Genomic DNA, 56,987 nt, shown 5'->3' on the forward strand with positions numbered 1-56,987 from the left:
CACGAAGGCTGGGGACTCGGCAGCTACTGCTACTTCAACGTCGACCCGACCATCCGCCAGGACCACGGCTTCCAGGCCCCCGTGAAACCCGGAGTGAAGTTCCACGACCTGCTCGTCGTCTCCCTCGGCGGCCAGGGCCAGTACGAACACGTCATCAACAACACCGGCTCACCGACTTCGGGGACGGACACCATTCCGTCCCAGGTGGTGTCGTTCCCCTAAGGGCCGGCCCCGCAGCCTACGAACCCCGCTCCTCGGTCCACACCGGCCCGTTCAATCCGCAGCGTTCCGTTGAACTCAGTGCGCCCCGTCACTCCACGACGGGGCGCACTGGTGTCAGGCCCGGCCGCCCGCCGTCACGGCCTTGAGTTCATCGAGGGACTCGTGGATGTACGCGCCCATGGCCCGGTCGTCGGTGCCGGCGATCCAGCGTTCGAACGCGACCTTGAAGACGGCGATCCCCGCCTCGGCCGCCAGGCTCGCGGCCGGTTCCGCGACGCCGCGCGCCCGCAGGGACTCGGCGAGCGCCGCGGCGAGTGAGGCGAGCTTGATCAGCTCGCGCTCCCTCAGCTCCGCGTTGGCCGAGATGACCTTCTGGCGCCGCCGGGACTGCTCGCGACGCTCGTCGAACACTGCTGCGGCGGCGTCGAGCGCCGTGGCCACGGCGTCGATCGGCGACGCGGTCGCGGGAGCCCCGGTGAGCGTGTCCACGAGGAGCCCCTGGAGCGAGGCTGAGCCCGCGAACAGGACCTCCCGCTTGTCGGCGTAGTGCCGGAAGAACGTCCGCTCCGTGAGCCCCGCCCGCGCGGCGATCTCGGTCACGGTCGTCTGCTCGTAGCCGCGCTCGCCGTACAGCTCCATTGCGGCCTGCTCCAGCCGGCCCCGCGCGTTCGGCTCCCATCGACTCATGCCGCCGATTCTATGTGATGACAGTGACAGACATCAGGAGTAGGGTGATGTCAGTTGCTGACATTGAACGATGCCGGTCGCTGACCTTGACTTTCCGGGTCGGCCGTTTGTGGCGGGCACGCCCGAACGGCCGACCCACTCTGGAGGATTTCCATGCGTGTATTCATGACCGGCGCGTCCGGCTGGATCGGCTCCGCCGTCGTTCCCGAGCTCCTCGACGCGGGCCACCAGGTCGTCGGGCTCGCCCGTTCGGACGCCTCGGCCGAGGCGCTCACCGCCGCGGGCGCCGATGTGCGACGCGGGGAGCTGGACGACCTCGGCACCCTGCGTGACGCGGCTGCCGACGCGGACGGCGTGGTCCACCTCGCGTTCAAGCACGACATCGCCTTCTCGGGGGGCTTCCAGGACGCCGCCGCCGCGGACCGCCGGGCCGTCGAGACCTTCGGCGAGGCGCTCGCGGGTTCAGGCAAGCCGTTCGTCATCGCCTCCGGAACGCTCGGGCTCGCCCCGGGCCGGGTCGCCACCGAGGAGGACGGGCAGACCCCCGACTGGCCGGTGCCCTTCAACGCCGCGCGGGAGCGCCTGGCCACGGCTCTGCTGACCGTCGGCCTCGCCTCACGCGATGTCCGCTCCTCCGTCGTGCGTTTCCCCCCGACGGTGCACGGCGAAGGGGATCACGGCTTCATGGCAGCCCTGGTCGGGATCGCCCGCGACAAGGGCGTCTCCGGCTACATCGGCGACGGGGCCAACCGCTGGCCGGCCGTGCACCGCGCCGACGCCGCCCACCTCGTCCGCCTCGCGCTCGAGTCCGCCCCGGCGGGATCAACCCTGCACGCGGTCGACGAGGAAGGGGTCCCGCTCCGTGACGTCGCCGACGCCGTCGGGCGTCGCCTCGGTCTCCCCGTCGCCTCCGTGTCCGCCAAGGACGCGGACGCGCACTTCGCCTGGCTGGGCGGCCTCGTGGGGGTGGACGGGCCGGCCTCCAGCGCGCTGACCCGCACCGCGTTCGGGTGGCAGCCGACGCACCCGGGGCTGATCGAGGACCTCGACAAGGGGCACTACTTCGATGCCCCGCCCGCGTGACGGCCGCCTGAACGCGTCACGGACGCCTGAATGCCTGACGGTCTGACTGCCCGGCCGGCTGCCCCGCTGCCCCGCTGCCCGCCGGGGAAGCGCCTTCGGCTCCAGAGGCGCGTCCGGAACCGGAGGCGCTTTCGGCTCCGGAGGCTCGTCCGGAGTTGCGGAGCAGCCAGGTCACTGGTCGCGGCGGTGCACCGCGACCACCGCGACCGTGCCGGCCAGCAGCGCCCAGGCGACGTAGACGGTCCAGGCTCCGGCGACCGTCCACGGATAGAGGATCGACGCATGGAGATCCGACGCCGACAGCCGCTCCCACGCACTGAAGGGCAACGTGTGCTGGAGCACCGCCGTCAGATGGCGCCGGTCGCTGAGGACCATCGGGAGCAGGAGCAGCACCACCACGCATCCGATGACGGAGCCTCCGGTGTGGCGAATCACCGCGCCGATCGCCAGGCCCGCGAGCGCGGCCACCGGCGCGAGCAGTGCGGAGGCCACGATGACACGCACCGCGCCAGGGTGGGAGAGGGAGACGGAGGCGTCCCTGCCGGCGAGGATCGCCTGCGTCGACGCGAACGATGCCCCGGCGACGAGTGCGCCGAAGACCGCGGTGACGGCAGTGAGGACGAGGGCCTTGGCAGCCATCACCGAGCGGCGTGCCGGGACGGCGGTGAACGTGGTGCGGATCAGACCCGTGCCGTACTCGCCGGTTATGGATACGGCACCGATCGCGGCGACGGCCAGCACCAGCACCATGGCGGCGTTCCCGGTGAAGGCGTCCATGAGCGGCGAGCCGTTGGCGATGAAGGACGCGCGGCCGTGCTCGTCGTACGCGTACCAGTACTTGTAGTGGTCGTAGGCCGTGCCGGCGTTGAACGCGATGACGGCCAGCGCGGTGATCGCGTACATCCAGGAAGTGGAGCGCAGCGACCACATCTTGAGCCACTCGGCGGCCAGCAGGTCACCGAAGCGGGCACGGGGTTCGTCGTTCGTCACGCGGGCGGGGGGCGCGGTCGTGACCGGTGCCGTGGTCATCGGGGGTCTCCTGCGAGGTATTCCACGCTGTCTGCGGTGAGTTCCATGAACGCCTCCTCCAACGAGGCGCCGAGCGTCGTGAGTTCGTGGAGCAGGACGTGGTGGCGCAGGGCGAGCTCACCGATGCGGGCGGCGGTGAGCCCGGTGACTGTGAGCCGATCGCCGTCCCGGACCACCTCGGCGCCCTCGGCGGTGAGCAGCGGGGTCAGGCCGGCAGGGTCGGGGGTTCCTACGGTCACGCTCAGGCGGGTGCTCCGGGAGGCGAACGCGGTCAGGCTCTCGGCGGCGATGAGCTCTCCGCGGCCGATGACGACGAGCCGGTCGGCGGTGTGTTCCATCTCCGTCATCAGGTGGCTGGAGACGAACACCGTGCGGCCTTCGGCGGCGAGCCGGCGGAACAGCCCGCGCACCCACAGCACACCTTCCGGGTCGAGGCCGTTGAGCGGTTCGTCGAAGAGCAGCACCGGCGGGTCGCCGAGCAGCGCGGTGGCTATGCCGAGGCGCTGGCGCATCCCGAGGGAGAAGCCGCCGATGCGGCGGCGGGCCGCTCCCGCGAGGCCCACGTCCTGGAGCAGCTCGTCGACCCGGGCGCGCGGGATGCTGTTGCTGCGGGCCAGCATCGCGAGGTGGGCGCGGGCGGTGCGGCCGCCGTGGACGTCGCCCGCGTCGAGGAGGGCGCCGACGTGCCGCAGTCCGCGTGGGTGGTCGCTGAACGGCCGGCCGTGCAGGGTGGCCGTTCCGGCGGTGGGCTCGATCAGGCCCAACAGCATGCGCAAAGTAGTGGTCTTACCTGCCCCGTTGGGGCCCAGGAAGCCGGTGACCTCGCCCGGCCGTACGGTGAATGTGAGGTCCTTGACGACGGTGGCGGCGCCGTATCGCTTGGTCAGTCCGTTGAATTCGATCACTCCACCACTGTCCTGTCCGCGCCCCGCGTGTGTCTTCGGACCAGCGGTGACATCTGGCGGGGGGCGGTGTCGACCCAGGGTGTACAACCGTGGTCCGATGCCTGTCCGCGAGGCGCTGGCTACGATCAGCACATGTCCCCAACGCCCTCGCTGCCCCGACTCAAACTCATCCCGCCGGGCTGGTGGGTTGGGGCGGGCTGGTATGCGGGCGTGCTGCTCACCTTCCTCGTGCGGGTGCGGCTGCCCGGCGAGTACGAGCCGTCCGTCCGGCCCGGGGTCTTGTTCTACCGGTGGGACGGGCTGCTCACCCAACTGCTCGCCGCAGCCTTGGCCGCGGCCGGATGTGTGGTGCTGGAGCGGCGTCCCCTGAAGGGCCTGGCCCTGGTGCTCGGTGCCGCCGCGCTCGCCACCATGTCGTTGAGCGTGGGTGAGATTCCGCTTGCCCAGTTCCTGGCCGCCGATGTGGCGCTGTACTTCATAGCCGCCACCCGGTCCCGCCGGACCGGTCTCGCCGCCCTTCTGATGGCGCTCGGCACCCTTGCCGGCTTCTTGACCATGCGGTTGCTGGCCGGGTGGGTCGTCGGCACGTCCGCTGAGCTGGTCGTCGCACTGACCGCCGTCGTCGCCTGGCTTGTGGGGGGCTCGGCGTACGAGTCGCGCCTGCACAATGAGCGTATGGCCGCACGGTCAGCCGAACAGGCAGTGGTCCAGGAGCGGTTGCGGATCGCCCGCGAGATGCACGACATGGTCGCGCACAGCGTGGGCATCATCGCCCTCCAGGCAGGTGCGGCGGCCCGAGTCGTGCACACCCGGCCGGACGCCGCGCGCGAGGCGATGAGCGCGGTGGAGGCCGCGGGCCGCGAGACGTTGTCGGGGCTGCGCCGGATACTCGGCGCTCTGCGGGAGACCGACTCCGGGGATGGACGCGCCGCGTCGGAGAGGGCGCCGTTGCGGCCGGCGGAGGGCCTCGCCGACGTGGAGCGGCTGGCGCGGGCGACGACCGCGGCCGGGGTCCGGGTGGAGGTGCGCTGGGAAGGCGACCGGCGTCCGCTGCCACCGGACATCGACCTGTCGGCGTTCCGCATCGTCCAGGAGTCGGTGACCAACGTGGTCCGGCATGCCTCGACCGATGCCTGCCGGGTGTCCATCGCGTACGGCTCCGAGGAGCTCGCCATCGAGGTCGTCGACCGCGGCCGGGGAGCGGGCAGCACCACGGAACGGGGGTTCGGCCTCGTCGGCATGCGGGAGCGTGTCGCGCTGCTGCACGGGCAGTTCGAAGCGGCACCGCACCCGGAGGGCGGCTTTCGGGTGACGGCCCGGCTGCCGGTGCCTGCCGCGGCGGCGGCGGCCGCGGGGAGCACGGCATGAGCGACGGGACGCCCGGAGCCGCGGAGCCGATCCGCGTCGTGCTCGCCGACGACCAGCCGCTGGTGCGCGCCGCGTTGCGCATGGTCATGGCCGAAACCAGCGACATCGACGTCGTCGGCGAGGCGGGGACGGGCGAGGAGGCGGTCCGGCTGGCCACCGAGCTCACCCCCGATGTGGTCGTGATGGACATCCGAATGCCGGGACTGAACGGCATCGAGGCCACCGAGCGGATCGCGGCGGGCCCGGCCACCGCCCATGTGGTCGTCCTGACCACCTTCGATGACGACGACTACGTGTACGGCGCCCTGCGCGCCGGTGCGGCCGGCTTCCTGGTCAAGGACATGGCGTTGGAGGAGATTCTGGCTGGGGTCAGGGTGGTGGCGGCTGGTGACGCGCTGCTCGCGCCGGGCGTGACCCGGCGGTTGATCAAGGAGTTCGCGGGCCGTCCGGCAACCGCGTCACCCTCCAGGCCCCTCACGGCGATCACCGACCGGGAGCGCGAGGTCCTGGTGCTGGTCGGCAGTGGGCTGTCCAATGCGGAGATCGCCGAGCGGCTGTTCATCAGTGTCGCCACGGCCAAGACCTATCTGACCCGACTGCTCGCCAAGCTCGGTGCCCGGGACCGGGTGCAGCTCGTCATCATCGCGTACGAGGCGGGGCTGGTGACGGCGGCCCGGTGAGGAGAGGGCCACCCGAACGGGCCACCGCACACGGCCGCACCACACTGGTACCCACCACGAACGGTCCACCACCCAGCGGCCCACCGCGCGCAGGCCCCCCACGAACGGTCCACCACCCAACGGCCCACCGCGCGCAGGCCCCCCACGAACGGTCCACCACCCAACGGCCCACCACCCAGCAGCGCAGCGCGCACGGGCCCGTGCATACCCGGGCCCTACAACCAGCCCTTCTCCCGTGCCATCCGGACTGCCTCCGCGCGGTTGCGCGACGCCATCTTCTGGATCGCCATGGAGAGGTAGTTGCGGACCGTGCCCTGGGACAGGTGCAGCGCGGCGGCGATCTCCGCGTTGGTCGAGCCGTCCGCGGCGGTGCGCAGGACATCGCGCTCCCGCGCGGTCAGGGGGCTGGCGCCGTCGGCGAGGGCGGCGGCAGCGAGAGTGGGGTCGATGACGCGTTCCCCGGCGAGCACCTTGCGGACGGCTTCGGCGAGTTGGGACGCGGGTGCGTCCTTCACCAGGAAGGCGTCCGCGCCCGACTCCATCGCGCGGCGCAGATAGCCGGGACGGCCGAAGGTGGTGACGACGACGACCTTGACACCGGGGAGGTCGCGGCGCAGTTCGGCGGCCGCCTCGATACCTGTCATGCCGGGCATCTCGATGTCGAGCAGGGCCACGTCGATGCCGTGCTCCCTGGCCGCGGCCAACACCTCGTCGCCGCGGGCGACCTGGGCGACCACCTCGATGTCGGGTTCCAGGCCGAGGAGCGCCGCAAGGGCCTCGCGCACCATGGACTGGTCCTCGGCGAGGAGAAGTCTGATCATGCTCATTCCCCGGATCCTAGGCCGGATTCGAGCGGAACGCTGAGGACCGTGGTGAAGCCTTTGCCCGAACGGGGATCGGTGGCCCGGGTGATGAGAGTCCCGTCGACCGAGGCGAGGCGCTCGGTCATCCCCGTGAGGCCGTTGCCCCGCGTCGTGCCGGTGGCGCCGCGGCCGTTGTCGGCGACGGTCAGTTCGAGGACACGTCCGTCGAGGGTCTGCCGGGGGGCGAGGGTGACCGTGCAGCGATCGGCGCCGCTGTGGCGTACGACGTTCGTGACGGCTTCACGCAGCGCCCAGGCGAGCACCTCCTCCGCCTTCTCCGGGAGGTCCTCGGGGGTCTCGGCCGGGATGTCGGCGGTGATTCCGGCGGCGGCGAGAGCGGTTCTGGCCCCGGCCAGTTCGCCGGGGAGGGTCGGCCGTCGGTAGCCGGTGACGGCGCTGCGTACGTCCACGAGGGCCTGGCGGCTGACCTGTTCGATGTCGGCGACCTGGGCGGCAGCCTGTTCCGGGTGGTCGGGGAGCATCCGTCCGGCCAGTTCGCTCTTGAGGGTGATCAGGGAGAGGGAGTGGCCGAGGAGGTCGTGCAGGTCACGGGCCAGGCGCAGCCGTTCCTCGTTGGCGGCGAGCTGGGCGACGGTGGCGCGGGCTTCGCGGAGCTGGATCGTGGTGCGGATCATCTGCCGTACGCCGGACATCGCGAAGCCGCCGAGGAGTGCGGGGAAGACCAGGGCCGTGATGATCTCGCGGGGGTGGTCGCCGGTCAGGCCGATGCCCACCAGGACGGCGGTGACGGCGGGAATCAGCCAACGGGCGGTCCGCATCGGCAGGGTGGCGCCGACGGAGACGGACACGTACACGAAGAGGACCAGCCACGGCGTGCCGAACGTCAGGGAGAGCAGGACGGCGAGGGCCCAGAGGAACGCGAGGGCGGATCGGACCCGAAAGGGGTCCAGCGCCTTCGAGGTGTGGCGGAAGAGCAGGACGAGGTAGCTACCGACGAAGACGAGGAGACCGAGGGTTCCGAGCGCGGTCGCCCACGGAGTGTGATGGCCGTCGGCGAGATCCTTGACCGGTGCGCTCATGAAGGCGAGCCAGATACCGATCCACAGGAGCTTGGTCCCGACGAGCCGTGCGCCGGTGTGTGAGCTCCCGGAACCCATGGGCGCCTCGTCCTCGTTCATGCCGTCCCCCCGCCCTCGTCCTCGCATGCCGTCCCCCCGCCCTCACTCACGCCGTCGTACCGTCCCCGCCCTCGTCCTCGTCCTCGTCCTCGTTCATGCCTTCAGGGTGTCCTTCCGGTAGAGCCAGGCGGCGCCGCCCGCGAAGATCAGGAAGTAGACACAGAGGATGGCGACGTCCTTGCCGTGTGGCGCGCCGCCCAACTCGACGGCCTGGCCGAGTGCAGCGTACGCGTGGGTGGGCAGCCACTCGGAAATGTTCTGGATCCACTGCGGGAAGGTCGCGCTCGGCATCCACAGGCCGCCGAGGATCGAGAGGACGAAATAGATGATCATGGTGATCGGGCGGACCGCGTCACCGCTGGCGAGGTAGCCGATGGCAACCCCGAGCGCGGCGAAGACCAGCGAACCGGCCCAGATGACGCCGGTGAGGGCGAACCACTGCCACAGGTCGAACCGTACGTGCTTGGCGGAGGCCGCGACGAGGAAGACGACCACGATGCAGGGCAGGGTGACCATGGCGGCGCTGGCGATCTTCGCCAGGACGTAGCCGCGGCTGGGCAGGGCGGTCAGCCGCAGCTGGCGGACCCAGCCCTTCTCGCGCTCCTTGGCGATGCGTTCGCTGTTGCCCATCAGCACGGCGGTCAGGGCGCCGAAGGAGGCCATGGACACCATGAAGAAGGACTGCAGGGTGAGGTCGGTGCCCGGCACCTTGTCGGTGGTGTTCTGGGTGCCGGAGATCAGCAGGTAGATCACCGACGGGTAGATGATCGAGAAGAACATGAACTTCTTGTTGCGCAGGGTGCGGGTCACTTCGAGTCTGACGAGCGCCCACGAAGAGAGATTCAGCATGAGGTCCTGGCCTCCTCGGCCTCGGTGATGGCGACGAAGGCCTGCTCCAGGCCGAGTCCCGCGACTTCGAGTTCGCGCGGGAAGAGACCCAGTCCGTAGACGGCGTGCACGGTGGCGTCGGCGTTGTGCGACTGGATACGGACGCGGCGGCCGGCGATGTCCAGCGTGGAGAGGAACGGCAGCGCGCGCAGGGCCTCTTCGTCGATCGCGCCCTCCAGCTCGAAGGAGATACGGCGGGCCCCGGCTCTCGCCTTGATCTCGGCGGCGGTGCCGTCGGCGAGGATCCGGCCCTTGTGCAGGACCAGGACGCGGTCGGCGATCGCGTCGGCCTCTTCGAGGTAGTGGGTGGCGAACAGGACGGTACGCCCCTGGTCGGCCTGCTCGCGCATGGTGGCCCAGAACGCCTGGCGGGCGGTGACGTCCATGCCGGTGGTCGGCTCGTCGAGCACGATCAGGTCGTTGGCCCCGGCGGTGGCGAGCGCGAACCGCACACGCTGTTCCTGGCCGCCGGAGAGCTTGTTGACCATGCGGTCGGCGATCGGTGCGATGCCGGCGCGGGCCAGCACCTCGCTCACCGGGTAGGGCCTGGGGTGCAGGGTGCAGACGAGCCCGACCAGCTCGCCGACGGTGACGTCCTCCATGAGGCCGCCGGACTGCAGCATCGCGCCGACACGGCCGGCGGCGATGGCCGCCTGAGGGGTCGTACCGAAGAGGCGGACCGTCCCGGAGTCGGCGGTGCGCAGGCCGAGGAGGAGGTCCAGGGTGGAGGACTTGCCGGCGCCGTTGGGGCCGAGGAGCGCCACGGTCTCGCCGGGGTGGAGGTCGAGGGTGAGCCCGTCGACGGCGCGTACGTCTCCGTAGGCCTTGGTGACCCGGTCGAAGCTGACCACGGCGGTCTTCGCCGCGGTGACTTCGGAGGCTGTCGTTGTCATGCGTCCAGCCTGGCTCAGCGGAGGGTGCGCCCGGCAGGGTCACGGGTCGTGGATCCGGGATGACAGATGTCATGCCGTACGGATGACGGCGGCGCCGGTGTGATGGCCGGTACGCACCACCGCCCCCGGCCGGAGGTCCGGCCGGGGGCGGTGGAGCGCGGGGCGGGCCGGGTCAGCCGTTGCCGCCGAGATCGATCGTGACGGTCCGCTCGGCTTCCGTCTTGCCGAGCAGCGCGCCCCTCATCGCGAAGGCCACGTCGTCCGGGCCGACCTGGTGCTTCGTACCGTCGCCCTTGGTGACCATGATCCCGTCGAAGACGCCTCCGCAGAGTTCCTCGATGGCCTTCTTGTCGTAGTGGTCGACGAGCTTGCCGTCGACCGGCACCATCGAAAGGATCTTCGGCAGCGACTTGGCGGGGCCGAACGGGATCTGCTTCGAACCGGCCTTGATGACGATCAGGCCGGACATCGCGGGCTCCGCGAACTCCTTCATCGCCCGGTCGATCTCGGCCTGGCTGATGGTGGGTTCGCCGGCGGTGACGGGCAGCTGGACGACGTTCGCCTTGCCCGTCTCGACCTGGGCGCGGTACGCGTCACGCACCGAGCGCATCGACTGGTTGACGTCGAGCACCTTGCCCGCCTTGCCCGGGACGGGGACGGCCTTGCCGGGCACGAACTTGATCGTGCCGTCGGTGGCCGAGCCCGAGGCGCCGGACAGGTCCTTCAGCGCGACGCCGAGCTTCTCCTCGTCGACCGGGATCACCGGATCGACCGTGCGCTCGCTGCCGAAGAGGGAGCCGATGACGGAGACCGGGTTGTAGTCGCTGCCCGCCGCGGCGCGCACGGTCGCCTGGCCGTCCAGGGAGAGCCCGGCCTTGTCCGGGGCGAGCTGCGTCTTCCTGCCGTCCACGGTCAGCTGGAGCGGGGCCGTGGACCGCTTGCCGAACGCGGCGTCCAGCTTCTCGACGGCGTCGTCCCTCGTCCCGCCGCCGATGTCGACGCCGAGGACGGTCGTGCCCTTGGGGACGTCCGAGTGGTTCATCAGCAGCCCGGCGCCGTAGGCGACCCCGAGGAGACAGACGGCGGCCACGCAGAGCATGACGAGCTTGGAGCGGCCCTTCTTCGCCGGGGCGCTCGGCGCCGCGGGTTCCGGGGCGTTACGGGCGGCGGGCTTGGGCGCCCGATCGGCGACCCCGCCCGGCCCGGCCGGTCCGGTGCCCATCGGGCTGTCTCCCGCACGGGGACCGGAGTCGGCGAACGGCGACGGCGCCCCCGACGAGCGGTGCTCCGGAGGTACGACGGGGATGCCGCTGGTGAGCGTGTCCCCCGAGACGTTGCCGCCGGGGCCGGAGGGGCCGCCGGGGCCGGAGGGGCCGCCGGGGCCGGGCCCGAACTGCGGGGTGAGCACCGCGGTGTCGTCCGACATCCGCGGCGGGACGCCTCCGGGGGTGCCGGGGCCCTGCGCACCGCCGGGGCCCGCCGGTCCGCCCGGTCCCGGGCCGAAGGGTGCCCGGCCGTCGAGGTCCGGGGTGAGGGCCGAGGTGCCGGTGGCCGGCCCCGTGGTGGGGCCGGACGGTCCGGGCGCACGGACACCGAGGTGCGGCGTGGAGCGGGGCCCGCCGGCACCGTCGCCACCACCGAAACCGCCGGCACCGTCGCCACCACCGAAACCGTCAGATCCAGGCCCACCACCGAAACCGTCAGATCCAGGCCCACCGCCGAAACCATCGGACCCCGGCCCACCGCCGAAACCGTCGGACCCGGGCGCGCCCGGGTCACCCGCGCGCTGCGGTCCGTCGGAGAAGTAGGGCAGATCGGGGCGAGGGCCACCCGAAGGACCGGAACCCGGACCGTCCGGCCGGCCCCCGGAGCCGGGGCCACCGGCCGCGAAGCCGGAACCACCGGAACCGCTGGCACCACCGGGGCCACCCGCACCACCAGAATCACCCGCACCATCGGCGCGGAACCCGGCCCCGTCCGTCCCGTCGCTGGGCGGGGTGCCGGCCGAGGCGCTCGCTCCCGCCGGAGCGGCGGCCGGGGACTTGCGCGGTGCGAACCAGTCGCTGCCGCTCTTCTCCCTGGCCGGCTTCTCGGCAGCCGGCTCCGCCACGACCGGCGTCTCGCCGGTCTCGGGCCCCGGCACGCCCGGCGCCGCCTGCGCGCCGCCCGGGGCCGAGGCGCCCGGGCGCGGGGTGGAGCCGGTGCGCTCACCGCCGGCGCCGTTGACGTCGCTCATGGGCGTACGCATGACAACCGGGGGGATGGGGCGCGAACCCGGGATGTTGATCCGGATACGCGTCGTCAGCGTCGTCTCGGTCCTCGGCTCGTCGGGCTGAGGCGGATCCGCAGGCTCCGGGGACTCCTCCGGGGCGTCCTGTGCAGGATGCAGCGACGGATACTGGCGGGATCCGTACGGCGGCGTACCCGAGGGGTACGCGGCTCCTCCGCGACCCTGGGGTCCGGAGGACGAACTGTCAGTTTCACGACTCAAAGCAGGTTCTCCCGATTGGCTCCGCCGCCCGTACTTCCCCCGTGCCGCAGGCCAGGGGGCGGCTAGGAGGGTACTGAAGATCTTGGCCGGATCAGGGAGCGGCGCCTGGCGCGTGCAGCCGCAAGGCGCCGGAGCGTCCTCACAGCGGAGCTATTAGGGCGTTCAGCAAACGCCACAGTTGTGCGTGCCAGGCATCTCGAACCCGGCCAAGATCTTCAGCACCCGACTAGGCGCGCGAACCACCTTACTGGCCGCGGCCGACAGACACCCCGCGACCGGGGGAAACGACTACCCACCCCCCGGACGGAGCGAGAGCATTACGGGATCGGACGTGGCACATTACTTGCCAGGTCGGCCGCTTTCGGCACCCAGTTGAGGCGTCCGCGACATGGTGGCACAGATCACAGCGATGGCCATGCCGCCCAGCATGAAGAGGGCCAGGCCCAGTTCGTCCCCGAAGACGTAGTCCCCTTCGGGTCTACCACCCAGCAGAACAATGACCGAAATCAGCCACCCCGCGGCAGGCGCCACGGCCCCGGGCTGTGTGCCCATGAGGCACCGACCGCCGTAGAAGAGACCTGCGGACGCGAGCAGGGCCAGCAGCAATCCGCCGGGGAACCAGGCGGATTGGACGAGTGTTCCGGCGATCCCGACGAGGGCGCCGAGAACCGCCAGGCCCAGCAGGGCGGCGATCCGGCGCGGGTTGAGGGGGGCGGCCAGGCCGGTGGCCGGAATGTCCCTCGGAGGGGCGTTGGTCCGCGCCGCCCGGGGCCTGTTCCCGCTCACCGGTCCGCCTCCGTCAGGCCCGCGAAGAGATCCTGCTCGCGGGTGCCCCCTCCGTCGGCGGGGCCGCTCACCAACTCGTAGTACTCGGTGGTGAGGACGGGTTGACCGAGGTCGTTCGACAGCGCGAAGAAGGGGCCGTCGACCGCGATCTGCGTGGCGTGCGCCCGCATCGCCGCGACTTTCGCCTCGCCGCATCCGACGCCGTCGATCTCGGTGGTGATCAGGGCGTCGTCCACCACACCCGGTACGTCGCCGATCTCGGCGACGCCCCCGAACGCGTCGGGGGCGGTGGCCCGCAGCCGGGCGAAGCCCTCCTCGGCGACCGAGCGGGGCACCCGGTTCCAGTAGGTCTTGGCGATGGTGTGCGCGGCGCCGGAGGCGGGGCGGTACGCGGGGTCGGCGGCCAGTTCGGCGGCGCGCGTCGCGACCCGGTGCGCCTGGATGTGGTCGGGGTGCCCGTAGCCCCCCTCGGGGTCGTACGTCACCAGCACCTGCGGGCGCACCTCGCGGATCACCTCCACGAGGTGTCCGGCGGCCTCGTCGACGTCGGCGGACCAGAAGGCGCCGGGGCGCCCGTTCTGCTCGGCGCCCATCATTCCGGAGTCGCGGTACCGGCCGGCGCCGCCGAGGAGGCGGTGGTCGGCGACCCCCAGCTCCTTCATCGCCGCCGCGAGTTCACCACGACGGTGGGGGCCGAGGGAGTCCTCCCGGTCCGCGGCGAGATGGGCGAGCGAGGGCGGGATGATCTCGCCCTCCTCTCCGAGCGTGCAGGTCACCAGCGTGACCAGGGCGCCGTCGGCCGCGTACCTGGCCATGGTGGCGCCGTTGTTGATCGACTCGTCGTCGGGGTGCGCGTGCACCAGGAGCAGACGCCGGGCGGGAAGGTCCGTCATGGGGACCACCCTACGAGCCGACGGCCCCCCGGACCGACGGCGGCCACACCGGCGAGGCCGAACGGCAGCGCACGACCACCGGCGTCAGAACTTGATGCCCCCGATCATGCCGGCCACGTTCGTGGTCAGCTCGGAGATGGTGGGCGCGATGGACGAGCTGGCGAGATAGAAACCGAGCAGCGCGCAGACGACCGCATGTCCCCCCTTCAGTCCGGATTTCCGGATCAGCAGGAAGACGATGATCGCCAGCAGCACCACCGCCGAAATCGAGAGCGCCACGACGGTTCACCTCCATCTGTACGGTCGGGACGGGCAGCACGCATGGAGCCAGCAGGTTCATACCCACCGAGCGCTACGGATCATAACTATCCGTGGCAACGCATTGATCGGGGCACAGCAGCACGAGGGGCGCACGGACGGCGGGGGCGGCCGATAGGTTCGGCATATGACTTCGCCAGAGATCACCTTCCCGCTGCAGTTGGCCCGGACGATGCGCTTCACCCTCGGTGCACCGCGCGCGTTCACGGTTTCACCCGACGGTGAACGGGTGGTCTTCCTGCGCTCGGGTTCGGGCACCGACCGCTCGGGCCGGCTCTGGGTGCTGGACCTGAGCGACGGCAAGGCCCCGCGCGAGCGGGTCGTGGCCGATCCGGCGGTGCTCCTGGGCGGTTCGGCGGAGCGGCTCTCGGCCCAGGAGCGGGCGCGCCGCGAGCGGAGCCGCGAGGGGTCGTCGGGGATCGTGGGCTACGCGGTGGACGCGAGGGCCGAGTTGGCGGCGTTCGCCCTCTCGGGGAAGGTGTACGTCGCCGAGCTGCGGGCCGGAACGGCGCGTGCGCTGCCCGTGCCCGGCCCGGTGATCGACCCGCGCCCCTCCCCCGACGGGCTACACATCGCATACGTGTCCAAGGGCGCGCTGCGCGTCGTGGGCGCCGAGGGCGAGGGGGACAGGGCGCTCGTGGAGCCGGAGGACGCGCAGGTCTCCTACGGCCTCGCGGAGTTCATCGCGGCCGAGGAGATGCAGCGCTCGCGCGGATTCTGGTGGTCACCGGACTCGGACCGGCTGCTGGTGGCCCGGGTCGACGACAGCCCGGTGCGGCGGTGGTGGATCGCCGACCCCGCGCACCCGGACCGCAAGCCCGCCGAGATCGCGTATCCGGCGGCCGGTACGCCCAACGCCGAGGTGCGGCTGTTCGTCGTGGGGCTGGCCGGGGAACGTACCGAAGTGGTGTGGGACCGGGCCCGGTTCCCGTATCTGGCGCGGGTGCACTGGTCGTCCGGCGGGGCGCCGCTGCTGCTGGTGCAGGCCCGTGACCAGCAGAGTCAGCTGTACCTGGCGGTGGACCCGGAGACCGGGGCGACGCGGACGGTGCACGCGGACGAGGACCCGGTGTGGCTGGAGCTGTTCCCCGGGGTGCCCGCGTGGGCGCCGGACGGGCGACTGGTGCGGATCGCGGACGAGGGCGGGGCGCGGGTCCTCGCGGTCGGCGACCGACTGCTGACCGGGGCCCAGTTGCAGATCCAGGCGGTGCTGGACATCGGGGAGTCCGATCTCCTCGTGACGGCGTCGGCGGGTGAGCGTGCGGCCGAGCCGGAGACGGGCGAGAGCCATGTGTACCGGGTCAACGAGCTGGGCGTCGAACGGGTCTCGGAGGGCGTGGGCGTGCACGCGGCGGTCCGGTCCGGCGGGGTGACCGTCATGGTCTCCACGGCGCTCGACGTACCCGGAGCGACGGCACGGGTGTTCCGGGACGGGAAGGAGATCGCCACCGTCGGCAGTCACGCGGAGCAGCCGGTCCTGTCCGCCCGGCCTCAGCTCACCGAAGGGGGCGCACGGCGGATTCCGTGCGCCGTGATGCTCCCCACCGGTTACAAGGAATCGGATGGTCCGCTTCCGGTCCTGATGGATCCGTACGGCGGGCCGCACGGCCGCCGGGTCCTCGCCGCCCACAATCCCCACCTCACCTCGCAGTGGTTCGCCGACCAGGGTTTCGCCGTGATCGTCGCGGACGGCCGCGGGACTCCCGGCCGCTCGCCCGGCTGGGAGAAGGCCGTCAAGCACGACCTCGCCCTGACCCTCGACGACCAGGTCGAGGCGCTGCACGCGCTCGCCGAGCGGTTCCCGCTGGACCTGGGCCGGGTGGGCATCCGGGGCTGGTCGTACGGCGGTTTCCTGGCCGGCATGGCGGTCCTGCGGCGGCCCGACGTCTTCCACGCGGCGGTCGTGGGTGCCCCGGTGACCGACCAGCGGCTCTACGACACCCATTACACGGAGCGCTACCTCGGCGACCCGGCGACTCAGCCCGAGGTGTACGCGTACAACTCGCTGCTCACCGACGAAGGGCTCTCGCACGCCGCCGAGCAGGTCCGCCCGATGATGATCATCCACGGTCTGGCGGACGACAACGTGGTGGTCGCTCACACCCTGCGGCTGTCGTCGGCGCTGCTCGCGGCGGGCCGGCCGCACGAGGTGCTGCCGCTGAGCGGGGTGACTCACATGACCCCGCAGGAGAAGGTGGCGGAGAACCTCCTGCTGCTCCAGGTGGACTTCCTGAAGCGGTCACTCGGCATGCAGGACTCGTAGGACTACCAGCCCGGCGGCGGCTGCGACGGCGGCGGAGGAGGCCCGAAGCCGCCACCCTGCGGGTACCCGTATCCCGGGGCCGGCGGCTGGTGGCCCGGGTGAGGGGCGGGGGCGTAGCCGGGCGGCCCGAACTCGGGGCCGTACCCGGGGCCCTGCCCCGGTCCGTACGGGCCGGGGACGTCGGCGAAGCCCCGGGGCGCCAGCGCCAGCAGTACAACCAGCGCGGCGATCAGCTCGAACATCCAGCTCAGGAGCGTGAGCTGGGCCTCCGTCGGCAGTGAACCGAAGTCGTCGAGGAGGTCGTGGTGCACGGCCCGGGCCACGCCCAGCGCCCCCTCGGGCAGCAGCAGCGCGGCGGCCACCAGGCCGAACGGCCGCGCGTGCACGGCGTGGAAGAGGGCGCTCACTCCCGCGACCAGACAGAGGAGCGCCAGCGCCGCGGTGTCCCAGCCGGGCGGCGGGTCGATCACCCCGTGCGGGATGCGGTCGCCACCCACATACCACTCGGGATAGATCTCGGGGTACTTCACCATCTGCCGGATCTCCCAGGCGATCAGCACCGCCCCGGCCGCGCCCAGCATCAGGAACGCGGCGACCGAGGCGCCCGGGCCGGGCCGGGTGGGCAGCGGTTCGTAGGAACCGACCGGCGGGCGGCGGCCGGCCCCGGCGGTGATGAGGAGCGCGATGCCCGCGGCGAGGGCGACGAAGGCGCAGATCAGCGCCCGTGAGCGCAGGTCGTCGGAGAACGCCGACTCCATCCCGCGGCTGCCGATGGCCCAGAGTCCCGGCAGCCGTACGGCAAGGGTGATCACTCCGGTGGCGACGAGCACGGTGGCGGCGACCGAGGAGCGGAGTGCGGCGACGGTGGCGACGACGTACACCGCGAGGAGGACGACGTCCAGGGGCGAGGTGGCGGGCATCGCCTGCGGGCGCGCGTCGCCGAAGCCGGCCCAGTAGCGCCACAACTGGTCGGCGTCCACTGCCCTGATGTCCCGTACGAGCCAGCTCGCGACGATCACGGCGAGCACCGCGCAGAGAGCGGCGCCGGTCACTCTTGCTCCACGGGTGAGTATCACCTCAGCGATACTCCCCCGCGCCCGGCCTCCCGGCAAGAGGGCCGTCGGCGCTGCCCCGTCGGGCGACCGGCCGGAAGGAGTTCCACTCCTTCCGGCCGGTCCACGGCACCCGCACGGCCGTACGTCGTCCATGCTGACGGGTCCGTATATCGGACGTGAGACAGCGGAGTTGCTCACGCGTTAACGGACCGGCGGTTCAGCTCACCCTGCTGCTGCCGGAGGGCGGCGGGCCGCCGTCGTCGCCGTTGCCGGCCTCCGGAGGAGGACCGTCGTCGCCGCTCCGCGCCTCCCGGCCCCCCGTCTCCACGTCCGGTCCGACCCCCTCGTCGGCCACACCGCCGTCAGCGCCGCCGGCCTCACCGGCCACACCGCCGTCAGCGCCGCCGGCCTCACCGGCCACACCCACCTGCTCCAGCGTCCCCTCCGGCGGCACCACCCGCTTCTCCTCCGCGAAGTGACAGGCCGAGTCGTGCCTGGCCGGGGTATCCGTCAGCCGGAAGGCCGCCGGGACCGCCAGCAGCGGCACCTCCAGCTCGCACCGCTCCTGCGCCTTCCAGCAGCGGGTGCGGAAGCGGCAGCCGGAGGGCGGCTTGGCGGGCGAGGGCACGTCGCCGTGCAGGATGATCCGCTCGCGGTACTCGCGCGCCATCGGGTCCGGCACCGGCACGGCGGAGAGCAGCGCCTGGGTGTACGGGTGCGTGGGGTGTTCGTAGATCTCCTCGTCCGTGCCGATCTCCACGAACCGGCCGAGGTACATCACGCCGACCCGGTCGGAGATGTGCCGGACGATGGAGAGGTCGTGGGCGATGAACACGTAGCTGAGGCCGAACTCCGCCTGGAGCCGGTCCAGCAGGTTGACGACCTGGGCCTGGACGGAGACGTCGAGGGCGGACACGGGTTCGTCGGCGACGATGATCTCGGGGTTGAGCGCGAGGCCGCGGGCGATGCCGATGCGCTGGCGCTGACCGCCGGAGAACTGGTGCGGATAGCGGTTGATGTACTCCGGGTTGAGGCCGACGACGTCCAGCAGGTCCTGCACCTTGCGCCGCCGGTCACCCTTCGGGGCGACCTCGGGGTGGATCTCGTACGGTTCCCCGATGATGTCGCCGACCGTCATCCGCGGGTTCAGCGAGGTGTACGGGTCCTGGAACACCATCTGGATGTTGCGGCGTACGGCCTTCAGCGCGCGGCCGGACAGCTTGGTGACGTCCTCGCCCTTGTACCGGATCGCACCGGCCGTCGGCTGTTCCAGGTGCACGAGCAGCCGGGCGACCGTCGACTTGCCGCAGCCGGACTCCCCCACGACGCCGAGCGTCTCGCCGGCCGCCAGGTCGAAGGACACCCCGTCGACCGCCTTGACGGCTCCCACCTGCTTCTTGATCAGGATGCCCTGGGTCAGCGGGTAGTGCTTGACGAGGTCGCGTACCTCCAGGATCGGCTCGCCGCCCGCGTACGCGCTCTGCTGCCGCGACTTGGACAGGAGGGTGCGCGCCATCTCGCCCTCTTCGCGCGCTCCCCTGCGCCCCGAGTGGTCAGCGCTCATCGAGCGTCTCCTTCCAGAAGTGGCAGGCGCTCTGACGGTGCTCGGCCACGTCGTACAGCGGCGGCACGTCGGTGCGGCAGACGTCCTGGGCCTTGGGGCAGCGCGGGTTGAAGGCGCAGCCGGGCGGGATGTGCAGCAGGTTGGGCGGCAGGCCCTTGATCGCGTACAGCTCCTGGCCCTTCTGGTCCAGGCGCGGGATGGAGCGGAGCAGGCCCTTGGTGTACGGGTGCGCGGGCGCCTTGTAGATGTCGTGGACCGGTGAGGTCTCCACGATGCGGCCCGCGTACATCACGGCGATCTTGTCGGCGACGTCGGCGACGACGCCGAGGTCGTGGGTGATGAGGATCAGACCCATGTTCAGCTCGCGCTGGAGTTCCGCGAGCAGGTCCATCACCTGGGCCTGGACGGTGACGTCGAGGGCGGTGGTGGGCTCGTCCGCGATGATCAGCGAGGGCTCCAGGGCCAGCGCCATGGCGATCATGATGCGCTGGCGCATGCCGCCGGAGAACTGGTGCGGGTAGTTCCCGACCCGCTCCTTCGCGGCCGGGATGCGGACCCGGTCCATGAGCTCGACTGCCTTGGTCTTCGCGTCCTTGCGGGACAGTCCGCGGTGCACGACGAACATCTCGCCGAGCTGCTCCCCCACGGTCAGCACGGGGTTGAGGGAGGAGAGCGCGTCCTGGAAGATCATGGCCATCTCCTGGCCGCGGATCTTCCTGCGCTCCTCCTTCTTCATCTTCAGCAGGTCGCGGTCCTTGAAGAGGATCTCGCCGCCGCTGATCTTTCCGGGCGGCATGTCGAGGATGCCCATGATCGCCTGTGCGGTGACCGACTTGCCGGAGCCGGACTCGCCGAGCACGGCGAGCGTCTCGCCCTCGGCCACCGAGTAGTTGACCCCGTTGACGGCCCTGGCGACCCCGTCCCGGGTGTGGAACTCCACGTGCAGATCGCGCACTTCGAGCAACATGGCAGCGGACTCCTCAGCGCAGCTTGGGGTCGAGGGCGTCGCGCACCGCGTCGCCGAGCATGATGAACGCGAGCACGGTGACCGCCAGCGCGCCGGCGGGCCAGAGGAGCATGTGCGGGGCGTTGCGGATGTACTGCGACGCGGCGGAGATGTCGATGCCCCAGGACACGGCCGGTGGCTTCAGGCCGACGCCGAGGAACGACAGGGTCGCCTCCAGGGAGATGTACGTGCCGAGCGCGATGGTCGCCACGACGATGACGGGGGCGATGGCGTTCGGTGCGATGTGGCGCAGCATCATCCGCCCGTTGGAGGCGCCGAGCGCCCGGGCCGCCTGTACGTAGTCGTTGTGCTTGGCGGTGATGACGGAGCCGCGGGCGATGCGCCCGATCTGCGGCCAGCCCAGCAGGACGATGAAGCCGATGACCGGCCAGACGGTGGAGCTGGTCACCACGGAGAGGAAGACGAGTCCGCCGAGGACGACGGGGATGCCGAAGAAGACGTCGGTGAGGCGGGAGAGGATCGCGTCCCACCAGCCGCCGAAGAAGCCGGCCAGGCCGCCCAGGACGCTGCCGATCAGGGAGACGCCGATGGTCGAGCAGATGCCGACGGTCACGGAGTTCCGGGCGCCGTACACGACCCGGGTGTAGACGTCGCAGCCCTGGCCGTCGTACCCGAAGGGGTGGCCTGACTGGGAGCCCTCCTGCGCCTTGTCCAGGTTGCAGTCGAGCGGGTCGCCGGAGGCGATGAGCTGCGGCCAGATCGAGATGATCACCAGGAACAGGATGATCAGCGCCGAGATGATGAAGACGGGGTTGCGGCGCAGGTCGCGCCAGGCGTCGGACCACAGGCTCTGCGGTTTGGTGCCGGGGCCCGTCCCGTCGGGTCCGCCGGGCGTTTTCTCCAGGCTGTCGCCCTCGTCGAGTGCGAGGTCCATCGTCCCGCCGGCTCCGGCCGACGAGATCGCCTCGTCCGGTGTCTGCTCAGGCATAGCGGATCCTCGGGTCGAGTACGGCGTACAGCAGGTCGACGATCAGGTTCGCCGCCAGGAAGACGAGGACCAGGACGGTGACGAACCCGACGACGGTCTGCGAGTTCTGGCGCAGGATGCCCTGGTAGAGCTGGTAGCCGACGCCGTGGATGTTGAAGATCCGCTCCGTGACGATCGCGCCGCCCATCAGGGCGCCCACGTCCGTACCGATGAAGGTGACGACGGGGATCAGCGAGTTGCGCAGCAGGTGGCGGATGATCACGCGGCGCCTGGGGAGGCCCTTGGCGACCGCGGTGCGCACGTAGTCGGCGCGGGCGTTCTCGGCGATGGAGGTACGGGTGAGCCGGGTGACGTAGGCCAGCGAGACGGAGGCGACCACGAGCCCGGGGATGAGCAGTTCATTGAGCGGGGCCTCGCTGGAGACGGAGGGTTTGATGACGCCCCACTCCACGCCGAGCAGGAGTTGGAGGAGCAGACCGGTGACGAAGGTCGGGATGGAGATGACGACCAGGGTCAGGATCAGCACGATCGTGTCGATGGGCCGGCCGCGGCGCAGGCCGGTGACGACGCCGAGGCTGATGCCGATGACGATCTCGAAGACGATCGCGATGACGGTGAGGCGGATCGTGATGGGGAAGGCCGTGGCCATCAGCTCGGTGACCTTCTGCCCGTTGAACGCGGTGCCGAAGTCGCCGGTGAAGACGTTGCCCATGTAGGTCAGGTATTGCTGCCAGACCGGCTTGTCGAGGCCGAATTCGGAACGGAGTTGGGCGGCGGTCGCCGGGTCGCACTGGCGGTCGCCGCAGAGGCCCGCGATGGGGTCACCCATCACGTTCACCATGAGGAAGATCAACAGCGTGGTGCCGAAGAAGACCGGGATCATCTGCAGCAGCCGCCGGATCACATAACGTCCCATGAAGGGCTCCGGGGGTCGCGGGGTGGCTGAGGTGTCATCGGGGGCCGGGGACGGGGAAGCCGGGTGACCGGTCGCGGGTCACCCGGCGGCCGCAGGTCACCCGGCGCCTCTCAGATCACTTGACCTTGATCTGCTCGTACACCGGGACGCTGAACTGGTTCAGCGAGACGTTGGTGACGTTCTCCGAGTAGCCGGCGCTGCCGTTCTGGTACCAGAGCGGGATGACCGGCATCTGCTGGACCATGACCTTCTCGGCGTCCTGGAAGGTGGAGACGGCCTTGGCCTTGTCCGACTCGGCGTTGGCCTTGTTGACGAGGCCGTCGAACTGCTTGTTGTTCCACTTGCCGTCGTTGGACGAGGCGTTGGTGTAGTAGACGGGCTGCAGGAAGTTCTGGATCAGCGGGTAGTCCATCTGCCAGCCCGCGCGCCAGGCCCCGTGCAGCTTCTGCTGGGAGACCTTGCTGCGGAAGTCGGCGAAGGTGCCGACCGGGGCGCCCACGCACGCCTTGTTGTTGCCCATGACCTTGTTGATGCTGTTGCAGACGGCGTCGACCCACTCCTTGTGGGAACCGGTGTCCGCGTTGTACGAGATCTTGAGCTGGCCGGTGGGGATACCGCCGCCGTCCTCGATCATCTTCTTGGCCTCGGCCGCGTTGTACGTGCACTCCTTGCCGCACAGCCCCTTCTTGAAGCCGCCCTCGTCGCCGAGGACCGGGGAGGTCCAGTCCGAGGCGGGGGTGCGGGTCTTCTGGAAGATCTGGTTGGTGATCTGGTCGCGGTTGATCGCCATGGAGAGGCCCTGACGGACCTTGATGGCCCCGGGGGTGTTCCACTGCTTGTCGTAGAACGGGAACGCGAGGGTCTGGATGATGCCGGCCGGGGTGTTGATGTAGCGGTCGCCGAGGTCCGCCTTGACGTTCTTGAGCTGTGAGGCGGGCACGTCGTCGACGAGGTCGAGGTTGCCGGCCGTCAGGTCGGTGTAGGCGGTGTTGTTGTCGGTGTAGACCTTGAGGTCGATCCCGCCGTTCTGCGCCTTGTCGTCACCGGGGTAGTCGGCCCACTTGCGCAGGTTCATGGACGAGCCCTTGGTGTACTTGTCGATCGTGTAGGGGCCGTTGCCGACCGGCTTGGAGACCCACGCGGCGTGGTCGGTGAAGAAGGCCTTGGGCAGCGGAGCGAAGGCGGGGTAGCCGAGGGTGTCGGGCCACAGGGAGAACTTCTGTGTCAGCTTGACGGTGAAGGTCTTGTCGTTCACGAGCTTGAGCCCGGAGAGCGTGGTGGCGCTCGCCGAGCCGGTCTCGGGGTGGACCTTGTCGTATCCATCGATGTAACCGAAGAAATAGGCGTTCTTCTGGTTGTTCTTCAACAGGGCGCCGTAGTTCCACGCGTCCACGAACGACTTGGCGGTGATCTTCTCGCCGTTGCTGAAGGTCCAGCCGTCCTTCACCGTGATGGTGAAGTTCTGGTTGTCCTTGGACTCGATCTTCTCGGCGAGCATGTTCGTCGCCTCGCCGGTCTTCGGGTCGTACTTCTTCAGCCCCCGGAAGATCATGTCGAGGACCTTGCCGCCCTGCACCTCGTTGGTGTTGGCGGGCTCCAGCGGGTTCTGCGGGTCACCCCAGGAAGAGCTCACGATCCCATCGGCACCACCGCCACCACCGCCGCTGTCCCCTCCGCCGCAGGCCGTCGCCGCGAGAGCGACGGCGACCGCACATGCGGCCCACTTCACCTGTGTGGCTCCGCGCATGGAGTGCCTCCTCGTAGTGCTCCGTCTTACGTGAGGTCAAATATCGCCTCATAAGCGGATCACTGCACCCGCACTACGGCCGAATGTGTCAGCCCGCCACCCGAAGGGAAGAACGCGTGTCCGAGAGATCCGGATAACGAAAAGGACACGTGTCTGATCGGACACGACCGCCCGAGATCACCCGGAACACCCTTCCTGTGCAACGCCCGTCCACTCCTGTTTCACCTTGGATGTGTCAAGTTCAGGTCAAGGACCTAAAGACCCCGTATGGACTTCCACAGCCGATTGACCGGTGTCAACTCGATTGATTGGGTCCATCCCAACCTCTTCTTCACACTCCTCCCACCCGGAGGACGCCGTTCCGTACGGGGACAGGAGCACGATGACCTTGCCATCCCCGGCCCCCAGTCTGTCGGTGGACATGACGCCCACCGACGTGACCGGGGAGTCCCGGCTGCCCGACAGCGCCGACAAGGGAGCCACATCCAGGAGTCCGGGCCGTCTTGCCTGGATCCGTTTCAAGCGCGACAAGACCGGCGTGGTGTCCGCCTGGATCGTCGTGTTCTTCTTCGTGATCGCGCTGGCGGCACCTCTGATCGCGAAGCTGTACGGCAAGGACCCGTACACGACCTACGCCAGCGACCGGCCGGAGCTCCTCGACCCCTTCGCGTACCCGTCAGGGCCCAACGGCGGGATGAGCTCGGAGTTCTGGTTCGGCATCGAGCCGCAGCTGGGACGTGACGTCTTCACCTTCCTGCTCTACGGCATCCGCACCTCACTGAGCATCGCCCTCGCCGCCACCCTGCTGACCACCCTCGTCGGCGTGATCGTGGGCATCACGGCGGGCTACCTGGGCGGAAGGACCGACTACTTCGTCGGACGGATCATCGACATCCTGCTGTCGTTCCCCTCCACGCTGTTCTTCATCGCCTTCATGCCGGTCGTCTACGGGCTGTTCGTCGCCCCCGACGAGAACATCCCCACCAGCCTGCGCGCCATCTCGCTGATCCTGGTTCTCTCCGCCTTCGGCTGGGCCTCCATCGCCCGTCTGCTGCGCGGCCAGGTACTCGGCCTGCGCGAAAGGGAGTTCGTCGAGGCGGCCAAGGTCACGGGCGCGTCACCGAGGCGCATCGTGTTCAAGGAGCTGCTGCCCAACCTGTGGACACCCATCATCATCCAGTCCACGCTGATGCTTCCCGCGTTCGTGACCGCGGAGGCGGGCCTGGCCTTCCTCGGCGTCGGCATCATCGACCCGACCCCGGACTGGGGCGTCATGATCCAGCGCGGGGCGCAGTTCTACACCGAGGACCTCACCTTCATGCTCTTCCCGGGCCTGTCGATGGTGATCTTCGTCCTCGCCTTCAACCTGCTCGGCGATTCGGTGCGCGACGCGCTCGACCCCAAGTCCAAGCGGTAGTTCCCCGGCTCCAACCGGCCCGTTCAGTGCAGCACGCACGGCCGGCACCATCCGTTCCGATCGTCCCTATGAGGCAGGATCACCCATGTCTTTCTCCCGTAGAAACTTTCTGATCGCCACCGGCGTGGTGGCGGCCTCGTCGTCAGTCCTGACGGCGTGCGGCGGCAGCAACGACGGCGGAAGCTCGAAGAAGAACACGGCTCCCAAGGTCAGCGGCTCCAAGACCCAGGAGATCCCGGTCGGCACCAAGGCCGACTCGACCGGGCCGGCCGCGGAGGTCACGGGAGCGGTCAAGGGCGGGACGCTCTACTCGCTCGACCAGTTCGACATGGACCACATGGACCCGGCGCAGATCTACGTCTCCACCGAGGCCGCGATCACCGTCCCGATCCTGCGGGGCCTCACCGGCTACAAGATCGACAACAAGGGCGGCGCCACACTCGTCGGCGACCTCGCCACCGACGCCGGCACCATGAAGGACGGCGGCAAGACCTGGTCGTTCACGCTCAAGGACGGCGTGAAGTGGGAGGACGGCTCGGAGATCTCCGCGGAGGACCTCCGCCACACCTTCGAGCGCGGCTTCGCCGCCTTCGTCACCGAGGGCCCCCGCTACGTCCAGCAGTTCCTGGTCGGCGGCGACAAGTACAAGGGCCCCTACGAGGGCAAGAAGCTGGAGTCCCTCGAGGTCGAGGGCAAGACGATCACCTTCCGTCTGAACGAGCCGCGCGCGGACTTCAACTACACGCTCGCCATGCGTGGTTACGCCCTGGTGAACAAGAAGCACGACACCAAGGAGAAGTACGACAAGCGCCCCTTCTGCAGCGGCCCGTACAAGATCGAGAGCCGCAGCATCGGCAAGTCGCTGACCTACGTGCGCAACGAGCACTGGGACCCGGCGACCGACTCGATCCGCAACAACTACCCGGACAAGTACGTCTTCCAGTTCGGGTTCCAGCCGCTGGCCGCCACGGACCGCTTCATCGCGGACTCGGGCAAGGACCAGTACGCGATGACGATCTTCAACGAGGTCGCCGCGGAGCGTATCGCCCAGGTCCTCACCAACCCGCAGTACAAGAAGCGCGTCCTCAACGCGGTCGACACGGCGACCTACTACTGGCCGATCAACACGACCCGCATCACGGACGTCAAGGTCCGTCAGGCCATCAACTGGGCCTGGCCGCACCAGCAGCTGCAGACCATCCGCGGCGGTGCCTCGAGCACCGAGATCGCCACCACGATCTTCTCCCCGGTGACCCCGGGCTACCAGAAGTTCGACCTGTACGGCGCGACCACGAAGCCCGGCGGTGACCCGGAGAAGGCCAAGGCCCTGCTGAAGGAGGCCGGCAAGGAAGGCCAGAAGCTGGTCATTGCCTGGCAGACCTCGGACAACGCGCTGAAGCAGGCCGTCGCGGTCAAGAACGCCCTGGAGAAGGCCGGCTTCAAGGTCGTCAACAAGCAGATCGACAAGTCGACCTTCTACACCCAGATCGGCAAGATCGACAACGACTTCGACATGTTCGCCGCCGGCTGGAGCCCGGACTGGCCGAACGGCTACTCCGTCTTCTACCCGTGCTGGAGCGGCGAGAACATCGGCGACGGCCGCAGCAACTACGCCCAGCTGAAGGACCCGAGCGTCGACAAGGCCATCAACGCCGCCTCCGCGATCGCGGACACCGAAGCGGCCAACAAGGCCTGGGGCGCCATCGACCGGCAGATCATGGAGCTGGCCGCGACGGTCCCGGACTACCACCCGCTCCGCAACTGGATGTACGGGTCCAAGGTCGGCAACGTCGTCTACGACAGCGCCAACACCTGCGTCGCGCTCTGCAAGATGTACGCCATGAAGTAGGCCGTACCACCCGGCTCCCGTTGCCGGGCCCGCGTCGGCCGCCTCTCGGAGGTGGCCGACGCGGGCCCGGCGGTGGGACCGCCGGGGGCGGCCGCTCGCCCGGCCTCCCTCTCCGGCTCTCTCCCCATCACGCCCCGGCGACGGCGCCCCGTCCGGAAAGTCACGCCTCCATGCCCCGCTTTCTCTTCCGCCGAATCCTCGGCGCACTGGTCATCCTGCTGATCGTCAGTGCCATCACCTTCGCCCTCTTCTACGCCGTCCCGCGTGACCCGGCGATGATGTCGTGCGGCAAGAACTGCACACCGGAAGCCCTCGCGCAGGTGCGACAGAATCTGGGCATCGACTCGCCGGTCCCGGTGCAGTACTGGCACTGGCTGGTGGGCGTTTTCGCGGGGCGTGACTATGCCAGCTACGGCTACTGCAGCGCGCCCTGCCTCGGCTACTCCTTCGCCAACCGCGAGCCCGTCCTCGGCACGATCATGGACCGCCTGCCGACGACCCTCTCGCTCGCCTTCGGTGCGGCCGTCGTCTTCCTGATCCTCGGCATCGGCGCGGGCATGCTGGCCGCCGTCAAGCAGGGCAAGTTCCTGGACAAGTTCGCCAGTTCCGCCTCGCTGTTCGGCTCCTCGCTGCAGATCTACTTCGTCGGCTACATCGCGATGTTCTTCCTGGTCTCGAAGCTCGGCCTGTTCGCGCAGCCGTCGTACACCCCGCTCACCGAGGACCCGGCCGCGTGGTTCTCCGGGCTCCTTCTGCCGTGGTTCGTCCTGGCGATCATCTTCACCGCCAACTACACCCGTATGACACGCTCCCAACTCGTCGAGGAGCTCAGCGAGGACTACGTGCGCACGGCCCGCGCCAAGGGACTTTCTCGCGCGAACGTGTTCTTCCGCTTCGCCTGGCGCGGCGCGATGGGACCGATCGTCACCGTCTTCGGCATCGACCTGGGTGTGCTGATCGGCGGCGCGATCATCACCGAGACGACCTTCAGCATGCAGGGCATCGGCCGCCTCGCGGTGGACTCCACCATCAAGAGCGACCTGCCGATGGTGCTGGGTGTCACCGTCCTGGCGGCCGGCGCGATCGTGTTCATGAACATCATCGTCGACGCCGTCTACGCCTTCATCGACCCGCGGATCCGGCTCGCCTGACCCCGGGCGCCCCGCCCTCGACAGCTACCACCCGGCATCACCCCCTCAGGAGCGTCCCCGTGACGAGCACCGATCAGCAGCCCTTCCTGTCCGTCAAGGACCTGAAGGTCCACTTCTCCACCGAAGACGGCGTCGTCAAGGCCGTCGACGGTCTCTCCTTCGACCTGGCCAGGGGCAAGACGCTCGGCATCGTGGGCGAGTCGGGCTCGGGCAAGTCCGTCACGAACCTGACGATCCTGGGCCTGCACGACCGTGCCCACACCGCCATCGACGGCGAGATCCTGCTCGACGGCAAGGACCTGCTCACCGCGACCGAGCGGCAGCTGGAACAGCTGCGCGGCAACACGATGTCGATGATCTTCCAGGACGCCCTGGCCTCGCTGTCGCCGTACCACACCATCGGCAGGCAGATCAGCGAGACGTACCGCAAGCACACCGGCGCCTCGAAGAAGGACGCCCGCGCGCGGGCCGTCGAGATGCTGAGGCGGGTCGGTATCCCCCAGCCGGACATGCGTGTCGACGACTACCCCCACCAGTTCTCCGGCGGTATGCGCCAGCGCGCGATGATCGCGATGGCGCTGGTCTGCGACCCCGAGCTGCTGATCGCGGACGAGCCGACGACCGCGCTCGACGTCACGGTGCAGGCCCAGATCATGGACCTCCTCAAGGAACTCCAGCAGGAGTTCGGCACGGCGATCATCTTCATCACCCACGACCTCGGGGTCATCGCCGACATCGCCGACGACGTGCTGGTGATGTACGGCGGCCGGTGCGTGGAGCGCGGCACCAAGAAGGAGGTGCTGCGCACGCCGCAGCACCCGTACACCTGGGGTCTGCTGGGGTCCATGCCTACGCTGGACGGACCGGTCGACGTACCTCTCTCGCCGATCCCGGGAGCGCCCCCGTCGCTCCTCAACCCGCCGTCCGGATGCAGCTTCCACCCGCGGTGCGGTTTCACGGAACGGACGGAGAGCGGCCTCTGCTCCGGCAAGCGGCCGGTACTGGAAGGCGCCGGCGGGCACACCGCGGCCTGCCACCTCACGGCGGACCAACGCCGCGACTTCTTCGCCGAATACGCCACGAGCCAGTCGCACTGACGTACAAGAGACGGGATCCCACGATCATGAGCAACACGAGCCCCCTCCTTGACGTCAAAGGCCTGACCAAGCACTTCCCGGTGATGGGCGGGTTCCCCTTCAAACGGAAGGTCGGCGCGGTCCAGGCCGTGGACGGTCTCGACCTCCAGATCGCCGCGGGCGAGAGCCTGGGCCTGGTCGGCGAGTCCGGCTGCGGCAAGTCCACGACGGGCCGGCTGATCACCCGGCTGCTGGAGCCCACCGGCGGCACCATCAGCTACCAGGGCCAGGACATCACGCACGCCGGTCGCCGGCAGCTCGCGCCGATCCGGTCCGACATCCAGATGATCTTCCAGGACCCGTACGCGTCGCTGAACCCGCGTCAGACGGTCGGCAAGATCATCTCCGCCCCGATGGAGATCAACGGCATCAAGCCGGCCGAGGGCTTCGAGTCCCGGGTCCGCGAACTCCTGGAGACCGTCGGCCTCAACCCCGAGCACTACAACCGCTTCCCGCACGAGTTCTCCGGCGGCCAGCGGCAGCGCATCGGGGTGGCCCGCGCACTGGCTCTGGAGCCGAAGCTGATCGTGGCCGACGAGCCGGTGTCCGCACTGGACGTGTCGATCCAGGCCCAGGTCGTCAACCTGCTCCAGAAGCTCCAGCAGGAACTCGGCATCGCGTTCCTCTTCATCGCTCACGACCTCGCGATCGTGCGCCACTTCTCGCAGCGCGTCGCCGTCATGTACCTCGGCAAGATCGTCGAGATCGCCGACCGCGAGGACCTGTACGGGAACCCCCGCCACCCCTACACACGGGCGCTGCTGTCCGCCGTGCCCGAGCCCACCGCGGACCAGGTCCCGCCCCGGGAGCGCATCCTGCTCACCGGCGACGTCCCCTCCCCGCTCAACCCGCCCTCCGGCTGCCGCTTCCGCACCCGTTGCTGGAAGGCGACGGACAAGTGCGCGAGCGAGGCGCCGCCGCTGATCCGGGTGGAAGGCAGCCGGGACGGCCATCTGACGGCCTGCCACTACCCCGAGGACTCCCAGTCCGTGTCCTCCGTCCCGCAGGCCCGCAAGGCCGACGTGACGAAGTCCGCCGAGGAGACCGCCAAAGACCCGAAGGCCCGAGGCTGACACCCCTCTCCTCGGCCCCGGGGCGGCCCCGCGGACGATGGACCCGATCGGTCCCTCGTGGCGCGGGGCCTCCCCGGCCCAGAGAACCGAGCACGTCGGCCCATTGACCCGAGCCACCTGCGAGCCCGGTTTTCGGGTATACGGGGAAGGCGCCCGGAACCTATCGGTTCCGGGCGCCTTCTGTTTCTTGGCTTCCCTGGCAGAAGGCCATCGGATCAGGGCGGGTTCAGCCCTTCGACGCGTAGGACGTGAAGTCCGCCCACGCACCGGACGCGAAGGCGAGCCGGGGGCCGTCCGTGTTCTTGGAGTCGCGGACGTGCACCGCGTCGGGGGCAGCCGCGACTTCGACGCAGTCATTGCCATCGCTGCTGTCGCTGTAGCTGCTCTTGAACCACTCCGGGCCGGATGCTTCCTCGGCAATGATCTTGCGGATCATGTCTCTCCCAGCACTTGCTCGATGAAGGCCAGCGACTCTCCTGGCGAGAGAGCCTGAGCCCGGATGATGCCATACCTCAGTTCGAGGATTCGGAGCTGCCTCGGGTCGGATACGGGACGGCCGGCGAACTCGTTGTCCGTACGCCCCACAGCCGAACCATCGCCGAACTTCAGCACCTGGATCCGGCCACCCGAGCCCGGATGATCCCCACGGCACGTCGGCATCACCTGGATATCGACGTTCCGCAACCCCCCGATCTCCAGGAGGCGTTCGAGCTGCTGCCGCATGACCCTTGCGCCCCCGATGGGGCGGCGCAGCGTTACTTCCTCTTGAACGAAGCTGAACTCCGGAGCGGGATCGCGTTCGAAGACGGACCGTCGAGCCATGCGCGCATCCACCATCCGCTGATGCTCCGCCTGCGAATATGCGGGCCGACGTGTAGCCAGCAGCGCGCCCATGTACGCCTCGGTCTGCAGGAGGCCGTGGATGTTGTGGTTGCCGTACGAGGACAACTCGACTGCCTGCGCCTCCAACTTCGCCAGCTCCCGGATCTTCTTCGGGTACCGGACCTCGGCCAGATCCTGCTTCATCGCGGAGACCTTGCCACCCGCGCCGCACACCTCGTCCACCCTGTCCAGGAACTCCGGCCGGGGAATCCGCCGCCCGCCCTCCACCTTGTAGACCAGGTCCTCCCCGTACCCGATCGCGGCCCCGAACTCGCCGGCCCGCATCCCGGCCGCCTCCCGCCACGCCTTGATCTGGCGGCCCACCGCCGCGACCACCGCCACCCCCGACTCGTCGTCGGGGTCGACGTCCCAGCCCGGTTCGTCCGCCCCGCTGTCCACCCGCTCCGCACCGGCTTCGTCCACGCTCATCCATGCCCCACTTCCGACGTGCATGCCTCCTTGCTCAACCGTGTACGTCCCCCGCATGTCACCCCGGACAGCCAGGACAGCACTGGACAAGCTCGGGACAATGACCGTACGTAAGCGCCAAGTCACTGGTCACGCTAAGCAGTCACGGCCACGGTGAGTGCTGTGAACCGAGAAATCACCCGAAGCGAACCTCCCGCTCCTGCCCGGCAGTTCACGGTTCTGCTCTCCCCCACCCGCCGAGGCGCCAGACTCGCCCGCCTCCTCACCACGGCGCATCTGGGCGACTGGGGACTCCCCACGGAATCGGCCGCGCACATCGTCGCCGAACTGGCCGCCAACGCCGTCGAGCACGGCCGGGTACCGGGCCGGGACTTCCGCCTGAGCCTCACCGTCAGCGGGGAGGCTCTACTGCTGCGGATCGAACTGACCGACACCCGGGGCGACCGCCTGCCCAGCCCGGCCACCCCCGGCCCGCTCGCGGAAAGCGGGCGCGGCCTCCTCATCGTCGAGGCCCTGGCCGACCGATGGGGCGTCGTCGAGGGCCCGGTCCCCCGCAAGACCGTGTGGGCAGAACTCGACCTCGTACCGGCCCGAATCCACCGGGTCGCGGGTACCCGCGACCCGGTGAGCCGCGACCCGCTCAACCGCGACGTGGCCGCCCACGACGTCTAAGAGGTCCTAACAAAGGCGTTGGACGTGGCGGTGGGTGATTAGGCAGGTAGCGAGGCCGAGGAATGCTTCGTGGATGTCGTCTCTTCTCTCCCAGCGGACGCGGAGTCGTCGGAATCCGTGGAACCAGGCGATCGTGCGCTCGACAACCCAGCGGTGAACGCCGAGGCCGGATCCGTGCGCAACTCCTCGGCGGGCGATCACCGGCCTGATGCCCTGCGCCCAGACCAGGCGCCGGTACTTGTCGTGGTCGTAGCCACGATCGCCAAGCAGGATGTCGGGCCGCCGACGCGGTCTTCCCACGAGACCCGGCACCGACGGAATCTTCGCCAGGAGGGGCAAGAGCTGGGTGACGTCATTGCGGTTTCCACCGGTCAGGGACACCGCGGGTGGGATGCCCTGCCCCTCGACAAGGATGTGGTGCTTGCTGCCCGGTCGTGCACGGTCGACCGGGCTGGGACCGCTTTTGGGCCGCGCCGAGCGGCCCGGACATGGGAGGAGTCGATCACCGCCCGCGACCAGTCGAGCTTCCCCGCGGCACGGAGCCTGGCCAGCAGCACCAGGTGCAGCCGGTCCCAGACGCCGGCCTCGTTCCATGCGGCAAGCCGTCGCCAGCACGTCATGCCCGAACCGAAGCCCAGCTCCTGCGGCAGATACTCCCACTGGATCCCCGTATGCAGCACGAACAAGATCCCGCACAACGCCTGCCGATCAGGCACTCTCGGCCGCCCGGCGACCAACTTCGGCCCCGGTCCAGGTAGTAACGGCTCGATGAGCGACCACAGTTCGTCCGAGACCACCCACGGACGTGACTCTCTCTTCCCCACGAACAGTCCAACGAGCATCCAAGCCGACAGTCACATCGTCCGAGACTTCTGTTAGGAGCTCTAAAGGCTTTTAAAGAACTCAGGGAAATAACCCCACCAAACCCCACCCGGCCCCCGTCCTGACCTGCATCACTCGCGCGAGTGAACAATGGCAACTGGGCTGGATTTGGGACGGGTTGGCTGGCATATGCTCGCCGCGACAACCACAGAACATGAGACGGCCCCGGCCGGGACTGGTAATCCCGCCCGAGGCCTGACCACGAGGAAGAAGAGAGCTTCCCGATGGATACGCAGCAGGTTATCGCGCCCCCGCGCGCCCAGCCCGGTACCCCCGGCACTCGGCCCGACGTCACGCCGACATCCGGCGTCCTCCACGTCAACGCCCGCCACACCACGGGCTTCACGGTCATCGGCAACCACCTCGCCCAGCACCGCAAGCTCTCCCTCCTCGCGATCGGGCTCGCCGCACACATCCAGTCGCTGCCCGCCGGGGCGAACATCGGCATCAAGGCCCTAGCCGCCCGCTTCCCGGAGAGCGAGACCCGCATCGCCGCCGCACTCCGCGAACTCGAAGCCACCGGCTACCTCCACCGCAGCCGCCTACGCCTCCCCAACGGCCGCATCGCCACCCGCACGACCTCGTACAACCACCCAGGAGCCGACGCACCCCCGGCCGCCGTCACGCCACCACAGCGGCCCCGGCCACAAGCACCCACCAAGCCCGAGCCGACGCCCGCTCCAGCTCCACCCCCTCCCCCGGTCGCCGAACCCGCACCACCGCTCCCCGCACCCGTCCGCGTACCACCACCCACCGCACCCAGGACCCCGCCCGCGTCGCTCCCCCAGCCCCACGCACCGACCGAAGAACTACTCCGAACCGCCGCAGCCGTCCTCACCGACCTCCGCCGCCACGCACCCCAACTCACCCTCCGCCCCCAGGACATCGAGGAACTCACCCCCGGAGTCGCCGCCTGGCTGGAGCGCGACGCCCACCCCGACACCATCCGCCACGCCCTCACCAACCAACTCCCCGACCCGGTCAAACACCCGGCGAAGTTCGTCCGCAACCGCATCACCACCCTGCTGCCACCCCCACTCCCCGGCACCGCAGACCTCACACCCCCACCCCGCCGCAAGACCATCGTCATCCCACTCCAGAACTGCGACACCTGCGACCGCGCCTACCGCGCCACCCACCCCGGACACTGCCGCGACTGCCGCACCGAAGCGCACTCAGACCTGCACACAGCCGCCTGACGGCCACCCTCACCCCGAACGGACCCGCATGGTCAGCTCACCCCACGAAGCAATGCACCGCATCTTCCAGGAGTACCCAGGCCTCTTCTCCCGCGTCTCCGAAGTCCTCGGCGTCGACATCCCATCGCCCACCTCGGCCACCGTCCTGCCCACCGACCTCACCGAGAACAGCCCCGTCGAACGCCGCGTCGACACCCTCCTGCGCATCGACACCCAGAACGACGGCCCCTTCCTCCTCGCCATCGAAGCCCAGGGCAAGAAGGACCCCCGCAAAACCACCAGCTGGCCGTACTACGTCAGCTATCTCCACAACCGGTACGGCGGCCTGCCCGTCCTGCTCCTGGTCGTCTGCCAGGACCACGCCACCGCCCAATGGGCCGCCGCCCCCATCACCATCGGCTTCCGACGTTGGCAGACGCTCACCCTCAGCCCACTCGTCGCCGGCCCCCACAACATGCCCGTCATCACCAACGTCGCCGAAGCCCGCAAGGACCTCGCACTCGCCACCCTCGCCGCCATCACCCACGCCGACAATCCGGACGTCGGTGCCATACTGAAAACGCTCTCCGCCGCACTCCGGGAAGCACCGGACGACGTCGCCGAGCCCATCGTCGAACTCACCGCACAAGGCCTGGGCAACCGCCCGGCCGCACAACAGTGGAGGAACCTGGTGGCCGTGGATACCTCTTTCTACAAGTCCTTCATGTCCGAAGAAATCCGAGACGAAGGCCGAGCCCAAGGCCGAGCCCAAGGCCGAGCCGAGGCCCAGACCAAGGGGCAGGCGGAAAGCCTCCTGCTGATCCTCGAAGCGCGCGGCATCGCTCTCACCGACGAGCTCCGCCAGAGGATCACCGACTGCACCGACTCCCACCTGCTCAGTCGCTGGGTCCGAGGCGCCGCCACCGCCACCACCGCCGAGGAAGTCTTCACCGCGGATCGCTGACCGGCCACGGCCCCTCGCCGAGAGGCAGGACGAAGCCGCAGCCGTGATCACCGCGTGACGGCTCCCCGGCCTTCCATCGCGGCCGGTGCCCACACAGCATCGGACCCCCCGGGTTCCCGTTAGGGCTCCCGAGGGGTCCGGTGTGGTCCGCAGTGGACGGTGCGGGCGGCGTCAGGCCGCGTGCACCACGTCCTTCTCCTCCGCGAAGTGGCACGCCGACTCGTGCGCGGCCGGCGTCTTCGAGGTCTTGAAGCGCTCGGGGATCGCCAGCAGCGGCATCTCCTCGGCGCACTTGGCCTCGGCCTTCCAGCAACGGGTGCGGAAGCGGCAGCCCGACGGCGGGTTGGCCGGGGACGGGACGTCGCCGGAGAGGATGATCCGCTCGCGGCCCTCGCGGGCCTCCGGGTCCGGGACGGGGACCGCCGACAGCAGCGCCTGGGTGTAGGGGTGCGTCGGGTGGTCGTAGATCTGCGTGTCCGTACCGATCTCGGCCATCTTGCCGAGGTACATGACGCCGACCCGGTTGGAGATGTGCCGGACGATCGAGAGGTCGTGCGCGATGAAGAGGTAGGAGAGGTTGAACTCCTCCTGCAGCTTCCCCATCAGGTTGATGACCTGGGCCTGCACCGACACGTCGAGCGCGGAGACCGGCTCGTCGCAGATGATGATCTCGGGGTTGAGCGCGAGGCCGCGGGCGATGCCGATGCGCTGGCGCTGGCCGCCGGAGAACTGGTGCGGGTACCGGTTGATGTACTCCGGGTTGAGGCCCACGACGTCCAGGAGCTCCTGGACCTTGCGCCGCCGGTCACCCTTCGGGGCCACCTCGGGGTGGATGTCGTAGGGCTCGCCGATGATGTCGCCGACCGTCATGCGCGGGTTCAGCGAGGTGTACGGGTCCTGGAACACCATCTGGATGTTGCGGCGTACGGCCTTCAGCGCGCGGCCGGACAGCTTGGTGATGTCCTGGCCCTTGTAGAAAACCTCGCCGGCGGTGGCCCGCTCCAGCGTCATCAGGAGCTTGGCGACGGTGGACTTGCCACAGCCTGACTCGCCCACGATGCCGAGCGTCTCCCCCGCGAAGAGGTCGAACGAGATCCCGTCCACGGCCTTGACCGCGCCGACCTGCTTCTTGAACAGGATGCCCTGGGTCAGCGGGAAGTGCTTGACCAGGTTGCGGACCTGGAGGATGGGCTCGCCCTGCGACACGGGGGCGTCGATGGCGGCTACGGCCTCCGCCTCGGTGGCCGCGTCGACCGTCTCCACGTCGGAGACGTTCGGGGTGGCGTCCACGGGCTCCTTCTTGATGTCAGCCATGGAGCGTCTCCTTCCAGAAGTGGCAGGCGCTACGGCGGCCGTCCAACTCGGCGCCGTCCTGCTCGGTCACCGGCGAGAGAGCCGGGATATCCGTACGGCAGATGTCCTGCGCCATCGTGCAGCGCGGGTTGAAAGCACAACCCGACGGAACGTGGAGCAGGTTGGGCGGCAACCCCTTGATCGCGAAGAGCTCCTGGCCCTTCTGGTCCAGGCGCGGGATCGACGCCAGCAGGCCCTTGGTGTAGGGGTGCGCCGGGCGCTTGTAGATCTCGTGAACCGGAGCGGTCTCGACGATCCGGCCCGCGTACATGACGGCGATCTTGTCGGCGACGTCCGCGACGACGCCGAGGTCGTGCGTGATCAGGATCAGGCCCATGTTGTACTCGCGCTGAAGCTCCGCGAGCAGGTCCATGACCTGGGCCTGGACGGTCACGTCGAGCGCGGTGGTCGGCTCGTCCGCGATGATCAGGTCCGGCTCCAGGGCCAGCGCCATGGCGATCATGATGCGCTGGCGCATACCGCCGGAGAACTGGTGCGGGTAGTCCGCGATCCGGGCCGCGGCGGCCGGGATCTTCACCTGGTCCATCAGCTCGATGGACTTGGCGCGGGCTTCCTTCTTGGACAGGCCCTGGTGGACCCGGAACATCTCGCCGAGCTGGTAGCCGACGGTGAGCACCGGGTTCAGCGAGGACAGCGCGTCCTGGAAGATCATGGCGATCTTCTGGCCGCGGATCTTCCGGCGCTCCTCGTAGGACATCTTGAGCATGTCCTGGCCGCGGAACAGGATCTCGCCCTGCGGGATCTTGCCCGGCGGCATGTCGAGGATGCCCATGATGGCCTGCGCCGTCACGGACTTGCCGGAACCGGACTCACCGAGAACGGCGAGGGTCTCGCCGGCGTTCACGCTGTAGTTGACACCGTTGACCGCCTTGGCCACACCGTCGCGGGTGTGGAACTCCACGTGCAGGTCACGGACATCGAGCAGGGGGCCGACATAGTCGTCTCCCGAGCGGGGGGACGGGACTTCGGCGGTCTTGTTGATGGTGGCCACGTTCGCCCTCCTATCGCGACTTCGGATCGAGGGCGTTGCGGACGGCTTCGCCGAGCATGATGAACGCCAGAACGGTGATGCTGAGCATGATCGACGGGTAGATCAGGATGTGCTGGGCCACCCGGATCTGGCTCGAGCCGGTCGAGATGTCGATGCCCCAGGAGATGGTCGGGTCGGCGAGACCCAGACCGAGGTACGACAGCGTCGCCTCCGCCGAGATGTAGACACCGAGCGAGATGGTGGCAACGACGATCACCGGAGCCATCACGTTCGGCAGGATGTGCCGGAACATGATCCGGCTGGTGCTCGCGCCGAGCGCCCGGGCCGCCTGTACGTAGTCGGCCTGCTTGACGGTCATCACCGCGCCGCGCATGACACGGGCGATCTGGGTCCAACCGAGGAACGCCAGGGCGAGGACGACCACCCAGACCTTGCGCTCGGAGAACGCCTGAAGCACGACCATGGCGCCGAGCAGGAAGGGGAGGCCGAGGAAGATGTTGGTGAAGCCCGAGAGGATCGAGTCCACCCAGCCACCGAAGAAGCCGGACAGCATGCCGATGAGTCCGCCGAACAGCGTCACCAGTGCGGTGACACACACACCGACGGTGATCGAGGCCCGGGTGCCGTAGATGACGCGGGCGTAGACGCTGCGGCCCTGGCCGTCGTATCCGAGCCAGCCCTCCGAACCGATCTTGCCCAGTTCCGGCTTGGTCAGGAAGTGGTGCGCCAGGTCCGCATGGGTGGCCGAGGCACTGGTGAACAGGCCCGGGAACACGGCTATCGCGAGGAGAATCACGATGAGGACGGAGGACACCAGGAAGTACGGGTTGCGCCGCAGGTCGGCCCAGGCGTCGCCCCACAGGCTGCGCGCCTTCTCGGCCTTCACGAGCGCGGTCGGATCCGTCACGGGTCCCTTGGAGTCCACGGGCGCGGGTGCGGTCTTGGTCACGTCAGGCATAACGGATCCTCGGGTCCAGGACCGCGTACAGCAGGTCGACGAGCAGTGCCATGAAGAGGTAGACCAGCACGAGAATGGTGACCAGGCCCACCAGTGTGGTGCCTTCACGCCGGGTGATCGACTCGACGATGGTTCCGCCGATGCCCTTGACGTTGAAGACCGACTCGGTGACCACCGCGCCGCCCATCAGGGCTCCCAGGTCGGTGCCGAGGAACGTGATGACGGGGATCATCGAGTTGCGCATCAGGTGCACGCCGATGATCCGCCGCTTGGGCAGTCCCTTGGCTATGGCGGTCCGCATGTAGTCCGACCGCAGGTTCTCCGCCATCGTCGTACGGGTCAGTCGTGCCACGTAGGCCAGTGACAGCGACCCCAGGACGATGGCGGGTGTCAGCAGTTCGCTCCAGGTCGCCTCGTTCGAGACGTTCGGAGAGATCAGCCCCAGCTGGTCCGCGAACACGGACTTCACGATGTGCGCGAGCACGAAGACGGGGATCGAGATGATCAGCAGCGTCACGATGAGGACCGCGTTGTCGGCCAGGCGACCCGCGCGCAGACCAGCGATCATGCCGAGGGTGATACCCAGGATGATCTCGATCACGAACGCCATGCCGGCCAGCCGCAGGGTGACCGGGAACGCGTCACCGAGAACATCGGTGACGGGACGTCCGCTGGCTATCTGGTCGCCGAAGTCCTGATGAAGGATCATGCCCTTCATGTAGTCCCAGTACTGCACCAGAATGGGCTGGTCCAGTCCGAGCTTGTGTCGCATCGCTTCCAGCGTGGCCGGGTCGGCCCCCTTGTCCCCGAACAGGCCACGCACGGGGTCGCCGGGCAGCGTGTAGACCATCAGGAAGATCAGCAGCGTTGTCCCGAGGAAGACCGGGATCATCTGGAGCAGTCGTCGTGCGACATAGCGCCCCATCATGCCTCCATGTAATAGGCAGGCGGCAGCCGACGGGCCCTCCCCCGCACCGACTCCCCCTGTGGGTTCGTCGGTTGCGTGGAAGGGCCCCCCGGCCACTGCGTGCGGGCAGGCGCGGACCGTCTTTCAGTGCCGGTCCCGCGCCTGCGCGCGGACTACGTCGGTGTGGTTACTTCTTGACTTCGATCTGGGTCAGGATCGGGTCGCCGTCCTGGGCGTAGTCCACGTTCTGGACCTTCTCCGAGTAACCGGCGTTGACCTTGTAGTACCAGAGCGGGATGGAGGGCATGTAGTTCACCAGCTCCTTCTCGATCTTCTGGTACGCCGCGACGGACTCGTCGAGGGAGGCCGCGGAGTCGGCCTTCTTGATCTCCGCGTCCAGGGCCTTGTTGGTGAAGTCACCCTGGTTACCCGCGGCGCCGGTCCGGAACAGGTCCGAGATGAAGTTCGCGTTCACCGGGTAGTCGAGCACCCAGCCGGAGCGGTACAGGGACTTGACCTGCTTGTCGTCACGCGCGTTCGTGTCGGCCTGGAAGTCGGCCTTCGAGTCGGTGGCGCACTTGACACCGGTCGACTGCGTGATGCTGTTGCAGACCGCCTCGACCCATTCCTTGTGGCCGCCGTCGGCGTTGAACTGGATCGAGATCTTGTTGCCCGGAACGCCGCCACCCTCCTTGATGAGGGCCTTGGCCTTGGCCGGGTCGTACTTGGTGACGTCGCCCGCGGCGTCCTTCTGGAAGCCGAGGACACCCTGCGCGACCCAACCGGTGGCCGGCTCACGCGTGCCCTGGAGCACGGTCTTCGTGATCGTGGCGCGGTCGATGCCCATGGACAGACCCTGGATGACCTTGGGGTCGATGCCCTTGAACTGGTCGGTGTAGAACGCGACGGCGATCGTCTGGATGGCGGAGTACGCCTTGTCCACGGCGCGGTCACCGAGGTCGGACCGGTAGACCGGGAGGTCCTTCGGGCCGATCTGGCGCAGCACGTCGACGTTGCCGGACTTCAGGTCCTCGTAGGCGGTCTCGAGGGTGGTGTAGTTCTTGAAGACCACACCGCCGTTCTTCGCCTTGTCGAGACCCTTGTAGTCGTCGTTGCGGACGACCTTGATCTGCTTCTTGTGGTCCCAGCTGACGAACTTGTACGCGCCGTTGCCGACCGGCTTCTCGCCGGCGGCCTTCGGGTCCGCGTAGAAGGACTCGGCCAGCGGGGAGAAGACCGTGTAGCCGAGCTTGTACGAGAAGTACGGGAGCGGGGCGTTGAGCTCGATGGTGAACGTGTAGTCGTCCACCTTCTTCAGACCGGACATGACGTCCGACTTCGGCTTGGCCTTGGCGTCCTCGGGGTGGACGTCCGCGAAGCCCTTGATGTCGCTGAACCAGGACGCGTTGGTCTGGTTGTTCTTGATGTTGGCGGCCCAGTTCCAGGCCTTGATGTAGGACTCGGCCGTGACGGGCGTGCCGTCGTGGAACTTCCAGTCCTTCTTGAGCTTGACCGTCCAGAGCTTGCTGTCCTTGGCGTCGACAGACTCCGCGTTGATCATCTCGAGCTTGCCGGACGGGTCGTAGTCGACCAGCTGCGAGTAGATCGCGTCGGTGACGATGCTGCCGTTCGACTCCATCGTGTTGGCCGGCTGCAGCGGGTTCTGCGGCTCACCGACCTCGACGGAGAAGATGCCGTCAGCATTGACAGCACCCTTGGGGCTGTCCTTGCCCTTGTCGGCGTCGCTGTCGCCGCCACCGCAGGCGGTCGCAGCCAGGGCGATGATGGCCGCTCCCGCGACCCACTTGGCGCTCTTGGCACCACGCATGGGTTTCCTCCTCATGAGTCCACTTTTGACTACAAGAAGGGCACTGGCTTGATACACCGACACCCCTGACGGTGATCGTTTCAGTGCCCTGAGTGTGCTCGTGAGTCGGCACTCCCCACAGTGCGTGACCCATTGACCCGAGCTCAATGGAGCCAACTATTAAGTACGACTGGGCTGTAAACCACACCTAAAGGGTCTCATTTTGACAACATCGACTCTGCGCGTAGACCCGAAATACGGACAAAGCGATACCAGACAGACACGCCCGAAACGGACCGTTCACACACGTTCCGGAGCGTGGCGCCCGATAGTCGGACGTCCGGCCCTCGAAAACGGCTTTTCTTTTCCGCGTTCTTCCTGCAGTGCCTCCCGTACCGGCACACCGCACGCGGAACGCCCCGCCGACCCATGCAAGCAGGTCAGCGGGGCGCCTGAACAGATGGCCCGTCAGCTGATTCCGTGAACCCCGCACCGATCGGCTCCGGGTCATCGCATTCCGCAATCGTCATAACACCGTGCGTAACGATCGGGTGCTATTCGATTCCGGTCCGGGGGGGCGGGACCAATGGGTGTCGAATTCGGGCAACAGGCCGCAGACCGAATGCGGCCTCCTCTTCGTGATATTTCCCTCAGTCGCGCGTTCCGGATTCCGGGCCGGCGGATCCTTCGGGACCGGTGACATGAGGAGGGCCCGGTTCCGCGGCAGCGCGGAACCGGGCCCTCCTCATGCGATCACCGCTTGGCGCGCGAGGCGGAGCGGCCGCGCTCCTTCTGGTCCAGGACGACCTTGCGGATACGCACGGTCTCCGGAGTGACCTCGATGCACTCGTCGTCGCGGCAGAACTCCAGGGACTGCTCCAGCGAGAGCTTGCGGGCGGGCACCACGTTCTCCGTGGTGTCCGCGGAAGCCGCACGCATGTTGGTGAGCTTCTTCTCCTTGGTGATGTTCACGTCCATGTCGTCGGCGCGCGAGTTCTCACCGATGATCATGCCCTCGTAGACCTCGGTGGTGGCCTCCGTGAAGATGACACCCCGCTCCTGGAGGTTGACCATCGCGAACGGCGTCACGACGCCCGCGCGGTCCGCCACCAGCGAACCGTTGTGACGGGTGCGCAGGTCGCCGAACCACGGCTCGTGGCCCTCGAACAGGGAGTGCGCGATGCCCGTACCGCGGGTCTGCGTGAGGAACTCCGTACGGAAGCCGATGAGGCCGCGGGAGGGGACGATCCACTCCATGCGGACCCAGCCCGAACCGTGGTTCGTCATCGTCTCCATGCGGCCCTTACGGGTCGCCATGAGCTGCGTGATGGCGCCGAGGTGCTCCTCCGGCGAGTCGATCGTCATGCGCTCGATCGGCTCGTGGGTCTTGCCGTCGACCTGCTTGGTGACCACCTGCGGCTTGCCGACCGTGAGCTCGAAGCCCTCACGGCGCATGGTCTCGATGAGGATGGCCAGCGCGAGCTCACCGCGGCCCTGGACCTCCCAGGCGTCGGGGCGCTCGGTGTCCAGCACGCGGAGCGAGACGTTACCGACCAGCTCGCGGTCCAGACGGTCCTTGATCTGACGGGCGGTGACCTTGTGGCCCTTGCCGCCCTTGCCGACGAGCGGCGAGGTGTTCGCACCGATGGTCATCGAGATGGCGGGCTCGTCGACCGTGATCAGCGGCAGCGCGATCGGGTTCTCGGTGTCGGCCAGGGTCTCGCCGATCATGATGTCCGGGATACCGGCGATCGCGCAGATGTCGCCCGGGCCCGCCTTCTCGGCCGGCTTGCGGGTGAGCGCCTCGGTCATCAGCAGCTCGGTGATGCGGACGTTGGACTGCGTACCGTCACGCTTGATCCAGGTGACCGTCTGGCCCTTGCGCAGCTCGCCCTGCTCGACGCGGCACAGCGCGATACGGCCGAGGAAGTTGTCGGCGTCCAGGTTGGTGACGTGCGCCTGGAGGGGGGCGTCCTCGTCGTACTCCGGGGCCGGGACCGCGGAGAGGATGGTGCTGAAGAACGGCTCCAGGCTGTCGCTGTCCGGCGGGACGGTGCCGTCCTCGGGCTTGGTCAGCGAGGCGACGCCGTCACGGGCGCAGGCGTAGACGATCGGGAACTCGATCTGGTCCTCGTCGGCGTCCAGGTCCAGGAAGAGGTCGTACGTCTCGTCGATGACCTCGGCGATCCGGGAGTCCGGCCGGTCCGTCTTGTTGATGCAGAGGATGACCGGCAGCTTGGCCGTCAGGGCCTTGCGGAGCACGAACCGGGTCTGCGGCAGCGGGCCCTCGGAGGCGTCGACCAGCAGCACGACCGCGTCCACCATCGACAGGCCTCGCTCGACCTCACCGCCGAAGTCGGCGTGGCCGGGGGTGTCGATGATGTTGATCGTGATGACGTCGCCGCCATCCTTGGGGTGGTACTTCACGGCCGTGTTCTTGGCCAGGATCGTGATGCCCTTCTCACGCTCCAGGTCGTTCGAGTCCATCATGCGTTCGTCGAGGTTCTCGGCGGCGTGCGCCGCGAAGGCGCCGGCCTGCCGAAGCATGCCGTCGACCAGCGTGGTCTTGCCGTGGTCGACGTGGGCGACGATGGCTACGTTACGGATGTCGTGGCGCGTGGGCATGGGTGGCTTGCGCTTCTCTCGGATCGGGGATTCAGGCGTCTTAGTCGGTCTTGAGTCCTCGTACGCCCGCCGGGCAGACACGCCACGGCTAGTCCCATGGTACGGGGCGGGCGCGCCTGCGGCTTCCCGGGCAAGTCTCACCGGCCCCGGGGCGGGGAGAATCGCTCACCCGGGGCGAAGCGGTGGACCCGCGTCCGCTTGGTGTTTCCGCCGCCGTGATCAGGTCTTCCGCCGGAATTCACCGGTGGTCATGAACACGATCCCCCGGGCGGATGACGCGAACGCGGGGCCGGAACAACTCCGGAGGTGGGGCTCCGAAGCCGCAGCTCCGTGGCGGGGGGCCGGGAGCGGGATCTCCACGGCCCGGCCTTCGAGGTTGGGGCCTCTTCGGGCGGGCGGCGGAGCGGTCACCCGGGTCAACAGGTGCGCACAGCCTTGCCCGCCGGCAGTCCGGCGGGCAAGGGAATTGAGCCAGTTCTGAGCTTTCGGACCCGCGCTGACCTGCTACTTCTTGTTCCGCATGGCCGGGGCTCCGGCGGACTGCGGCTTCTTGAAACCGATGTCCTGGTAGTGCGGCACCCCGAAGCCGAAGGCGCCGACGTTCACGAGCTTCCTGTCGGCGGCGACCAGCTGCGGGCGCTGGTAGAGCGGAATCGATCCTGCGGCGGCCCAGATCCGGGCGTCCGCCTGCTTCATCAGGTCCCCGGCCGCCTTCTCGTCGAGCTCCGAGACCGCCTCGTCGAAGAGCTGGTCGATGTGGTCCGTACCGACGCGGGTGTAGTTCTGCTCGACGAGCAGTGATCCGTCGGTGGCGGGCACCGGCTTGGCGAAGATCGGACGGTCGTCCGTGGCCGGGTAGGCGGTGGCGGGCCAGGAGTACAGCGCCAGGTCGTAGTCACCGGAGGCGACGTGGTCCCGGAAGTAGCTGTCGTCGGAGACCTTGGTGATCACCGTACGGATCCCGATCGTGTCCAGCATCGCCGCGATCCTGTCGCCGACGCCGCGCAGGGACTCGGATCCGGGTCCGGACGGCAGGACGAACCGCAGCGTCAGCGGCTTGCCGTCCTTGCCCAGGGGGCCGCGGGCCGAGCCCGGGGCCTGGGCGGGGGCCGCGGTTCCGGCCGGGGCGTAGGCGCCGACCGCGCCGCCGGGCCCGCGGTCCTGGGCCGCGATCCGGGCGGGAGCGTCCTCGGAGGTGCCCGTCCCGCCCAGCCGACCGGCCTGGCGCAGCAGGGCCGCGCTCTGTACGGCGGCGGCGGGGGCGGGCGCGATGACGTGGGTGGCCGCACCCTCGGCCTCGCCTGGCTTGTCGTCGTCGCCGACGATGTAGAGGCCGTCGTCCGCGGAGGGCTCGCGGCGGGCAGCGTCGTCGGTATTGCCGTCGCCCTTCGCGCTGTCGGCCTTCTTCTCCTCGGCCGACTCCTCCTCGGCCTTCTTCTCCGTCCCGCCCGCCTTCTCCGCCTTGTCGGCCTTGTCGGCGTCCTTCTGCTTCTCGCCCTCGCTGCCGGCCTTGGTCCCGTCCGTCTTCTTGAGGGCACCCTCACGCGTCCAGCCCGCGTCGGCCAGCAGCGCCTGCGCCTCCTTGGTGTCCTGGCTGCCGAGCGCGTCGCTGCCGTCCTTGTACGCGGGCTGGCCGGCGAGCGCCACATGGCTGCCGAGCGGCTCGGCGGGCAGGCCGAGCGGCCTCAGCACGGCGTCGGCGAGTTCCTGGCGGTCCAGGGCGCGGGCCACCGCCCGGCGTACGCGGTCGTCGGCGAGCGGCCCGCTCTCGCCGTTCAGCGCGAGCTGGGTGTAGGCGGGCTCCAGGGACTTGCGGACCGCGTAGCCGCGCAGGTCGTTCTGCTCGGCCGCGTACGCCTGCGCGGCCCTGGCCTTCTCGTCCCTGGCCTCCCGCGCCTCTTCGGCCACCTCCTCGTCGGAGCCGTGCGCCATGGCCCAGGACCGCAGCGCCTGGGCCGGGGTGACCTCGGAGCCGGGGCCGTGGGCGGGCGGTGCGCCGTTGCCACCGGTCTCCCGGGCGGCCTGGACGATGCGGTTCGCGGTCGCCGCGTCGATGTCGGCGACGTCCACCTTCCCCCCGGTCAGCGCCTTCGCCCGGTCCTGCGGCTCGACCGCCTTGAAGACCAGCGAGTCGAGCTTGGCGGGGCTGCCCCACCAGCGCGGATTGCGGGCCAGCGTGACGGACCCCGTCTCCTTGTCCACCGCGCGCAGCCGGAACGGCCCGGCAGTCGCCTTGAGCGTGCTCCGCGCCCCGTCGTTGAAGGCGTCCGGGGAGCCCGTCACCTGCTTCGGGTACAGCGGGGAGAAGAGGGAGCGCCAGTCCGCGTACGGCTTGGCGAACGTGACCTTGACCTCCAGGTCGTCGGCGCCGCGCTCGATCTTCTCGATGCGTTCGTACCCGGCGTTGCGGGCGGTCCAGAAGGCGGAGTCCCTGCCGCTCAGCGCGCGCCACTGGGCGACGAAGTCCGGTGCGCCGATCTCCCGGCCGTCGCTCCAGACCGCCTGCTGGTTCAGCCGGTAGAGCACGACCTGCCGGGGTTCGGTGTCGACGACCTTCGCGGACTCCAGGTAGTCCGGGTTCAGCCGCGGCCGGCCCTTGGCGTCCAGGGGGAACAGGGTCGGCAGCAGGGCTCCGGTGATCCGGGTGGTGGCGTTGTCGGCGTCGGCCTGGAACGCGTTGAGGGTGGCCGGCATGGCGTCGATGGCCCAGTTGACCGTGCCGCCCTCCGCCACCTGGGCGCGGGCCGCCGGCGCGATGTCCTGCGGAGTGACGGCGGCCCGGGTGGCGGCCTCGTCGCTGTCCGAGGTGCAGCCGGCCAGTACCGGGAGGGTGAGCACCCCCGTGGTGAGCAGGGCGAGCGAGCGGCGCTTTCGGGATGTCCCGCGCGGGACGCCGACGTGGGACATGGGCTGATACCTCCGGGGACGGCCCGGCCCACCGTTACCCGAATGAGCCGGATTCTGCGTTTTTGGTGGCATTTGCAGTTGATCACACTGGTTCCGCCCGTCCACTGAAAGCGCCCACGCGCGGGAGACCGCGCAGACACGGCGCAGCGGCACCAAAGCTCACCCGTGCGGCGGAGTGCCACAACCGGCCGGAACCGGGCGCTCCCGGACGCCGTACGCCCGCCCTCCGCAAGACGGGGCGGCCCGCTCTCTTCCCAACGGGGGATGTGACGCGCGACACTCGCATGCGCATGAGCATGGCCGCCCGCGACTGCGGAAGTGAGATCAAGTCATGTCACTGCACGATGAGTTGACGGCTGTTCAGCACTGTCTCGACGACCTGGTCCGCACCGTCGGACGGCTGGAGCGGAGCCTCGCGCAGTTGCGCGCGGCGGACACCGCCCCGGACCCGCTCGACCCGGCCGACCGCGCCGCGCCCGTCGCCGGCGTCATCACGATCACCGAGGCGCCCTACGACGCCTCCCTGTGGACGGACTCGGACGACGAGGGTCTGGGCGTCCCCGGCAGGCACGCCCCGTAGAGGGGACGCCTGACACCTCCTAGGAGAGTTCCTTGGCCACCGGTACGGAAACAGGAACGGATTCAGGAACGGGCCCCGGCGACACGCCTCGCGGTCCGGCAGCCCGGGCGCGAGGGGTGCACCACCCCACGCGGGCCGCCATCGCCGCGCGCCATCTGCGGACCGACCGCTGGTGGCTGGCGCCCGCGGTGACGGCGGGCGGGCTGCTCGCCTTCATCGTCTACTCGACGTGGCGGGCGTTCGCGAACGCGGACTACTACGCCGCGCCCTATGTCTCACCGTTCTACTCACCCTGTCTGGCGGACAACTGCGCCCCGATGCGCGGCGGCCCGAACTGGGAGATCTTCGGCAGCTGGTGGGGCCTGTCCCCCGCCCTGCTCATCCTGATCTTCCCGCTCGGCTTCCGGATGACCTGCTACTACTACCGCAAGGCCTACTACCGGGGCTTCTGGGCCTCGCCCCCGGCCTGCGCGGTCGCCGAGCCGCACCGGGCGTACAGCGGCGAGACCCGCTTCCCGCTGCTCCTGCAGAACATCCACCGGTACTTCTTCTACGCCGCGGTGCCGGTCGCCGGCATCCTCACGTACGACACCGTGCTCACCTTCCGCGACGAGCACTACGCCTGGGGCCACATGGGCCTGGGCTCGCTGATCTTCGTGATCAACATCGCCCTGATCTGGGCGTACACCCTGTCCTGCCACTCCTGCCGGCACATCATCGGCGGCCGGCTGCGGCACTTCTCCGAGCACCCCGTCCGCTACCGGCTGTGGGGCTGGGTGGGGCGGCTCAACGCCCGTCACATGCTGCTCGCCTGGGCCTCGCTGATCAGCGTGGCGGCGTGCGACTTCTATGTGTACCTGGTCGCCTCCGGCGCCTTCGACGATCCGAGGTTTTTCTGAATGACTGAGCTCGAACGGCAGCAGTGGGACGTCGTCGTGGTCGGTGCCGGGGGCGCCGGGCTGCGCGCCGCGATCGAGGCCCGCGAGCGCGGGGCCCGTACGGCCGTCATCTGCAAATCACTCTTCGGCAAGGCGCACACGGTCATGGCGGAGGGCGGGATCGCCGCCTCCATGGGCAATGTGAACTCCGGGGACAACTGGCAGGTGCACTTCCGCGACACCATGCGCGGCGGGAAGTTCCTCAACCAGTGGCGGATGGCGGAGCTCCACGCCAAGGAGGCGCCCGACCGGGTCTGGGAGCTGGAGACCTGGGGCGCCCTCTTCGACCGCACCCCCGAGGGCAAGATCTCCCAGCGCAACTTCGGCGGCCACGAGTATCCGCGCCTGGCGCACGTGGGCGACCGGACCGGCCTGGAGCTGATCCGCACCCTCCAGCAGAAGATCGTCTCCCTCCAGCAGGAGGACGAGCGCGAGTTCGGTGACCACGAGGCGCGGCTGAAGGTCTTCCAGGAGTGCACGGTGACCCGCGTCCTCAAGGACGGGGAGCGTGTCTCGGGCACCTTCTGCTACGAGCGCGAGACCGGGCGCTTCTTCGTGCTGGAGGCGCCCGCGGTCGTCCTCGCCACCGGCGGCATCGGCAAGTCCTTCAAGGTGACGTCGAACTCCTGGGAGTACACCGGCGACGGCCACGCGCTGGCCCTGCTGGCGGGCGCGCCGCTGCTGAACATGGAGTTCGTGCAGTTCCACCCGACCGGCATGGTCTGGCCGCCCTCGGTCAAGGGCATCCTCGTCACCGAGTCGGTGCGCGGTGACGGCGGGGTGCTGCGCAACTCCGAGGGCAAGCGGTTCATGTTCGACTACGTCCCCGACGTGTTCAAGGAGAAGTACGCGCAGTCGGAGGAGGAGGGCGACCGCTGGTACGAGGACCCGGACCACAACCGCCGGCCGCCCGAGCTGCTGCCGCGCGACGAGGTCGCCCGGGCCATCAACTCCGAGGTGAAGGCAGGGCGCGGGTCGCCGCACGGCGGGGTGTTCCTGGATGTGTCGACCCGGATGGACGCGGAGCGGATCCGGCGCCGGCTGCCGTCGATGTACCACCAGTTCAAGGAGCTGGCGGACGTCGACATCACCGCCGAGGCGATGGAGGTGGGCCCGACCTGCCACTACGTGATGGGTGGCATAGCCGTCGACTCCGACACCGCCGCCGCCCTGGACGTCCCCGGCCTGTACGCGGCGGGCGAGGTCGCGGGCGGCATGCACGGCTCGAACCGGCTCGGCGGTAACTCCCTCTCCGACCTGCTGGTCTTCGGCCGGCGGGCCGGACTGCACGCCGCCCAGTACGCCGCGTCGACCGGTTCCCCGCCCGTCGTGGAGGAGGCCCAGATCGACGCGGCAGCCGCGGAGGCCCTGCGGCCGTTCAGCGCGGAGGACCTCGCCGATGGCACGCCGGCGGAGAACCCGTACACCTTGCACCAGGAGCTCCAGCAGACGATGAACGACCTCGTCGGCATCATCCGGCGGGCCCCCGAGATGGAACAGGCCCTGCGGAAGCTGGCCGGGCTGCGCGAGCGGGCCCGGCGCGCCGGGGTCGAGGGGCACCGGCAGTTCAACCCCGGCTGGCACCTCTCCCTGGACCTGCGGAACATGCTGCTGGTCAGCGAGTGCATCGCACGGGCTGCTCTGGAGCGCACCGAGAGCCGCGGCGGCCACACCCGCGAGGACTGCCCGACGATGGAGCGGTCCTGGCGCCCGGTCAACCTGCTGTGCCGGCCGGTGGACGAGCAGCACGCGGCGAGCGGCCGGATCGATCTCGTACGCAAGGCGACCGAACCCATCCGTCCGGATCTGCTCTCCCTCTTCGAGAAGGAGGAGCTGGTCAAGTACCTCGCCGATGAGGAGCTCTACGAGTGAGCAGCTATGACGCACGGTTCAGGGTGTGGCGCGGGGACGGCGACGGCGGCGGTCTGGAGGACTTCGAGGTCGAGGTCAACGACGGCGAGGTCGTTCTCGACATCATCCACCGCATCCAGGCCACCCAGGCGGGCGATCTGGCGGTGCGGTGGAACTGCAAGGCGGGCAAGTGCGGTTCGTGCAGCGCGGAGATCAACGGACGGCCGCGGCTGCTGTGCATGACGCGGATGTCGGTCTTCGGCCGCGAGGACACGATCACGGTGACCCCGCTGCGGGCCTTCCCGGTGGTGCGCGACCTGGTGACGGATGTGTCGTTCAACTACACCAAGGCGCGGGAGATCCCGGCCTTCGTCCCTCCCAAGGGCGTGGAGGCGGGCGAGTACCGGATGCAGCAGGTCGACGTGGACCGCTCGCAGGAGTTCCGCAAGTGCATCGAGTGCTTCCTGTGCCAGGACACCTGCCATGTCGTACGCGACCACGAGGAGAACAAGTCCGCCTTCGCCGGACCGCGCTTCCTCATGCGGGTCGCCGAGCTGGACATGCACCCCCTGGACGCCGCCGCCGAGTCCGGTCTCGACCGGAAGGCGACGGCGCAGGAGGAGCACGGGCTCGGGCTCTGCAACATCACGAAGTGCTGTACGGAGGTGTGCCCCGAACACATCAAGATCACCGACAACGCCCTGATCCCGCTGAAGGAACGGGCCGTGGACCGTAAGTACGACCCGCTGGTGTGGCTGGGTAACAAGATCCGGCGGCGGGACGCGACGTGAGGCGGCCGGCGGTCAGCCGAGCAGCTTGACGATCGCGTCCGTGGTGTCCGTCTCGCCGAGGCGGGGGAAGATCCGCTCGACGCTGTTGTCGTGGGCCTCGGCGCTCATGTCGGTGACCGCGTCCGTGGCGACGGTGACGTGGTAGCCGTGCTCGTGGGCCGAGCGGGCGGTGGACTCGACGCCGATGCTGGTCGCGATCCCGGCCACCACGACCTGCGTGATGCCGCGGCGGCGCAGCTGGAGGTCGAGGTCGGTGCCGTAGAAGGCGCCCCACTGCTGCTTGGTGACGACGAGGTCGCCCTCGGCCGGGCCGAGTTCGGGGACGATCTCGGCCCAGTCGGCGGCCGGCTGCCCCGACCGGGCGGGGCCCTCCGTGCGGCCGGGCGCGCCGCCCGTGACGCGGACCAGGACGACCGGGAGGCCCTTGGCCCGGAAGGCGTCGGCGAGGGTCGCGGCGCGGGCGACGACCTCGGTGGCGGGGTGGGCGGTCGGCAGACCGACGATGCCCTTCTGGAGGTCGACGACGATCAGCGCGGTCTGCGCGTCGAGGGTGGTGGCGCTCATGGTGGTGCTCCTTGCCTGGGTGGTTCTCGGAGGGGGGATCAGGTACGGCCGCGCAGGGCGCGGTCGGTGACGGTGAGGACGATGAGCAGGACGCCCAGTACGGCGGCCACGCAGGCCATCAGGTGGAGGCCGTGGTCACCGGCCGACTGCCCGTAGGCGAGCGCGATGAGGCTGGACGCGGTGATGGCCCCTATGTACTGGGCGGTGCGCTGGAGACCTGCGGCGGAGCCGATGGACTCGGGTGGGGCGTAGGCCTGGACGGCCGCCTGGTTGCTCGTGCCGATCAGCCCCTGCGGGACGCCGAAGCAGGCCCCGGCCAGCAGCAGGACGGCGACCGGGGTGTCCCCGTCGAGGAGGAACAGCAGTCCGGACCCGGCGGTGAGCAGCACGCAGGCCAGGACGAGCGGCCCGCGGATGCCCTTCGTGCGGGCGCCGAGCAGCGAACAGACCAGTGCGGCGACGGACATCGGCAGCATGAGCAGTCCGGTGTGCCCGGACGAGTAGCCCCGGGCCTCCTCCAGCCACTGGGTGTACCCGTACATCACGACGTAGATCAGCAGGTAGCTGACGCCGTGCCGGAGGTACGTGCGCGAGAGCGCGGCGTTCGCCGCCAGCATCCGCAGGTCGATGAAGGGATCGGGGCGGCGCAGCTGCCACCGCGCCAGAGCGGCGGTCAGCACGGCGAGCGGCGCGAGCAGCCACCACATCGGGTGGGCGAGGTCGAGGAGGAAGACGGCCAGCACGGTCAGCGCGGTGGCGAAGAGGCCGATGCCGAGCGGGTCCAGGCCGAGCCGGGGCCTGCTGCCGTCGGCTCCCCGTCCGCGCGGCGGGTCGGCGGGGATCCAGAGCAGCGCGGCCCCGAAGGCGACCAGGGCCACGGGGACGTTGACGGCGAAGATGCCCCGCCAGCCGACGACCATGACCAGCAGCCCGCCGAGCGTGGGGCCGACGGCCGCGCTGCCGAGCGCGGCGAAGGAGAGCCGGGCCAGCACCGGTCGCGGGACGGCCCGGCCGATCCGGGCCGACTCGTCGCGCAGCACCGCCATGGCGGCCGGGTAGGCGGCCGACGTCCCGATGCCGAGCAGCAGCCGGGACACGATCAGCCACCCGAAGTCCGGCGCCACCGTCCCGACGACGCCGGACGCGATGACGACGACGAGACCGGCGAGGAAGACGCGGCGGGGGCCGAGGACGTCGGCGAGCTTGCCCAGGACCGGCTGGGCGACGGCGCTGGCGAGGTAGAGGACCGAGATCAGCCAGGCGGTGTCGGCGGCGCCGATGCCGAAGTGATGTCCGATCGCCACCAGCGCGGTGGAGATCATGGTGGTGTTCAGCGGGTTGAGCAGCGAGCCGAGCAGCAGGGGCGCGGTGAGCCGGGTGCTGAACCCGGGGGCGGGCGCCGTCTGCCGGGTCGCGGCAGCCGGGCGGAGCACGTCGCGACCGGTCATGAACCGACCAGGCGCTCGATGAGGGTGGCGGCTTCGGCGACGGTGCGCCGCTGCGGCCCGTCCAGCTCGGCGGCGACGGCCTCGGCGAGCCAGTCGCGCTTGGCGGCCCTGACCCGGGCGAGGGTCGCACGGCCGGGGTTCGTGACCGACATGACCGACTTGCGGCCGTCGACCGGATCCGGCGCCCGCTCGACGAACCCCTGCTCCTCCAGCGCGCCCAGCGTCAGCCGCATGGACTGCGGGCGCACGAACTCGACGCGGGCCAGATCGGCCGTGGTGGCAGGGCCCCCGTCCGCCAGCCGGGCGAGCACGGAGCGCTGGGTCGGAGTCAGCAGGCTCTCCGACGACGAGGAGCGCAGCCGCCGCAGCAGCCTGCCGACGACGGAGGCGAGCTGGTCCGCCACCTCCTGGGCGGTCGGATCGGCGGGCGTGGTCGCGGACGGTTGCGTCATGCGTCCACCGTAAAAGATGTACAAGACATCTTGCAAGGTTGCCTGTCGAATACCGGATGGCCTTGCCCGCGCCCGGCCCGCGATCTAGGGTGAATGCGCTTTCAAAACGTGTACGTCATGGTTGTGCCGATACACGTCGGTACGGAAGAAGAAGCGGACGGTCGGTCGAGTGAGCGCCCCAACGGTGTACGACGTCGCGGAGCGGTCCGGCGTCTCCATCGCCACGGTTTCGCGGGTCTACCGCACCCCGGAATCCGTGCGCGCCCAGACCCGCGAACGGGTCCTCGACGCGGCCCGCGAGCTCGGCTACGTACCGAGCGGCAACGCGCGCGGACTGGCCAGCCGCACCACCGGCGTGCTCGGCCTGTGCTTCCCGGACTACGCCGACCCGGACGCCGAGGCCGACGCCGAGGCGGACAGCGACGCCGACGACGCGGTGATGCTCTACTCCGACCAGATCATCCGCGGGATGGAGCGCGCGGCACGGCGGCACGGGTACGCGCTGCTGATCGCGGCGTCGCTGGAGGGCGGCCCGGAGAGCCTCGTCGCGAAGGTCGCGGGGCGGGTCGACGGTTTCGCCGTCCTGGCGCAGACCGTGCCGACCGAGGACCTCGAAGTGATATCGCGCCGGCTGCCGGTCGTGATGCTCGCCGGACCCCGCGAGATCGACCACCTCGACCACATCGTCGTCGCCAACGCCGACGGTGAACGCGAGCTGACCCGCCACCTCATCGAGGACCACGGCCTGCGCCGGCTCGCCTTCGTCGGGGGCGACACCGATTCACCGGACGCCGAGGCGCGGTTCCGCGGCTTCCAGGAGGCGTGCCGGGACGCCGGCCTCCCGGTGCCGGACGAACCGGCCCTGCGGACGACGATGATGAAGCAGGCCGAGGGCGCGCTGGCGGCCGAGAGCCTGCTGGACCGGGCCGGGGAGCGGCCCGAGGCGATGCTCTTCGCCAACGACCAGATGGCGGTGGGCGCCCTGCGCGCCCTGGCCCGGCGCGGGGTGCGGGTGCCGCTGGACATGGCGGTGACCGGCTTCGACGGGATTCCGCTCGGCCGGATCGTCCAGCCGCCGCTGACGACGGTGCGCCAGCCGATCCGCAGGCTGGGCGAGCAGGCGGTCGAACTGCTGGTCCAGCGCCTGAACAACACCGGCCGCGAACCGGTGTCGCTCACCCTCCCGGTCTCCGTGATCCGCCGGGCCAGCTGCGGCTGCGGCTGACCGGACGAGGAGGACGGCCCTCAGGCGGGCCGCTTGCCGAAGAACGCGCGCCGCGCCGCCACCAGCCCGGCCACGTCCTGCTCCAGTCCCTCGTACGCGAAGTGCCCCGCCGGCAGCACCAGCAGTTCCCGCTCCCCCGCCAGCGCGTTGTACACGGCGAACTGGCCGGGCGGCGGCACGGACGGGTCGAACAGCGCGGCCGCCACCAGCGTCGGCAGCTCGATGAGCCCGGCGGCCGTCGCCGCGTCGAAGTACCGCAGCACCTCCACGACCTCGGGGTGCGCGCGGTGGTACCCGCGCACGGACTCCCCGCTGCCCGCACACGGCAGCGTGAGCCGCAGCGGGTGGTTGCCGAACGTGGGGACCGTCAGCTGCGCCGCCGCGAACCGCTCGTCCCACGGCAGGGCCAGCGCGCCCAGCCCGCCGCCGAAGCTCTCCCCGAGGTAGCCCAGCCGCCCGGCCCCCGCGAGCTCCGGCACCAGCTCCCCGAGCGCGGACGCCGCGCACCACAGGTCGGCCACGCAGTCGCCGATGACATAGGTGTCGCGGGACTCGATGCCGTGCAGCACGTGCTCCGCGGAGACGTCGGGGATGCCCGGTACGAGACCGCGCGCCCCCATCCCCCGTACGCACGGCAGGATCGCGGCCGAGGACGGCAGCGGCAGCGGTATGTCGGGCCCCGGCTCCTGGCGCCCCCCGTACCCGTGCCCGATGACGAACCCGTGGCGCACCGGCGCCCCTTCCGCCGGCACGGCCAGCCAGCCGCCCAGGCGCACCCCGCCCACCGAGGTGTACGTGACGCCGTGGACGCGTACGCCGTCGCGCTCGTCCTCGACCGGCCCGACCTCCGGGTCCGTCGCCACCGCGCGGGCCGCGTCGTACCGCGCCCGCCAGAAGTCCGCGAAGTCGTCGGGGGCGGGCGGCACGGGCACGGCCTTCAGCTCGTCGAGGCTGCGCCCGTGGGCCGGGTCGAAGGGGAAGTCGTGCACGTACGAAGCCATGACCACGACACTATCGCCGCTGATTTCGCGGGACGGACCCGTTCCGACCTGGGAAGCAATGGTGCGGAATGGGTCACACCCTCACCTTTTCCGCAAACGCCACGCTTACCGTTCGAAGTCGAACATTCAGATGTCCACGGCGTTGCACGAGTGTGACCAAGCACCCTCTTGCGGATTCCCGAACCCCTGCCGCAGAGTGATGTATGCGCTTACAGGCAGCGCATACATTCGGATTGCTCAAGGAGGAGCCCTCCATGCCCCGCACCGCCAGAACCGCCTCCACCGGCATCGGAATCGCTGTCGTGCTCTCCCTCGGCCTCACCGCGTGCGGCGGCTCCGGTGGCGAGGACGTCGCCGCGGACAGCAAGCAGACGCTCACCGTCTGGGCCATGGGGGCCGAGGGCGAGAAGCTCGCGGACGTGGCCGCGGTGTACGAGAAGGCCCACCCCAACATCACCGTCAAGGTGACCCCGGTCGGCTGGGACGTCGCCCACCAGAAGCTCGTCTCCGCGGCCGCCGCCGGCACCATGCCGGACGTGGCGCAGATGGGCGGCAGCTACATGGGCGAGTTCTCCGAGCTCGGCGTCCTGGAGCCGGTCGACACCAAGACCTTCCAGGAGAAGGACTTCTTCCCGGCCGGCTGGCAGCAGGGCGAGGTGGACGGCCAGGCGTACGGCGTGCCGTGGTACGTCGACACCCGCGTCCTCTACTACCGCACCGACCTGGCCGAGAAGGCCGGCGTCACCAAGGCTCCGACCGACTGGAAGGAGATGCGCGACCTCGCCACCGCCTACCAGAAGAAGGCGGACACCAAGTGGGGCCTGTCCATCCAGCCCAGCGGCCTGGACACGGTGCAGAACTTCTACTCCTTCCTGTACTCGGCCGGCGGCGAGATCGTCAACGACAAGGGCGACGTCGTCATCGACAGCCCCGAGGCCGTCAAGGCGCTCAAGGAGTACGGCTCGTACTTCGACAAGGGCCTCTCCAACAAGTCCGTGCAGCCCGGCTACGACGTCGTGAAGGACTTCGGCAACGGCCGCGTCCCGATGTTCTTCGGCGGCCCCTGGCACGTCACCCTGCTGAACGAGGGACAGCCGCAGCTCAAGGGCAAGTGGGCGGTGGCGAACGTGCCCGCCGACAAGTCCTCCGTCTCCATGGCGGGCGGCTCCTCCCTGGTGATCTCCAAGGAC

49 protein-coding genes and 1 pseudogene (1 of these 50 running past the window's edge) are annotated in these 56,987 nt (G+C 69.6%); 19 read left to right on the forward strand and 31 right to left on the reverse strand.

Annotation, left to right across the window (positions count from 1 at the left end):
- Positions 1–222: pseudogene (locus ACFYPA_RS33185) on the forward strand (coagulation factor 5/8 type domain-containing protein); the annotation flags it as partial.
- 114 nt (positions 223–336) lie between these two features.
- On the opposite strand, the gene ACFYPA_RS33190 reads toward ACFYPA_RS33185, so the two are convergent.
- Entirely contained in the window at positions 337–909 is a 573-nt protein-coding gene (locus ACFYPA_RS33190; protein WP_389136089.1) for a helix-turn-helix domain-containing protein, read from the reverse strand.
- Positions 910–1,062: 153 nt separating this feature from the next.
- On the opposite strand from ACFYPA_RS33190, the gene ACFYPA_RS33195 reads away from it, so the two are divergent.
- Positions 1,063–1,992: an SDR family oxidoreductase gene (locus ACFYPA_RS33195; protein ID WP_389136092.1), complete on the forward strand. Its 930-nt coding sequence runs from the start codon at positions 1,063–1,065 to the stop codon at positions 1,990–1,992.
- 171 nt (positions 1,993–2,163) lie between these two features.
- Here the strand turns inward: ACFYPA_RS33195 and ACFYPA_RS33200 are convergent, their stop codons facing one another.
- Positions 2,164–3,021, reverse strand: a complete 858-nt coding sequence (locus tag ACFYPA_RS33200; protein WP_359319945.1) for an ABC transporter permease — start codon at positions 3,019–3,021, stop codon at positions 2,164–2,166.
- Positions 3,018–3,926 carry an ABC transporter ATP-binding protein gene (locus ACFYPA_RS33205; RefSeq protein WP_389136095.1) on the reverse strand — a complete coding sequence of 303 codons (909 nt, stop codon included), beginning with the start codon at positions 3,924–3,926 and terminating at the stop codon, positions 3,018–3,020. Before ACFYPA_RS33205 ends, ACFYPA_RS33200 begins: the two co-directional genes overlap by 4 nt.
- Positions 3,927–4,058: 132 nt before the next feature.
- On the opposite strand from ACFYPA_RS33205, the gene ACFYPA_RS33210 reads away from it, so the two are divergent.
- Positions 4,059–5,294, forward strand: coding sequence for a sensor histidine kinase (locus ACFYPA_RS33210; protein WP_389136098.1), 1,236 nt, complete (start codon positions 4,059–4,061; stop codon positions 5,292–5,294).
- The gene (locus ACFYPA_RS33215) at positions 5,291–5,974 is read left to right on the forward strand and encodes a response regulator transcription factor (protein WP_359319939.1); all 684 of its coding nucleotides are present in this window, start codon (positions 5,291–5,293) and stop codon (positions 5,972–5,974) included. The genes ACFYPA_RS33210 and ACFYPA_RS33215 overlap by 4 nt, the downstream gene beginning before the upstream one ends.
- Positions 5,975–6,189: 215 nt before the next feature.
- Here the strand turns inward: ACFYPA_RS33215 and ACFYPA_RS33220 are convergent, their stop codons facing one another.
- The 8 genes from ACFYPA_RS33220 to ACFYPA_RS33255 form a co-directional block, all read right to left on the reverse strand.
- Positions 6,190–6,801, reverse strand: coding sequence for a response regulator transcription factor (locus tag ACFYPA_RS33220; protein ID WP_359085309.1), 612 nt, complete (start codon positions 6,799–6,801; stop codon positions 6,190–6,192).
- The gene (locus ACFYPA_RS33225) at positions 6,798–7,976 is read right to left on the reverse strand and encodes a sensor histidine kinase (RefSeq protein WP_389136102.1); all 1,179 of its coding nucleotides are present in this window, start codon (positions 7,974–7,976) and stop codon (positions 6,798–6,800) included. Before ACFYPA_RS33225 ends, ACFYPA_RS33220 begins: the two co-directional genes overlap by 4 nt.
- A 93-nt stretch (positions 7,977–8,069) precedes the next feature.
- A complete protein-coding gene (locus ACFYPA_RS33230; RefSeq protein WP_359085308.1) occupies positions 8,070–8,825 on the reverse strand; it encodes an ABC transporter permease in 756 nt (251 codons plus the stop codon).
- The gene (locus ACFYPA_RS33235) at positions 8,819–9,757 is read right to left on the reverse strand and encodes an ABC transporter ATP-binding protein (RefSeq protein WP_359085307.1); all 939 of its coding nucleotides are present in this window, start codon (positions 9,755–9,757) and stop codon (positions 8,819–8,821) included. Before ACFYPA_RS33235 ends, ACFYPA_RS33230 begins: the two co-directional genes overlap by 7 nt.
- Before the next feature lie 172 nt (positions 9,758–9,929).
- Positions 9,930–11,993 (reverse strand): hypothetical protein, encoded by a 2,064-nt coding sequence (locus ACFYPA_RS33240; RefSeq protein WP_389136106.1) that lies wholly within the window; start codon positions 11,991–11,993, stop codon positions 9,930–9,932.
- 594 nt (positions 11,994–12,587) lie between these two features.
- Positions 12,588–13,034 carry a DUF6113 family protein gene (locus ACFYPA_RS33245; protein WP_359085305.1) on the reverse strand — a complete coding sequence of 149 codons (447 nt, stop codon included), beginning with the start codon at positions 13,032–13,034 and terminating at the stop codon, positions 12,588–12,590.
- Positions 13,031–13,927, reverse strand: a complete 897-nt coding sequence (mshB, locus tag ACFYPA_RS33250; protein ID WP_389136109.1) for an N-acetyl-1-D-myo-inositol-2-amino-2-deoxy-alpha-D-glucopyranoside deacetylase — start codon at positions 13,925–13,927, stop codon at positions 13,031–13,033. Before mshB ends, ACFYPA_RS33245 begins: the two co-directional genes overlap by 4 nt.
- Before the next feature lie 84 nt (positions 13,928–14,011).
- Positions 14,012–14,206: a hypothetical protein gene (locus tag ACFYPA_RS33255; RefSeq protein ID WP_018100847.1), complete on the reverse strand. Its 195-nt coding sequence runs from the start codon at positions 14,204–14,206 to the stop codon at positions 14,012–14,014.
- A 211-nt stretch (positions 14,207–14,417) separates the two neighbouring features.
- Here ACFYPA_RS33255 and ACFYPA_RS33260 point away from each other — a divergent pair, with 211 nt between their 5' ends.
- Positions 14,418–16,508 (forward strand): prolyl oligopeptidase family serine peptidase, encoded by a 2,091-nt coding sequence (locus ACFYPA_RS33260; RefSeq protein WP_389136198.1) that lies wholly within the window; start codon positions 14,418–14,420, stop codon positions 16,506–16,508.
- 2 nt (positions 16,509–16,510) lie between these two features.
- Here the strand turns inward: ACFYPA_RS33260 and ACFYPA_RS33265 are convergent, their stop codons facing one another.
- The 6 genes from ACFYPA_RS33265 to ACFYPA_RS33290 form a co-directional block, all read right to left on the reverse strand.
- Entirely contained in the window at positions 16,511–17,560 is a 1,050-nt protein-coding gene (locus ACFYPA_RS33265; protein WP_359085302.1) for a hypothetical protein, read from the reverse strand.
- Positions 17,561–17,780: 220 nt separating this feature from the next.
- Entirely contained in the window at positions 17,781–19,127 is a 1,347-nt protein-coding gene (locus ACFYPA_RS33270) for a dipeptide ABC transporter ATP-binding protein (RefSeq protein ID WP_359085301.1), read from the reverse strand.
- Positions 19,117–20,094: an ABC transporter ATP-binding protein gene (locus ACFYPA_RS33275; RefSeq protein ID WP_359085300.1), complete on the reverse strand. Its 978-nt coding sequence runs from the start codon at positions 20,092–20,094 to the stop codon at positions 19,117–19,119. The genes ACFYPA_RS33270 and ACFYPA_RS33275 overlap by 11 nt, the downstream gene beginning before the upstream one ends.
- A gap of 13 nt (positions 20,095–20,107) precedes the next feature.
- A complete protein-coding gene (locus tag ACFYPA_RS33280; protein ID WP_359085299.1) occupies positions 20,108–21,082 on the reverse strand; it encodes an ABC transporter permease in 975 nt (324 codons plus the stop codon).
- On the reverse strand, positions 21,075–21,998 hold the full coding sequence (locus ACFYPA_RS33285; protein WP_389136113.1) for an ABC transporter permease: 924 nt from the start codon (positions 21,996–21,998) through the stop codon (positions 21,075–21,077). The genes ACFYPA_RS33280 and ACFYPA_RS33285 overlap by 8 nt, the downstream gene beginning before the upstream one ends.
- Before the next feature lie 115 nt (positions 21,999–22,113).
- Positions 22,114–23,745, reverse strand: coding sequence for an ABC transporter substrate-binding protein (locus ACFYPA_RS33290; protein WP_359085298.1), 1,632 nt, complete (start codon positions 23,743–23,745; stop codon positions 22,114–22,116).
- A gap of 421 nt (positions 23,746–24,166) precedes the next feature.
- Between ACFYPA_RS33290 and ACFYPA_RS33295 the strand changes: the two genes are divergently transcribed.
- The 5 genes from ACFYPA_RS33295 to ACFYPA_RS33315 all read left to right on the forward strand — a co-directional run bounded on the left by ACFYPA_RS33295 (position 24,167) and on the right by ACFYPA_RS33315 (position 30,371).
- Positions 24,167–25,162 carry an ABC transporter permease gene (locus ACFYPA_RS33295; RefSeq protein ID WP_359085319.1) on the forward strand — a complete coding sequence of 332 codons (996 nt, stop codon included), beginning with the start codon at positions 24,167–24,169 and terminating at the stop codon, positions 25,160–25,162.
- A gap of 85 nt (positions 25,163–25,247) precedes the next feature.
- On the forward strand, positions 25,248–27,011 hold the full coding sequence (locus ACFYPA_RS33300; protein WP_359085297.1) for an ABC transporter substrate-binding protein: 1,764 nt from the start codon (positions 25,248–25,250) through the stop codon (positions 27,009–27,011).
- Between the two features lie 170 nt (positions 27,012–27,181).
- A complete protein-coding gene (locus ACFYPA_RS33305) occupies positions 27,182–28,162 on the forward strand; it encodes an ABC transporter permease (RefSeq protein WP_359085296.1) in 981 nt (326 codons plus the stop codon).
- 59 nt (positions 28,163–28,221) lie between these two features.
- A complete protein-coding gene (locus ACFYPA_RS33310; protein WP_359085295.1) occupies positions 28,222–29,259 on the forward strand; it encodes an ABC transporter ATP-binding protein in 1,038 nt (345 codons plus the stop codon).
- A 26-nt stretch (positions 29,260–29,285) separates the two neighbouring features.
- Positions 29,286–30,371 carry an ABC transporter ATP-binding protein gene (locus tag ACFYPA_RS33315; RefSeq protein ID WP_389136118.1) on the forward strand — a complete coding sequence of 362 codons (1,086 nt, stop codon included), beginning with the start codon at positions 29,286–29,288 and terminating at the stop codon, positions 30,369–30,371.
- Between the two features lie 226 nt (positions 30,372–30,597).
- Here ACFYPA_RS33315 and ACFYPA_RS33320 read toward each other — a convergent pair whose 3' ends face one another.
- Both ACFYPA_RS33320 and ACFYPA_RS33325 read right to left on the reverse strand, forming a co-directional pair.
- Positions 30,598–30,807, reverse strand: a complete 210-nt coding sequence (locus ACFYPA_RS33320) for a DUF397 domain-containing protein (protein ID WP_359319920.1) — start codon at positions 30,805–30,807, stop codon at positions 30,598–30,600.
- A complete protein-coding gene (locus ACFYPA_RS33325; RefSeq protein WP_389136200.1) occupies positions 30,804–31,682 on the reverse strand; it encodes a helix-turn-helix domain-containing protein in 879 nt (292 codons plus the stop codon). The genes ACFYPA_RS33320 and ACFYPA_RS33325 overlap by 4 nt, the downstream gene beginning before the upstream one ends.
- 162 nt (positions 31,683–31,844) lie before the next feature.
- On the opposite strand from ACFYPA_RS33325, the gene ACFYPA_RS33330 reads away from it, so the two are divergent.
- Positions 31,845–32,354, forward strand: coding sequence for an ATP-binding protein (locus ACFYPA_RS33330; protein ID WP_389136121.1), 510 nt, complete (start codon positions 31,845–31,847; stop codon positions 32,352–32,354).
- 6 nt (positions 32,355–32,360) lie between these two features.
- On the opposite strand, the gene ACFYPA_RS33335 is transcribed toward ACFYPA_RS33330, so the two are convergent.
- A protein-coding gene (locus ACFYPA_RS33335; RefSeq protein ID WP_389136124.1) for an IS5 family transposase occupies positions 32,361–33,196 on the reverse strand; the annotation gives its coding sequence in 2 pieces (ribosomal slippage) (positions 32,361–32,815 and positions 32,815–33,196; 837 coding nt in all).
- Between the two features lie 264 nt (positions 33,197–33,460).
- On the opposite strand from ACFYPA_RS33335, the gene ACFYPA_RS33340 reads away from it, so the two are divergent.
- Together ACFYPA_RS33340 and ACFYPA_RS33345 are read left to right on the forward strand one after the other, a co-directional pair.
- The gene (locus ACFYPA_RS33340) at positions 33,461–34,435 is read left to right on the forward strand and encodes a helix-turn-helix domain-containing protein (protein ID WP_389136127.1); all 975 of its coding nucleotides are present in this window, start codon (positions 33,461–33,463) and stop codon (positions 34,433–34,435) included.
- A 28-nt stretch (positions 34,436–34,463) separates the two neighbouring features.
- A complete protein-coding gene (locus ACFYPA_RS33345; protein ID WP_389136130.1) occupies positions 34,464–35,378 on the forward strand; it encodes a hypothetical protein in 915 nt (304 codons plus the stop codon).
- A gap of 171 nt (positions 35,379–35,549) precedes the next feature.
- Here ACFYPA_RS33345 and ACFYPA_RS33350 read toward each other — a convergent pair whose 3' ends face one another.
- The 7 genes from ACFYPA_RS33350 to ACFYPA_RS33380 form a co-directional block, all read right to left on the reverse strand.
- Positions 35,550–36,692, reverse strand: a complete 1,143-nt coding sequence (locus tag ACFYPA_RS33350; protein WP_389136132.1) for an ABC transporter ATP-binding protein — start codon at positions 36,690–36,692, stop codon at positions 35,550–35,552.
- A complete protein-coding gene (locus ACFYPA_RS33355; RefSeq protein ID WP_359319909.1) occupies positions 36,685–37,743 on the reverse strand; it encodes an ABC transporter ATP-binding protein in 1,059 nt (352 codons plus the stop codon). The genes ACFYPA_RS33350 and ACFYPA_RS33355 overlap by 8 nt, the downstream gene beginning before the upstream one ends.
- Positions 37,744–37,753: 10 nt before the next feature.
- A complete protein-coding gene (locus tag ACFYPA_RS33360; protein ID WP_359319907.1) occupies positions 37,754–38,701 on the reverse strand; it encodes an ABC transporter permease in 948 nt (315 codons plus the stop codon).
- The gene (locus ACFYPA_RS33365) at positions 38,694–39,626 is read right to left on the reverse strand and encodes an ABC transporter permease (protein WP_359319951.1); all 933 of its coding nucleotides are present in this window, start codon (positions 39,624–39,626) and stop codon (positions 38,694–38,696) included. The genes ACFYPA_RS33360 and ACFYPA_RS33365 overlap by 8 nt, the downstream gene beginning before the upstream one ends.
- Positions 39,627–39,795: 169 nt before the next feature.
- On the reverse strand, positions 39,796–41,436 hold the full coding sequence (locus tag ACFYPA_RS33370; RefSeq protein WP_389136135.1) for an ABC transporter substrate-binding protein: 1,641 nt from the start codon (positions 41,434–41,436) through the stop codon (positions 39,796–39,798).
- Between the two features lie 732 nt (positions 41,437–42,168).
- Positions 42,169–44,040 (reverse strand): translational GTPase TypA, encoded by a 1,872-nt coding sequence (gene typA / locus ACFYPA_RS33375; protein ID WP_359085285.1) that lies wholly within the window; start codon positions 44,038–44,040, stop codon positions 42,169–42,171.
- A 504-nt stretch (positions 44,041–44,544) separates the two neighbouring features.
- Positions 44,545–46,947 carry an ABC transporter family substrate-binding protein gene (locus ACFYPA_RS33380; protein ID WP_359085284.1) on the reverse strand — a complete coding sequence of 801 codons (2,403 nt, stop codon included), beginning with the start codon at positions 46,945–46,947 and terminating at the stop codon, positions 44,545–44,547.
- 331 nt (positions 46,948–47,278) lie between these two features.
- Here ACFYPA_RS33380 and ACFYPA_RS33385 point away from each other — a divergent pair, with 331 nt between their 5' ends.
- From ACFYPA_RS33385 to ACFYPA_RS33400, 4 genes are read left to right on the forward strand one after another with little or no spacing between them, the layout of a single operon-like run.
- The gene (locus ACFYPA_RS33385; RefSeq protein ID WP_359085283.1) at positions 47,279–47,527 is read left to right on the forward strand and encodes a hypothetical protein; all 249 of its coding nucleotides are present in this window, start codon (positions 47,279–47,281) and stop codon (positions 47,525–47,527) included.
- Positions 47,528–47,559: 32 nt separating this feature from the next.
- Complete coding sequence (locus ACFYPA_RS33390) at positions 47,560–48,426, forward strand: hypothetical protein (RefSeq protein ID WP_389136138.1); 867 nt, start codon at positions 47,560–47,562, stop codon at positions 48,424–48,426.
- Entirely contained in the window at positions 48,427–50,337 is a 1,911-nt protein-coding gene (locus ACFYPA_RS33395) for a fumarate reductase/succinate dehydrogenase flavoprotein subunit (protein ID WP_389136140.1), read from the forward strand. It begins immediately after the preceding gene.
- Entirely contained in the window at positions 50,334–51,107 is a 774-nt protein-coding gene (locus ACFYPA_RS33400) for a succinate dehydrogenase/fumarate reductase iron-sulfur subunit (protein ID WP_359085280.1), read from the forward strand. The genes ACFYPA_RS33395 and ACFYPA_RS33400 overlap by 4 nt, the downstream gene beginning before the upstream one ends.
- A 12-nt stretch (positions 51,108–51,119) precedes the next feature.
- Here the strand turns inward: ACFYPA_RS33400 and ACFYPA_RS33405 are convergent, their stop codons facing one another.
- Genes ACFYPA_RS33405 through ACFYPA_RS33415 form a run of 3 tightly spaced genes read right to left on the reverse strand, consistent with a single transcriptional unit; the run spans position 51,120 to position 53,571 of the window.
- Positions 51,120–51,671, reverse strand: coding sequence for an isochorismatase family protein (locus ACFYPA_RS33405; RefSeq protein WP_359085279.1), 552 nt, complete (start codon positions 51,669–51,671; stop codon positions 51,120–51,122).
- Positions 51,672–51,709: 38 nt separating this feature from the next.
- Positions 51,710–53,119 (reverse strand): MFS transporter, encoded by a 1,410-nt coding sequence (locus ACFYPA_RS33410; protein ID WP_359085278.1) that lies wholly within the window; start codon positions 53,117–53,119, stop codon positions 51,710–51,712.
- Positions 53,116–53,571: a MarR family transcriptional regulator gene (locus ACFYPA_RS33415; protein ID WP_359085277.1), complete on the reverse strand. Its 456-nt coding sequence runs from the start codon at positions 53,569–53,571 to the stop codon at positions 53,116–53,118. The genes ACFYPA_RS33410 and ACFYPA_RS33415 overlap by 4 nt, the downstream gene beginning before the upstream one ends.
- A 169-nt stretch (positions 53,572–53,740) precedes the next feature.
- Between ACFYPA_RS33415 and ACFYPA_RS33420 the strand changes: the two genes are divergently transcribed.
- Complete coding sequence (locus ACFYPA_RS33420; protein ID WP_359085276.1) at positions 53,741–54,796, forward strand: LacI family DNA-binding transcriptional regulator; 1,056 nt, start codon at positions 53,741–53,743, stop codon at positions 54,794–54,796.
- A 20-nt stretch (positions 54,797–54,816) separates the two neighbouring features.
- Here ACFYPA_RS33420 and ACFYPA_RS33425 read toward each other — a convergent pair whose 3' ends face one another.
- Positions 54,817–55,797 (reverse strand): acetylxylan esterase, encoded by a 981-nt coding sequence (locus ACFYPA_RS33425; RefSeq protein ID WP_389136145.1) that lies wholly within the window; start codon positions 55,795–55,797, stop codon positions 54,817–54,819.
- Between the two features lie 254 nt (positions 55,798–56,051).
- On the opposite strand from ACFYPA_RS33425, the gene ACFYPA_RS33430 reads away from it, so the two are divergent.
- On the forward strand, positions 56,052–56,987 hold the 5' portion of the coding sequence (locus ACFYPA_RS33430) for a sugar ABC transporter substrate-binding protein (RefSeq protein WP_359319897.1). 315 nt of this gene lie beyond the right edge of the window; the window shows 936 of its 1,251 coding nt (coding positions 1–936); its start codon is at positions 56,052–56,054; the stop codon falls past the right edge of the window.

Origin of the sequence: Streptomyces sp. NPDC005775 (assembly GCF_042871565.1) — a bacterium.
In the GTDB taxonomy this organism is placed as follows: Bacteria; Actinomycetota; Actinomycetes; order Streptomycetales; family Streptomycetaceae; genus Streptomyces.

Coding starts and splice junctions, on each gene's coding strand:
- ACFYPA_RS33190 (WP_389136089.1), bottom strand. CDS start 909: ATGAGTCGATGGGAGCCGAACGCGCGGGGCCGGCTGGAGCAGGCCGCA.
- ACFYPA_RS33195 (WP_389136092.1), top strand. CDS start 1,063: ATGCGTGTATTCATGACCGGCGCGTCCGGCTGGATCGGCTCCGCCGTC.
- ACFYPA_RS33200 (WP_359319945.1), bottom strand. CDS start 3,021: ATGACCACGGCACCGGTCACGACCGCGCCCCCCGCCCGCGTGACGAAC.
- ACFYPA_RS33210 (WP_389136098.1), top strand. CDS start 4,059: ATGTCCCCAACGCCCTCGCTGCCCCGACTCAAACTCATCCCGCCGGGC.
- ACFYPA_RS33215 (WP_359319939.1), top strand. CDS start 5,291: ATGAGCGACGGGACGCCCGGAGCCGCGGAGCCGATCCGCGTCGTGCTC.
- ACFYPA_RS33220 (WP_359085309.1), bottom strand. CDS start 6,801: ATGAGCATGATCAGACTTCTCCTCGCCGAGGACCAGTCCATGGTGCGC.
- ACFYPA_RS33225 (WP_389136102.1), bottom strand. CDS start 7,976: ATGAACGAGGACGAGGCGCCCATGGGTTCCGGGAGCTCACACACCGGC.
- ACFYPA_RS33230 (WP_359085308.1), bottom strand. CDS start 8,825: ATGCTGAATCTCTCTTCGTGGGCGCTCGTCAGACTCGAAGTGACCCGC.
- ACFYPA_RS33235 (WP_359085307.1), bottom strand. CDS start 9,757: ATGACAACGACAGCCTCCGAAGTCACCGCGGCGAAGACCGCCGTGGTC.
- ACFYPA_RS33240 (WP_389136106.1), bottom strand. CDS start 11,993: ATGAGCGACGTCAACGGCGCCGGCGGTGAGCGCACCGGCTCCACCCCG.
- mshB (WP_389136109.1), bottom strand. CDS start 13,927: ATGACGGACCTTCCCGCCCGGCGTCTGCTCCTGGTGCACGCGCACCCC.
- ACFYPA_RS33260 (WP_389136198.1), top strand. CDS start 14,418: ATGCGCTTCACCCTCGGTGCACCGCGCGCGTTCACGGTTTCACCCGAC.
- ACFYPA_RS33270 (WP_359085301.1), bottom strand. CDS start 19,127: ATGAGCGCTGACCACTCGGGGCGCAGGGGAGCGCGCGAAGAGGGCGAG.
- ACFYPA_RS33275 (WP_359085300.1), bottom strand. CDS start 20,094: ATGTTGCTCGAAGTGCGCGATCTGCACGTGGAGTTCCACACCCGGGAC.
- ACFYPA_RS33280 (WP_359085299.1), bottom strand. CDS start 21,082: ATGCCTGAGCAGACACCGGACGAGGCGATCTCGTCGGCCGGAGCCGGC.
- ACFYPA_RS33285 (WP_389136113.1), bottom strand. CDS start 21,998: ATGGGACGTTATGTGATCCGGCGGCTGCTGCAGATGATCCCGGTCTTC.
- ACFYPA_RS33290 (WP_359085298.1), bottom strand. CDS start 23,745: ATGCGCGGAGCCACACAGGTGAAGTGGGCCGCATGTGCGGTCGCCGTC.
- ACFYPA_RS33295 (WP_359085319.1), top strand. CDS start 24,167: ATGACGCCCACCGACGTGACCGGGGAGTCCCGGCTGCCCGACAGCGCC.
- ACFYPA_RS33300 (WP_359085297.1), top strand. CDS start 25,248: ATGTCTTTCTCCCGTAGAAACTTTCTGATCGCCACCGGCGTGGTGGCG.
- ACFYPA_RS33305 (WP_359085296.1), top strand. CDS start 27,182: ATGCCCCGCTTTCTCTTCCGCCGAATCCTCGGCGCACTGGTCATCCTG.
- ACFYPA_RS33315 (WP_389136118.1), top strand. CDS start 29,286: ATGAGCAACACGAGCCCCCTCCTTGACGTCAAAGGCCTGACCAAGCAC.
- ACFYPA_RS33320 (WP_359319920.1), bottom strand. CDS start 30,807: ATGATCCGCAAGATCATTGCCGAGGAAGCATCCGGCCCGGAGTGGTTC.
- ACFYPA_RS33325 (WP_389136200.1), bottom strand. CDS start 31,682: ATGAGCGTGGACGAAGCCGGTGCGGAGCGGGTGGACAGCGGGGCGGAC.
- ACFYPA_RS33340 (WP_389136127.1), top strand. CDS start 33,461: ATGGATACGCAGCAGGTTATCGCGCCCCCGCGCGCCCAGCCCGGTACC.
- ACFYPA_RS33345 (WP_389136130.1), top strand. CDS start 34,464: ATGGTCAGCTCACCCCACGAAGCAATGCACCGCATCTTCCAGGAGTAC.
- ACFYPA_RS33350 (WP_389136132.1), bottom strand. CDS start 36,692: ATGGCTGACATCAAGAAGGAGCCCGTGGACGCCACCCCGAACGTCTCC.
- ACFYPA_RS33360 (WP_359319907.1), bottom strand. CDS start 38,701: ATGCCTGACGTGACCAAGACCGCACCCGCGCCCGTGGACTCCAAGGGA.
- ACFYPA_RS33365 (WP_359319951.1), bottom strand. CDS start 39,626: ATGGGGCGCTATGTCGCACGACGACTGCTCCAGATGATCCCGGTCTTC.
- ACFYPA_RS33370 (WP_389136135.1), bottom strand. CDS start 41,436: ATGCGTGGTGCCAAGAGCGCCAAGTGGGTCGCGGGAGCGGCCATCATC.
- typA (WP_359085285.1), bottom strand. CDS start 44,040: ATGCCCACGCGCCACGACATCCGTAACGTAGCCATCGTCGCCCACGTC.
- ACFYPA_RS33380 (WP_359085284.1), bottom strand. CDS start 46,947: ATGTCCCACGTCGGCGTCCCGCGCGGGACATCCCGAAAGCGCCGCTCG.
- ACFYPA_RS33385 (WP_359085283.1), top strand. CDS start 47,279: ATGTCACTGCACGATGAGTTGACGGCTGTTCAGCACTGTCTCGACGAC.
- ACFYPA_RS33395 (WP_389136140.1), top strand. CDS start 48,427: ATGACTGAGCTCGAACGGCAGCAGTGGGACGTCGTCGTGGTCGGTGCC.
- ACFYPA_RS33405 (WP_359085279.1), bottom strand. CDS start 51,671: ATGAGCGCCACCACCCTCGACGCGCAGACCGCGCTGATCGTCGTCGAC.
- ACFYPA_RS33410 (WP_359085278.1), bottom strand. CDS start 53,119: ATGACCGGTCGCGACGTGCTCCGCCCGGCTGCCGCGACCCGGCAGACG.
- ACFYPA_RS33415 (WP_359085277.1), bottom strand. CDS start 53,571: ATGACGCAACCGTCCGCGACCACGCCCGCCGATCCGACCGCCCAGGAG.
- ACFYPA_RS33425 (WP_389136145.1), bottom strand. CDS start 55,797: ATGGCTTCGTACGTGCACGACTTCCCCTTCGACCCGGCCCACGGGCGC.